Genomic DNA, 57,671 nt, shown 5'->3' with positions numbered 1-57,671 from the left:
TCGCCGACGCTGGCGCCGCTGGTGGCGGATCTGGCGCCGACCGGTCTTGCCGGGCAGTACAACTCCGCCTTCGCCCTGGTGAAGCAGCTCGCGCTGGCGATCGGCCCCGCGGTGGGCGGGCCGCTCGGGGCCTCGCTGCACGCGCCGTACATCGTGGCGTTCCTGCTGGTCTCGCTGGGCATCACGGTGCTGGCGGTGCGGCTGGGGCGGCAGCTCACGGACGTACAGAATCAGCCGTCGCTCGGCAGGAGCCGGGTGGTCACGCAGGGCGGGGCGCCGGTCGAGGCGGTGGCTGCCGCGGAGGCGTGAGGCGGGCCGACGGGCCGACGGGCCGGGGTGGACGCGGCGGGTCGCCGCCGGCCGCCCCGGCTCACGGTTTCTGCAGGACGAACTCGCACCAGACCGCCTTGCCGCCGCCGGGTGTGCGCCGGGACCCCCAGTTGGAGGCGATCGTGGCGACGATGGCGATGCCCCGGCCGGACTCGTCCCCCGGTTCCGCGCGGCGGCGCCTGGGCAGGTGGTCGTCCCCGTCGGTCACCTCGATGATCAGGCGGCGGTCGGTGCGGCGCAGGCGCAGCCGCATGGGGGGTGTGCCGTGCTGCAGGGAGTTGGCGACCAGTTCGCTGGTGGCCATGACGCCCAGGTCGTGCAGGTCGGTGGGGAAGCGCCAGCTCGTGAGGACGCCGGAGGCGAAGGCACGCGCGCGTGGGGCCGCTTCGACGCCGCCGAGCAGTTCCAGGGCGGCGTTGCGGAACAGCTCGGCCTCGGCGCCCTTGCGGGCGGGGTGCTGGAGGACCAGGACGGCGACGTCGTCGTCGTGGTCCGGGGTGACGCCCGCCGAGCGGACCAGGCGGTCGCAGACCACCTGCGGGGTGCCGGTCGCGCCGGACAGGGCGCGCTCGAGGCCGGCGATGCCCTCGTCGAGGTCCTCGTTGCGGCGTTCCACCAGGCCGTCGGTGTAGAGGACGGCCGTGGAGCCGGGGGGCAGGGCGATCGAGCCGGACGTGTGGATCCAGCCGCCGGTGCCGAGCGGTGGGCCGGTGGGTTCGTCGGCGCGCTGCACGGTGCCGTTCTCGTCGCGGACCAGGATGGGCAGGTGTCCGGCGGACGCGTAGACCAGTCGGCCCTCGTTCGGGTCGTGGATGGCGTAGACGCAGGTGGCGATCTGGTTGGCGTCGATCTCGGTGGCGAGGCCGTCGAGGAGCTGGAGCACCTCGTGCGGGGGCAGGTCGAGGCGGGCGTAGGCCCTGACCGCCGTACGGAGCTGGCCCATGACGGCGGCCGCACGGACGCCTCTGCCCATGACGTCGCCGATGACGAGGGCGGTGCGGCCGCCGCCGAGGGTGATCACGTCGTACCAGTCGCCGCCGACCGCGGCCTCGGTGCCGCCGGGGTGGTAGGTGGCGGCTACGCGCAGGTCGTCGGGCTCCTCCAGTTCCTGCGGGAGGAGGGAGCGCTGGAGGGTGACGGCGGTCTCGCGCTGGCTGCGTTCGCTGGCGCGGAGGCGGCCCGCGGCCTCGGCGTGGTCGGTGACGTCGGTCGCGAACACGAGGACGCCTCGACGGCCGCGGCCGCCACCGCCGCCTTCGTTCCCGCTGTCGGTGTCGGTGTCGGTGACCGGGGTGCAGGTGAAGGTGTAGGAGCGGCCGTCGGGGGCCTTGCGGGACTTGAGGGTGCGGGGCCTGCCGCTGCGCTGGACCTGGTCCAGGAGCGGGAAGAGGCCCGGCGCGTCCAGTTCGGGCAGTGCCTCACGGGCCCGTTCGCCCAGGTCGCGGGTGCCGAAGGCGGCGACGTAGGCGTCGTTGACGTAGGCGAGGCGGTGCTCGGGGCCGTGGACGAGGGCGACGAGGGCCGGGACGCGGTCGAGGACGTCGCGCACGGGCAGTTCGTCAACGCGGGGGACGGCGGGGACGGCAGGGACGGGCGGGGCCTCGTCGGTCAGCCGTTCGGCGCGGGCGGCGGGTACGGAGCCGTCTCCCCGCCGGTCGGCGGAGACCGTCGTGTCGGTCCGCGCCGCGGCGCGGCGCTGCGTTCCGGGGAGTCGGGCGCTCCAGCGCGTGAAGTTCACGAATCCTTGCCTCGTGTAGTGGTCGGCGGCCGGAGACCCGGTGCGGGCCGGGACCGGCCGGGGCCCCGGGGGCCGTGCCGGGGCGAGCGGCGGCGCACCCGCGGTGGTGGACCAGTCTGGCAGGGTGCCGGCCGGGTCGGCATCCGTCAGACGCCTCAGTCAGACGCCTCAGTGGCCGCGGGAGTTCCGGAGTCCGGTCAGGACGACCCCTTCGGGTTGTGCGGTGGCTCCTGAGAAGGCTTTCCACCGGCCGCGAGTTCGAACTCCGCCCGTGGATGTTCGAGTGAACCCAGGGAGACGATCTCCCGTTTGAAGAGTCCGGCGATGACCCATTCGGCCAGCACGCGCGCCTTGCGGTTGACGGTGGGGACCCGGCTCAGGTGGTAGGCGCGGTGCATGAACCACGCGGGGTAGCCCTTCAGCTTGCGCCCGTAGACGTGGGCGACGCCCTTGTGGAAGCCGAGAGAGGCGACGGAGCCGGCGTATTTGTGCGCGTAGGTGTCGAGGGGTTCGCCGCGCAGGGCGTGGGTGACGTTGTCGCCGAGGACCCTGGCCTGACGGACGGCGTGCTGGGCGTTGGGGGCGCATTCCCGGCCGGATTCGGGCGCGGTGACGTCGGGGACGGCGGCGGCGTCTCCGGCCGCCCACGCGTGTGGGGCGCCGTCGACCGACAGGTGGGCGGTGCAGGTCAGCCGGCCGCGGTCGTTCAGGGGGAGGTCGGTGGCGGCGAGGACCGGGTGGGGTTTGACGCCGGCCGTCCAGACGACCGTACGGGTGGGGAAGCGGGAGCCGTCGCTGAGGACGGCGACGCGGTCGGCGCAGGACTCGAGGCGGGTGTCCAGGCGTACGTCGATGTTGCGGCGGCGCAGTTCGGTGACCGTGTAGCGGCCCAGTTCCTCGCCGACCTCGGGCAGGATGCGGCCCGAGGCCTCGACGAGGATCCACTTCATGTCCTCGGACGTCACGTTGTGGTAGTACCGCGCGGCGTAGCGGGCCATGTCCTCCAGCTCGCCGAGGGCCTCCACGCCCGCGTAGCCGCCGCCGACGAAGACGAAGGTGAGGGCGGCGTCGCGGATGGCGGGGTCGCGGGTGGAGGAGGCGATGTCCATCTGTTCGAGGACGTGGTTGCGCAGGCCGATGGCCTCCTCGACGGTCTTGAAGCCGACGCCGTGGTCGGCGAGCCCGGGGACGGGCAGGGTGCGGGAGACGGAGCCGGGCGCCAGGACGAGTTCGTCGTACGTCAGCCGGCGGGCGCCCGTCTTCTCCTCGTCGGTGGCGAGGGTGCTGATGGTGGCGGTGCGCGTCGTGTGGTCGATGGACTGTGCCTCGCCGATGACGACGTCGCACTGGCCCAGGACGCGGCGCAGGGGCACGACGACGTGCCGCGGGGAGATGGATCCGGCCGCCGCCTCGGGGAGGAACGGTTGGTACGTCATGTAGGGGGCGGGGGTGACGACGGTGATCTCGGCCTCGCCCCGCCGGAGTTCGCCCTTGAGGTTCCGTTGCAGCCGCAGGGCCGTGTACATCCCGACGTAGCCACCACCGACAACGAGAATGCGCGCACGTTCCTTCACCATCCCATGACGCACCCGGCGCCTGCGTTTGTCCACAGGCTCGTCGATTTGTGTGACCGGAGATCGTCGCGGGGCGGAGCCGGGCGAATCGTCGCGTTACGGGGCTGTCGCGCAGGTCAGTGGGGGTGAGTGCGGGGGTGGAGGGCGGCACATTCGGGGCGTATGTGTTCCGTGCTCCGATCGGGGGGCGCTCCGTGCGGAACGTGCCCCTTCTGAATTGACCCCCGCTCAACTATGTTCTTTCCGACGGGGTGTAGGGGGATGTGCTCATGGGGTCCGCGACGGGCGGGCCGCTGAACCGGGCCCGTTCCGCGCACTCCGGCTTTCGATGGCGGGGAGTCTCCGGGGGGAGACGTCATTACCGGGGGATTGTCTATGCATGTTCAGGACTCTCATTGGTCGTCCGCGTCGGCTGTCGCGCCCGGTGGTGCGATGACTGCGGCGTCCGGAGGCACACGCGGCGACGCGGAGCGGAGCGCGCCCTTGCGCGTGGACGCCCAGCGCAATCTGGAGCACGTGCTGCGCGCGGCGCGCGAGGTGTTCGGCGAGCTGGGGTACGGCGCGCCGATGGAGGACGTGGCGCGGCGCGCGCGGGTCGGTGTCGGCACGGTGTACCGGCGTTTTCCGAGCAAGGACGTCCTGGTGCGGCGGATAGCCGAGGAGGAGACGGCGCGGCTGACCGACCAGGCCCGTACGGCGCTCGGGCAGGAGGACGAGCCGTGGTCGGCGCTGTCCCGGTTCCTGCGGACGTCGGTGGCCTCGGGCGCCGGCCGGCTGCTGCCGCCGCAGGTGCTGCGGGTCGGCGTGTCGGACGACGGTGACGGCGGGGTGGCGGCGGCCGGTGATCCGCGGGTGCCGCAGCAGCGGATACAGCCGGGCACCGGCGAGCTGCGGCTGGTGCCCGAGGAGAGCGCGACGGCGGGTGCGTCGGCCGGTGCGACCGCAGGTATGTCGGCAGCCGGTGCGTCGGCCGACGGGCCTGTTTCCCTGGCGGGCGACGACGGAGCGGCGGCGCTGCTGGAGGTCGTGGGGCGGCTCGTGGAGCGGGCGCGTACGGCGGGTGAGCTGCGGCCGGACGTGTCGGTGTCGGACGTGCTGCTGGTGATAGCCACGGCGGCGCCTTCGCTTCCGGACCCGGCACAGCAGGCGGCGGCCTCGGCACGGCTGCTGGACATCCTGCTGGAGGGGCTGCGGTCGCGGCCGGTGTGACGCCCGTCGGGGCGGGGACCTTCTCCTTCCCCGAACGGCTGAGCGTTATTACCGCGGCACGGCAAGTCCCCACGGACGAGTGATGGTCGACCCAGGGGGGTCCTGAACAAAAGCCAATATGGCACGCTGACCCGGTGTTCGGACTGGCTGGGCAGGCGGCGGGGGCTTTCCGCGATGAGCGTTGACGGGCGGGACGGGTCACTCGGTGACGGGGAGATCGGGCCCGGTGACGTCGGGAACGGCGACACCCGGGCCGGTGACTCCCAGGCCGACGAGACCCGGTCGGGTGACTCGCCGCAGGTGCCGGGCCAGGGCGGCCCGGCCCGGGTCCGGCGGGACGGCGTACCCGCGAGGGGCGACCGGCCGACCGAGGGGGGCGGCCCCGGGGATCCCGCCGACGACGGCGGTCACGGTGGTCCCGCCCAGGGCGACGGGCGTGGTGGTGCCGCCGAAGGTGACGGGCGTGGCGGTCCCACCCAAGGCGACGGGCGCGGCAGTCCCACCCAACGCGACGGGCGTGGCGAACGGGCCGAAGACGACCGGCGCGGCGCTCACACCGAAGACGACGGGCGTGGCACCCCCGCCCAACGCGACGGCCGGGGCGAACTGGCCGAAGACGACGGCCGGGATGGTGCCGCCCAAGGCGACGGGCGCGGCGGACGGGCCGAGGACGGCCAGCGCGGCGGCCCCACCCAAGGTGACGGGCATGGCGGCCCCGCCCAAGGCGACAGGCGCGGCGGACGGGCCGAAGACGACCGACGTGTCGGTCCCACCCAAGGAGACGAGCGGGGCACTCCCACCCAACGCGACGGCCGGGGCGGACGGGCCGAAGACGACGGCCGGGGTGATCCCGCCCAAGACGACGGGCGTGGCACTCCCACCCAACGCGACGGGCGCGGCGGACGGGCCGAGGACGGCCGGGATGGTGGTGCCGTCCAAGGTGACGGGTGGGTGGGGCGGGGCGGGATCGACGGGCTCGTGGGGCGGGGCGGAGGTGACGGGCGGGCGGGGGCCGGTGTTCCGGCTCAGCGCGAGTTGCACGAGGACAGCGTCCTGCCGCCGCCGCGTGCCCTGTACGACTACGACGACGGCATCCTGCCGCCGCCGCGCGAGCTGCCGTCGTCCGACGCGGAGCTGATCGGGCGGATGCGCTCGGGCGACGACACGGCCTACGAGGAGCTGTACCGGCGCCACGCGGACGCGGTGCGCCGGTACGCGCGCACCTGCTGCCGCGACGCCCACACCGCGGACGACCTCACCGCCGAGGTGTTCGCCCGCATGCTCCAGGCGGTGCGCGGCGGTTCGGGGCCCGAGCACGCCGTACGCGCCTACCTGCTCACCGCGGTCCGGCGGGTCGCCGCCGGCTGGACGCGGTCGGCCGGGCGGGAGCAACTGGTCGAGGACTTCGCGGTGTTCGCCGCGCAGGCCGCGCACACCGCCAAGGTGCCGGACGACGACACCCTGGAGCTGGGCGCCGACGTCCGCGCCATGCACGACGCCGAGCAGTCGATGGCCATGCGGGCCTTCCGGTCGCTGCCGGAGCGGTGGCAGGCCGTGCTGTGGCACACCGAGGTCGAGGACGAGTCGCCCAGCGAGGTGGCCATGCTCTTCGGACTCGACGCCAACGGCACCCGCGTCCTCGCCAGCCGCGCCCGCGAGGGTCTGAAGCAGGCCTACCTCCAGGCCCACGTCAGCGACGCCCTGGTCGCCGACGAGGAGTGCGCCCATTACGCCGACCAGCTCGGCACGTACGCGCGCGGCAGGCTGCGCATCCGGGCCGAACGCGGGCTGCGCAAGCACCTGGAGGAGTGCGCCAGGTGCCGGCTGGCCGCCACCCAGATCCAGGAGGTCGCGAGCGGCATTCCCGCCGTGGTGCCGGTCGCGGTCATCGGCTGGTTCGGTGTCGCCGGGTACGCCAAGGCGGCGGGACTCATCGCCGGGGGCGCGGGCGCCGGAGCCGCCGGCGCGGCGGCCGCGGCGAGCGGCGGTACGTCCGGCGGAGCGGGCGCCGGGGGCGGTGCGGCGGCCTCCGAGGGGCTGGGCGCGCCGGTGAAGGCGGGCATCGCCGCCGGCGTGGTGGCGGCGGCCGCCGCCGCGGCGCTGGTCTTCGCGCTGGCCGGCAACGACGCCCCGGACAAGGAGCCGCCGAAGGCCGCCCCGCCCGCCTCCTCGCCGGTGGCGCAGCCCGCCCCGGACACCCCCACGCCCTCGACGCGGCCACCCCGCCCGCACGTACCCGCGGCAGCGCCAGAGCCGACCCCGACGCCCACCCCCACTCCGAAGCCGACGCCGACCCCGACGCCCACGCCCACCCCGAAGCCGACACCGACCCCGACACCGCCCCCGAAGCCCACGCCGACCCCCACCCCGACGCCTCCTCCTCCGCCGCCGCCCGCCCCGACCGTCTACCAGTGGAGCGAGCTGGCATACGACGTGACCGGCGACGGCACCGGCCCCGAGATGCGGCTGGCCGGGAGCAGTTGGGTGTGGCAGCGCTCCGCCCTGTCGATCGACGACGTGCGGTACGCGCACGGCGTCACCGTCAACGGGCGCTCCTCGGCCACCATCGACCTCAACCGTGACTGCTCGTCCTACGACGCGCTGGCCGGTGTCGACGACCTGACGATGAAGCTCGGCAAGGTCCACTTCTCGGTGTACGCGGACGGCGTGCGGGTGTGGAGCTCGGGGATGGTCAAGGGCGGGGACCCGGCAGTGCCCGTCCATGTGGACATCGCGGGGCGCGAGACCCTGCGGCTGGTGACCGAGCCGCACGGCCCCTTCGACTCGGTGGCGCTCGCGGACTGGGCGCAGTCGCGTTTCACCTGCGCGTAGGTGCCTGTGGGACCGGCTGCCGCGGGCGGTCGGCCCGCACCGCCTCGTCCAGCTCGCCCACCACGTCCCACGTCGTGAGATCGGCTCCCCGGGCCAGTTCGACGGCGTACCGCTCGGCGCCGAGGGCGGCGCGGGCGGCGGAGTCGGCCCGCTCGGCGTGCACGCGGTCCGGCATGGGGCGCGGCCGGTCGCCACGCCAGTGTCCGGCCGCGCCGAGCAGCCGCACCGCGCGGGCGTGGTCGCCCAGCTCGCACAGCAGCCCCGCCGCGCTGTCCGCGAGGGTCGCCGTGACCAGTTCGGCGCACCCCTCCTCGACTGCCCTGCGGACGGTGTCCGCCAGCAGCGGCAAGGCCGGCCGCGGGCCCGACTCGCCCGCCGTCACGAGCGCGTCCACCAGCCCCAGCATCGCCAGGAACTGGGGCGGGGGCGTGCCGCGCTCACACTGCTCGCAGGCCGCCTCCCACAGGACGCGCGCCCGCGCGAACTCCTTGTCTTCCACGGCGAGTCCGGCCCGCAGCATCAGAACGTAGGCCTTGGAGTCCACCACGCCGTACCGGTCGGCGGCGGCGCCGGCCTCGTCGAGTACGGCGAGTGCCGTGCCGCGGTCGCCCTCGCGGTAGGAGATCTCCGCGAGCCGGGCGACGAGGAACGGCGACTCCGCGAACGCGCCCACCTCCTCGGCGAGTCGCAGCGCCTCCTCGTACTCGGCCCTGGCCTCCTTGTAGCGGCCGCGCACCATGGCGGCCTCGCCGAAGGCGCTGCACACCTGGGCCTCCACCAGGCGGTCGCCGACCCGGCGGCTGAGCAGGCGCAGTTCCGCCAGGTCGTCGTCGACGCCGGTGAGGTCGCCCGAGGTGTCGACCACCGCGTGCGCACGGAACATGAGGCAGGCGGCGATCTCCCACTCGCCTCCGTAGGTACGGCAGTTGGCGACGGCGGCGGCCATGGAGTGCCGGACGTCGCCCGATTCGCTGACGAAGAACTCGGTCAGTGGCCAGATGAGGCCGGGCATCCGGGCCGCTTCCGGCCCGCCCGCCGCGAAGTGGTCCCGCACCCGCTGGACGTAGCGCCGCATGCGCACGTCCAGGAGGCTGTCCCCCGGCCCGGCCTCGAAGGTGAGGAGGATGTGCATCATCCGCACCCGCATGCGCTGCGAGTGCAGCGGGTGCCGCCGGTCGTCTTCCGGGACGGCGAGGAGAGCCTCGACGGGGTCGGCGGCGGCCGTACGACGGGCGAGGACGTCCTTCGACGGCACCTGGGCGCCGCCCGCGTCCAGGGCGACCCCCAGGCGCAGGGCCCGGTCCAGCCATGTGACGCCTTCATGGCGGTAGTTGCGCAGCCACCAGAACCAGCCCATGGCGAGGACGAGGGCCGCGGCCTCTTCCTCGTCGCCCGCGGTGAGGGAGCGGTCGAGGGCGGCGCGGATGTTGTCGTGCTCGGTCTCCAGGCGGGATATGTACGGCAGTTGCGCGGCCGACCGTAGCTGCGGGTCGGCCTCCTCGGCCAGGGCGCGCGCCCACGCGCGGTGGGCTCGTTCGGCGGCGGCGCGCAGGCCGGGCACCTCGGCGGCGCGTTCGTCGGCGTACTCGTGGATGGTCTCCAGCAGGCGATAGCGCATGCCGGTGCCTTGGGTGCCGGGATCGGCGATGACCAGGGACTTGTCGACGAGGGCGCCGACGAGGTCTGCCGCGGGCCCGGTGCCGACGGCCTCCGCGGCTTCGAGGTCCCAGCCGCCGGCGAAGACGGACAGCTCGCGCAGCATCGTGCGTTCCGCCTCGTCGAGGAGGTCCCAGGACCAGTCGACGACCGCGCGGAGCGTCTGCTGGCGGGGCAGGACGGTGCGGCTGCCGGAGGTGAGCAGGCGGAAGCGGTCGTCGAGGCGGTCGGCGATCTCGCGTGGGGTGAGCAGCCGCAGCCGGGCGGCCGCCAGCTCGATGGCGAGGGGCAGCCCGTCGAGGCGGCGGCAGATCTCGGCGACCGCCTCCTCGTCCCGCAGTACGGCGTCCGCGTCGGGACGTACGGCGGTCGCGCGGGCGGTGAAGAGGCGGTGCGCCTGGTCGGGGGTGAGCGGCTCGACCGGGCGCACCGACTCGCCGGGGACGCCCAGGGGTTCTCGGCTGGTGGCGAGGACGGTGAGGCCCGGGCAGCGGGTCAGCAGGGTCTCGGCGAGCCGGGCCGCCGCGCCGATGACGTGTTCGCAGTTGTCAAGGACCAGGAGTTGGCTGCGCGAGGCGCAGTACTCGACGAGCAGGGCGACGGGGTCGTCCTGCACGGTCGGCCGGTCGCCGGTCACCAGCACGGTCTCGCGCAGCCCGAGGGCGTTGACGACCGCGCCGGGCACCGCCTCCGGGCGGTCGAGCGGGGCCAGCTCGACCAGCCAGGCCTGGGGGAGCCGGGCGGCGGCCTCCTCGGCGAGGCGGGTCTTTCCGGAGCCGCCGGGTCCGGTGAGGGTGACGAGTCGGGCCGTGTGCAATTCGGAACGGATGGCGTCGAGTTCGAGTTCCCGCCCCACGAAGGAGTTCAACCGGGGGCGGATGTTGCCCCTTCGCCCGGGTGCCGGGGTCCGCCCGGGTGCCGGGGTCCGCCCGGGTGCCGGGGTCCGCTCGCGTGCCGGAGTTCGTTCCGGTGGCGGAGTCCGCTCGGGTGCCGGAGTCCGCTCAGGTGCGGGAGTCCGCTCGGGTGCGGAAGTCCGCTCGCGTGCCGGAGCGTGCCCTCCCGCGGTCTGCGCGCCGAGCAGTTCGGCGTGCAGGGCGCGCAGGCGGGGGCCGGGTTCGGTGCCGAGGCCTTCGGCGAGGGCGCGGCGGGCGCTCTCGTAGGCGGCGAGGGCGTCGGCGTCGCGGCCGGTGGCGCGCAGGGCGCGGACGAGGAGGGCGTGCAGCGGTTCGTCGTAGGGGTGCGCTGTGGTCAGTTCGCGCAGCCGCGGTACGGCGTCGTGGGCGTCGCCCAGGCGCAGTCCGGCCTCGATGCGGGTGCGGGTCGCCTCCAGGTGCAGGGCCTCGGGCCGGGCGGTGTGCCCGGAGAGGTCGGCGAGGGCGGGGCCGCGCCAGAGGCCGAGTGCCTCGTCCAGGTGCCGGGCGGTGCTCGCGGCGTCGCCGCGTTCGAGGGCGGCGGTGCCTTCCCGTACGAGGCGCTCGAAGACGAACAGGTCCACGTCGTCGCGGGTCGCCGCGAGCCGGTAGCCGCCGGGGGCGGAGACGACGGCGTCCCTGCCGACGGTACGGCGGAGCCTGCCGACCAGGGCCTGGAGGGCGGCGGGGGCGTCCTGTGGCGGCTCGTCCGTCCAGACCTCGTCGATCAGGGTGGCGGGCGTGACGACGTGGCCGGGACGCAGGGCGAGGGCGGCGAGCAGCGCGCGAAGGCGGGGCCCGCCGGGGGTGACGACGGTGCCGTGGTCCTCCGTCTGGGCCACGCCCAGGATTCTGTACCGCACGGGGTCATTGTCCCCGCACCGGCGGCTTCCGGGCACCCGGCGTGGGTGCGGGTGTGGTTCGGCGTCCTACTGACGCCCGGCGTGGGTGCGGGCCGGGGGTGGGTGACGCGGCCCGGCGCCGGCCGGGTGCCGCTCTCTTTGGGACGGCGCCGCCCCAGCGGCACGACTGCCCGCAACTGCGGGGGGAGGAGGGCGACTGCCCGCGGCTACGGCGGAGCGCCACGTACGGCGGACGGGCTCAGGCGGAGAGCGAGCAGGTGGAGAGCGAGCGGGTGGAGAGCGAGCGGGTGGAGAGACGCGTACGGCGGGAAGGGGGCGTGTCGGGGGTGTCCGCCCGCAGCGGTTGGCGCGTCAACGCGTCCCGCTTCTGTGGCCGACCGATTCCGCGCCGTTCCGAGGACGGGCACCCCCCGGCGCGGCCCCGACCCACCACCGAACCGAACGCGCTACGCGCCCCCCACCGACCCCGCACAGGCCGCCGCAGGCACCCGCGTCAGCCCCGGCGTGCGACCGTTCCCGCGCCGCCCAGTGCGCCCCGTTGCGGGGCGATGCCCGCGGGTACCGCGCGTTGGCGGGCCGGGGTGCCGGTCCAGCAGGTGCCGCGGCGGGCGAGGAGGCGGCGGAGCCAGAGCTCGAGGGAGACGAGGTCGGCCAGGCCGTCCAGCGGCAGCGGCTCGCCCGCGGCGGCCGCGCGCACCGCTTTGCGCACGACCCGCGCCTCCACGAGCCCCGCCTCCGCGAGCAGCGGCGTGTCGAACAGCACGAGCAGGGAGTCCGCGGAGGCCCGCAGCCCCGTTCGCGCGGCGGAGGCCGCCACCGCCTGGGTGGGCGCTCCCCAGCCGCTCGGCAGTTCGCTCACCCCCGCCCCCTCCAGCACCGTCCGCAGGATCGCCGCCCGCGCCCCCGGCCGCACCCGCAGCGCCTCCGGCAGCGCGCGGCAGGCGCGGACGACCTGGTTGTCGAGGAACGGCGTGTGCAGCCGCTGGAAGCGGATCTCGGCGGCCTGCTCCAGCACCCGCACGTCCGCGGCCTGCCGCGCCAGCGCCGCCCGGGCCCGGAAGTCACCGGGGCGCTGCCCGGGACCGACCCCGGACCGCTGCGAGGACGTCTGGAGGCGAACCGATACTTCAGCCAGTGCCTCGCCGGTCAGCCACCGCGCCGCCGGACCGGCTCCGGCCCAGGTCAGCGCGGCCAGCGACGCGTCCATCGCGCCGTCGCCGAGCGCGTCGAAGCGTCTGCGCAGCAACCGCTCGGAGAGCACCTCGAGCCCGCTCCGGTACGGCGTGCGCGCCAGCCGCCGGGCCGCCGCGTACACGCGCGCGGGGACCAGTACCGACCCGTCGGCCTTGGCCAGCGCGGCGACCGGCCGTACGAGATGGCGCCGTTTGCGGTCCATGAGCAGGTCGGCCAGCCGCGCCGGATGGGCGTCCAGGACCTGCCGCGCCCCGTACCCGGTGAAGTGGTCCGCGCTGCCCGCCGCCAGCCGCGCCCGGTGGCGTGCGGCGGCGACCAGGGACGAGCCCGGTTCGTCGGTCAGCGGCCCGTCCAGCGCGGCGTACGGCAGCATGTCCTCGCCGCCGGTGACCACCACGTGGTGCAGCCGCGGGTTGGCGGCCAGTGCGCCCGCCCGCGCCAGCTCGGACTCCTGCCCGTCGACGGCCAGGTCGTTGAAGGTGACGGCCAGCAGCCGCTCCCCGGCCCCGGTGCCGTGCCCGAGCACGGTCCCCGGCATCCCCGGCAGCCCGGCGGCCAGCAGTGCCAGCGTGCCCGAGGCCGGGCCGCCGGACAGGTCGGCCCCGATGCCCGGCACCGGCATGCCGCGCGCCGCACGGCGTTCCGCGGGCCCCATGCCCGGGACCGGCCCGGGGTCGATGCCGTCCCCGGGGACGTGCCGCGGCGCGGCGAGGCGGGTGCGCACCGCCTCCACCAGGGCGTCCCGCACGCCGTCCACCGCGCGGTCGGGGTCGGCCGAGGGCGCCGCGACGGCGAGCGAGGCCACCGGCTCGTACCCGGCGATCTCGCGCGCCCCGGCGCGCAGGATCAGCGCATGCCCCGGCGGAACGCGCTTCACGCCGTCGTACGGGGTGGAGTCGTCCAGCGCGGCCGGCACGTCGGGCGTGGCGAGCAGCGCGGCGAGGTGGCCGAAGTCGAGGTTGGCCTCGACGAGGTCGGCCAGCGGCAGCGCGGCGGTCGCGTAGGCGGTGCCGCCCGCCCAGGGGGTGTGGAACACCGGCCGCGCGCCCGCGAGATCGCCGCAGACGGTGATCCGCCGTCCCACCTGGACGACGGCCGTGTAGCTGCCGGGCCACGCCGTCAGATGCCGCAGGGCGCCGCCGCGCGCGGCGAACAGCGCGACCCGCAGTTGCTCGTCGCTCGCGCCGCAGATGCCGAGGACGGCGATCCGGGTCTGCGGGTCGGCCGTGACGACGCGCACCTCGTCGGGACGCCAGTCGCCGACCGCCCACAGGGGATCGGGGTCGCCCCACAACGGCTGGGCGCCGACGGGCTGCACGGTCTCGCCGTCGTAGCCGGTGGCACCCGCGGAGCCGGGCACAGAGCCGTGCACAGAGCCGGGCACAGAGCCGTGCACGGAGCCGGTGGCGCCCGCGGAGCCGGCCGCCATGCCGTCCGTTCCGGCGATCCCGGCTGCTCCCACGGCGGCGCTGCTCCACCCCACCAACCACCGCATCGACGCCTCCACAGGCTGGGGACAACCAGTGCACCGTACGAACTGGTTCCCCATGCTGCCATGAAGGGCGCGCCACAGAGCGTCGGCGGAGCCGCATGAGCTCCCACGAGTGCGCCCGCGCGGAAACTCACGCGAGGGCGTCGACTCCCTCTCCGCTCCCTCTCCGCCGCGCTTCGGCGGCTCTCCGAGGGAGTGAAGACGACGCGAATGCGCCCCCGTAACGCGCCCTTTGGCTACCCAACGCGCCCTCACCTTCCATGGTGAGGGCGGTAGTACCCCGGATTCACCGGGGACTATTTTCAGCCAAATCGGCGTCACGCAGACACGTTCGAATACGTTCCGAATACGCTCCGTACAGATTTCGCGCACCGTCCGACAGCCTGCGGGCGGTGCGCGGTCCGGGGGACGGAACCCGCCCCCCGGACCGGTCCGCCGCCCGCGGGGATGTAGGCGGCGGCGTCCCCCAGCCCACTGGATCCAGTACAGCGGGCCGACCCACGCAACGCCCATGGAACCGCTCCCCCCATGGCCGGAGAAGAGCGCACGGGCGGGCGCACGGCCACACACCGGGAGCACGTGACAACAGACCGTGCAGGCACCGCACTTCAGTGCGGACCACAATCCCGCCATCCGGAACAATGCCTCTTAACGCCTGGGATGCGGCGAACTACGCTGGGTTTACGAATGCCGCGTGGTTATGCCAGCGCGGCAGCCGTCTGTGTCGAGGGGTGGCGCATGTCCAGGGAGCAACGCGGGCCGAACGAAAAGCTCGGCGCCGTTCTCGCCCTCGCGGGAATCAGCAACGCAGGGCTCGCCCGGCGCGTCAACGACCTTGGCGCCCAACGCGGGTTGACACTTCGCTACGACAAGACGTCGGTGGCGCGCTGGGTGTCGAAGGGGATGGTGCCGCAGGGTGCGGCGCCGCACCTCATCGCCGCCGCCATCGGCCAGAAGCTCGGCCGCCCGGTGCCGCTCCACGAGATCGGCCTGGCGGACGCGGATCCCGCCCCCGAAGTGGGCCTCGCCTTCCCCCGGGACGTCGGCCAGGCGGTCAGGTCCGCCACCGAGCTGTACCGTCTCGACCTCGCCGGCCGCCGGACCGGCGGCGGCATCTGGCAGTCGCTCGCCGGTTCGTTCGCGGTGAGCGCATATGCGACACCCGCCTCACGATGGCTGATAACCCCGGCCGACAGCTCGGTGGCGCGCGACGTGAGCCCGGCCGAGGGCTCCGGCGCACCGCTCAAAGTCGGCCACAGTGATGTGCTGAAGCTGCGCGAGGCCGCCGAGGACGCCAGGCGCTGGGACTCCAAGTACGGGGGCGGCGACTGGCGTTCGTCGATGGTCCCCGAGTGCTTACGCGTCGAGGCGGCGCCCCTGCTCCTCGGCTCCTACTCCGACGAGGTCGGCCGCGCCCTGTTCGGCGCCTCGGCCGAACTGACCCGGCTGGCCGGGTGGATGGCCTTCGACACCGGCCAGCAGGAGGCGGCCCAGCGGTACTACATCCAGGCCCTGCGCCTGGCCCGCGCCGCGGCGGACGTACCCCTGGGCGGTTACGTCCTCGCGTCGATGTCCCTCCAGGCCACCTACCGCGGTTTCGGCGACGAGGGCGTCGACCTGGCCCAGGCCGCCCTTGAGCGCAACCGCGGGCTGGCCACGGCCCGCACCATGAGCTTCTTCCGCCTGGTCGAGGCCCGCGCCCACGCGCGGGCGAACGACGCGGTGGCGGCCGGCGCCGCCCTGAAGTCCGCCGAGAGCTGGCTGGAGCGCGCCCGCTCCGGCGACAGCGATCCGACGTGGCTGGGTTTCTACTCCTACGACCGGTTCGCCGCCGACGCGGCCGAGTGCTACCGCGACCTGAAGGCACCACGCCAGGTGCGCCGTTTCACCGAGCAGGCCCTGTCGAAACCGACGGAGGAGTTCGTACGCTCGCACGGCCTCAGACTGGTCGTCTCGGCGGTGGCGGAGCTGGAGTCCGGCAATCTGGACGCGGCCTGTGAGCAGGGTGTGCGGGCGGTCGAGGTGGCCGGCCGCATCTCCTCGGCCCGCACCACGGAGTACGTCAAGGACCTCCTGCACCGCCTGGAGCCGTACGGCGACGAGCCGCGCGTCGTGGAGCTGCGCGAGCGCGCCAGGCCGCTGCTGGTGACCCCGGCGTGACCCCGCGCGTGACTCCGGCCTGATCCACCGCCCCCTTCCGGGTTTGAGGGCATTGTCAGTGGCGCAGTGCACTATCGAAGCCGGGAGGTGGGCCGGGGATGGAACGAGCGCGGACCGGGATCGCGCGGAGCATCGGCGCGTTGCGAGGCTACGACTGCGACGTGCTGGTGATCGGCGGCGGAATCATCGGCCTGTCGACGGCGTACGCGATCACGCGCGCCGCGCCGGGCACCCGTGTCACGGTCCTGGAGAAGGAGCCGGGTCCGGCCCGGCACCAGACGGGCCGCAACAGCGGCGTCATCCACAGCGGCGTCTACTACCGCCCGGACTCGCTGAAGGCCCGCTACGCGGTCCGGGGCGCCGCCGAGATGGTCAAGTTCTGCGCCGAGTACGGCATCGCCCACGCCGTCACCGGCAAGCTGATCGTCGCCACCGACCGCGCCGAGCTGCCCCGCCTGCACGCCCTCGTGCAGCGCGGCCGGGAGAACGGCATACCGGTGCGCGAGCTGAGCGGCGCCCGGATCCAGGAGTACGAGCCCGAGGTGCGCGGCCTCGCCGCCATACACGTCGGCACCACCGGCGTCTGCGACTACGCAGGCGTGGCCCGGCAGCTCGCCCGTGCGTCCGGCGCGGAGATCCGCTACGGCGCCGAGGTGCGCCGCATCGACCGGCGCCCCGGTCTCGGGGTCGCCGTGCGCACGGGCGCCGGGGAGGTGCTCCGGGCCCGGGTCCTGGTCAACTGCGGCGGGCTGCACTGCGACGAGATCGCCCGGCTCACCGGGGACGACCCCGGCATGCGGATCGTCCCCTTCCGGGGCGAGTACTACGAGCTGGCGCGGCCCGAGCTGGTGCGGGGCCTGGTGTATCCGGTGCCGGATCCGGCGTTCCCGTTCCTCGGGGTGCATCTGACCCGCGGGATCGACGGGGGCGTGCACCTCGGGCCGAACGCGGTTCCGGCGCTGGCCCGCGAGGGCTACGACTGGGGCGTGGTGCGCCCCCGCGAGCTGGGCGCGGCCCTGGCCTGGCCGGGTTCGTGGCGGATAGCCCGGAGGCACTGGAGATACGGGGCGGGCGAGCTGCGACGGTCGCTGTCCAAGAGCGCGTTCACCGCGGCCGTACGCAGGCTGCTGCCGGCGGTGACGGAAGGCGACCTGGTCGCCGCGCCGGCCGGCGTACGGGCACAGGCGGTGCTCGCGGACGGGACGCTGGTGGACGACTTCCTGATCAAGGAGGGCGCCCACGCGGTGCACGTCCTGAACGCGCCGTCGCCCGCGGCGACCGCGTCCCTGCCCGTCGGCCGGGAGGTGGCCCGCAGGGCGCTGGCGATGCTGGGGACGGACTAGGACTGGACTAGGACCTGTCCTGGTCGGAGGTGCCCGGCTCCTCCCCCCGCCCGGGCGCGCTGCTGCCGTCGTAGGAGCCGAGTCCCTCGATCAGGGCGACGAGGCCCGGGTCCCCCGCGAAGCGCTCGGCGTGGATCTGCCGGATGAGGTCGCCCGTGGCCGGGTCCTCGTCGTCGGTCAGGTCGTGGGAGACCATGTGCTGCACCAGCGGCAGCCCGATCTCGTCGACCTGCCGGTGCAGCGGAGCGTGCATGTACGCGCGGTAGGCCTCGATGTCCTTCATCGCGAACATCGCTCCGTAGTCGAAGTCTCCGCCCACGTCGCGCCCGACCGTCCAGTACTCGACGGCGTCGATCTCGCGCCCCATCCTGCGGAGCGTGTCGATCGCCTCCTCGACCTTGTCCTGCGGTGCGTCAGGGCGCATGGCGAGGCGGATCTGGTGATGAATCACGGCGGTTCTCCTCTGTGTCAGGAGGGACGGGTGCGTCAGTTGGTGCGTCAGTCGTCAGTACCTGACGCTCGAACGCTTCAACCTCTCGGTTCAGTTATAGACTATAACTAGACCGATAGGCCATTGCAACCGTGGTCAGCCCGGGCTGGAGTGGCCGTGCCGCCAGTACCCGAAGAACGCGATGTCGGACTTCGGCACGCCGCGGTCGTTCACCAGGTGGCGGCGCAGGCCGGTGGCCAGCCCCGACTCCCCGGCGACCCACGTGTAGGACCGGCCCGGACGCAGGGGCGGCTCCTTGACCGTTCCGACCGTTCCGACCGTTCCGACCGCTCTGACCGCTCTGACCGCTTCGAGTGCGGCTCTGCCGGGCCGGTTCTCGCCGTCCCTGGCGAGCCAGTGCACGCGGACGCCCTCGGGAGCGGTGATGTCCGCACGGAAGTCCGCGGTGCCCGGCACCTCCAGGAAGACCTCCGCGACCAGCGACGCGGGAGCGTCCTCGAGGATGGCCAGAATCGCCGGTACGGCACTCTCGTCGCCGACGAGCAACTGCCACTCGGCGTCGGCCGGCGGAAGGTAGGTCATTCCCAGGTCGTAGATGCCGGCCGGGTCACCCGGCCGGGCGCGCAGGGCCCAGTCGGCGGCCGGGGTGTCGCCGTGCAGGGCGAACTCGATGTCCACCTCGTCCGATTCCGGCCGGGCGCGCCGGACGGTGAAGTTGCGTACCCACGGCCGACGCGACTTCGGCAGCAGGAGCAGCTCCGCCATCCACGTCCCGTTGGAACGGCTCGGCATCCTCAGCTCCCGCTGTCCCTCGCGGGGGAAGAACAGCCGCACGCCCTGGTCGAAGCCCATGGGGGTCAGGTGCTTGAGTTCGGGTCCGGCGAGCGTGACGTTCGTGAAAGTCGGAGTGAGCCGCTCCGTTCTACGGACCTCCAGCGTGATCATGCGTCGCGATTCGGGCGTGCGTACCTTGGGAAGCAGCATGTGCGGTATCGGCCTTCCGTCCTTCTGTTTCCTTCTACGTCCTTCTGTTCAGAGGTCCACCACGAGGCGTGGGGTGCGGGCGCGGGACACGCAGGCGTACATGCGCCCCGCGGGAGCTCCGATGTCGTCCCGGTGCTCGGGTTCGCCGTCGACGACGGCGACCTCGCAACTGCCGCAGACCCCTTCGCGGCAGCCGGCCGCCACGGGAAGTCCGGCGTGGTTCAGCGCGTCCAGCAGCGATTCGTCGGCCGGTACCTGAACCGTGCGCCCCGAACGGGCGCACACCGCCTCGAACGGCGTGTTGGGGGCGAAGGACCTGGCCGTGGGGCGGAACCGCTCCGCGTGGAGCCGTCCGGCGGGGAAGGCGGCCTGTGCCGCCGCGAGCATGGACGCGGGGCCGCAGCAGTAGACGAGGGCGCCTGGATCCAGCGCCGACGCGAGAGCGGTGAGGTCCGGCCTGCCCTGCTCCCGCGTGGCGACGATCCGGACCCGGACGCCGTCGAGGGCGCGCAGTTCGTCGAGAAAGGGCATGGTCTCGGCCGACTGCCCCGCGTACACGAGTGACGCCGGGACGCCCTCCCCGGCCGCGGCCCGCAGCATCGGCAGGAGGGGGGTGATGCCGATGCCGCCGGCGAGGAAGAGGTACTCGGTCGCGGGCAGGAGCGGGAAGTGGTTCCGCGGCGGCGACACGTCGAGTGGGCGGCCCCGGCGCAGGAAGCGGTGGACGTACTCCGAACCGCCGCGGCTGAGCGGGGCGTGCCGGACGGCGACGCGGTAGGTCTCGCGGTCCGCCGGGTCCCCGCACAGCGAGTACTGCCGGGTCAGCCAGTTCGGCAGGGCCAGGTCCACGTGGGCGCCCGGCTCCCAGGGTTCCAGTGGGCCGTCGGCTCCGCGCAGGACGAGGGAGACGACGTCTTCGGCGACCCGGTCGATGTGGTCGACGACGGTCTGTTGCTGCATCAGTGCTTCACCTGTCACGTTTCGCCCGGTCACCTGTCTCGCCCGGTCAGTAGAGCTTGCGGTAGCTGTCCTCGAGGCCGCGGTCGAGCACCTGCGGGTCGATGTCGAGGCCGAGCTGGGCGGTGAACATCTCCCCCGCGGTGGGCATCTCGTCGGCCAGGGCACAACTGGCGGGGTCCCACAGCCGGGAGCGGATGAGTGCGCGGCCGCAGTGGCCGTAGGCCTCCGCCACCTCCACGACGAGCGCCAGCTCGGGCGCCCTGGCCTCGGTCTGCATCCGGGCGAGTACGTCGGGCTCGTCGGTGACGTAGGCACGGCCGTTGACGCGCAGCGTCTCCCGCACTCCGGGGATGAGGAAGAACAGGCCGATCCCGTCGTTCTCGGCGAGATTGCGGAACGAGTCGGCGATCTTGTTGCCGGGTCGGTCGGGGATCGCGAGGGTGTGTTCGTCGAGGACCTTCACGAAGCCGGGGTAGTCGCCCCGGGGTGAGCAGTCGGCGTGGCCCGAGGCGTCCGCCGTGGCCATCGCCACGAAGGGCGAATGAGCGATGAAGCGATGGAAGTGCTCGTCGATGCGGTCGAGAATCTTGGCCTTGGCCATGAGGTCGGGCGCCCCGAGCCGGGCGAGGACCTCCTCCGGCGCCAACCGCCGCGGACGTGTGCTGGTCTGCGTCACGACAACTCCTTCCGAAGTTCGCAGGTCATGGCACTATTGTGAGCAATTATTCAGTTCGTTGGCTACTCGCTTTCGAGAGCCTGTCCAGGAGGCGCCATGACATCGGACCGACGCGGACTCCAGCCACGTAAACAGCCCCGTCAGGTCCGGGCGGAACTCACCCGGCAGCGCATCCTGGCCGCCGCTGCTCACGTTTTCGCCGAGTACGGCTATGCCGCGGGGACCACCAACCGGATCGCCGAGAGGGCTCGCGTCTCGATCGGTTCGCTGTACCAGTACTATCCGAACAAAGATGCGATTCTCGTCGAGCTGCTGACCCGGCACCTCGATACGGGGATCACCGCCGTCCGGCGCCGCCGGTCCGAAGGTCTGCCGGACTCGCTCGAAGGCATCCTCCGTGCCCATGTGCGGACGGCGATCGACAATCACCGCCACGACCCGAACCTGCTGCGCGTCATGTTCGAGCAGGCGCCCCGGTCCCCCGAACTGATCGAGAGGATCTCCCGGCAGCAGCGGGAACTGGTCGACTACGTACACAAACTGTTCGACGAGCATCCGGAGGTCCGCGTCGCGGACACCCACGTCGCAGCCCGGCTCGCCGTGTCCACGGTCGAACTCGTCGTCCACCAGCTCATCGCCGAGCCCGACCCCATCGACATCCCCCGGTTCGAGAACGAACTCGTGGCCATGCTCGTCCGCTATCTCAGGGGGGCACCGTCACCGGAACCGGCAGCGGCAGCGGCAGCGGGCGAGAGGGCCGACGGCTCGGCGCCGATCGCGGTCGACCACCCGTAAAATCGAGTCATTGTGTCTGACTCCCACCACACCCCCGAAGCTCCCCCGGCTCGCCCCGCTCCCCCGCCCCCGGTCGGGACCTCCCTGCGGCACGTCCGTGCCAAGGGTGAGCCCCGTTTTCCCGACGGCCCGAAGGCCGATCCCGCCGGGTCGCACTTCGAGCGGCGGATCCGGAGTTTCCAGCCCCGGCGGAGCCGGGTGACCGCCGGGCAGGCGGACGCGCTGCAGCGGCTGTGGCCCCTGTGGGGCCTGGACATCGACGGGCAGCGGGTCATCGACCTCGCCGAGCTGTTCGGCAACGGCCGCCCCGTCGTCCTGGAGGTCGGCTTCGGCATGGGCGAGGCCACCGCCCGGATGGCCGCCGCCGACCCGGACACCAACATCCTCGCCGTGGACGTCCACACCCCCGGCCAGGGCAACCTGCTGGGTCTCGCGGAGCGGAACGGTCTGTCCAACGTCCGGGTGGGCAACGGCGACGCGATCATCCTCATGCGCGAGATGCTCGACCCCGGCTCGCTCGCCGGTCTGCGCGTCTACTTCCCGGACCCCTGGCCCAAGAAGCGCCACCACAAGCGCCGGCTGATCCAGCCGGAGTTCCTGAACCTGGCCGCGACCCGGCTCGCGCCGGGGGCCGTCGTGCACTGCGCCACCGACTGGGAGCCGTACGCCGAGCAGATGCTGGACGTGCTCACCGCGCACCCCGACTTCGAGAACACCGTGGCCGGGGACGGTTTCGCGCCGCGCCCCGAGCACCGGCCGCGGACCCGTTTCGAGGGGCAGGGACTGGAGAAGGGACATGTGGTGAACGACTTGCTCTTCCGCCGCGTACCCCACGGCGATCAGTACCGCGATCAGCACAAGGAGCAGCCCCCCACCGGTTAGGGTCCATGCCGTGGCCACCTGTCCCCCGTATCCGACGCGTACGCACTGGTGGCAGCGCACCTGGGTGCGTTACGGCGCACCGATCACCCTGCTCGCGCTCTCCGGCCTGGTGATCCTGGCCCTGGTCCGCGAACAGACCGGCACCCGGGGCTTCCTGGTGGGACTCGGCCTCGCGGTGCTGCCCGTGCCGCTGCTCGTGGCCGCGTTCCGCTGGCTGGACCGGGTCGATCCCGGCCCCTGGCGCAACCTGCTGTTCTGCTTCGCCTGGGGCGCCTGCGCGGCGGCGCTGATAGCGATCGTCGCCAACAGCTTCGCGACGCGCTGGATAGCGACCGCGACGGCAGACCCGGCCGGCGCGGACACGCTGGGCGCCACGGTCATAGCCCCGGTCGTCGAGGAGTCCGCCAAGGCCGCCGCCGTCCTGCTGGTGTTCCTCTTCCGCAGACGGGACTTCACCGGCATCGTCGACGGCGTGGTCGTCGCCGGGGTCACCGCCACCGGCTTCGCCTTCACCGAGAACATCCTCTACCTGGGCACCGCGTTCGGCACCGACCAACTGACCGGCGACAGCGGCATGGCCTCCGTCACCGCGGCGACCTTCTTCGTCCGCATCGTGATGGCGCCGTTCGCGCATCCGCTGTTCACCGTGCTCACCGGCATCGGCTTCGGCATCGCCGCGCTCTCGCCGGGCGGGCGCCGCCTGCGCCGTGTCCTGCTCCCGCCGGCCGGGCTGCTGCTCGCGATGGGCATGCACGCGCTGTGGAACGGCTCGGCCGCGTTCGGCGAGTACGGCTTCTTCGCCGTGTACGCGGCGTTCATGGTGCCGTCCTTCGGCCTGCTGACCTGGCTGGTGATCTGGACCCGGCAGCGCGAGCTGGGCACCGTACGGACCGAGTTGCCGGCGTACGTCGTGGCCGGGTGGCTCACGCCCGCGGAGCCGTACGCGCTCGGCTCGATGCGGGCCCGGCGCATCGCCCGGCAGCACGCGCGCCGGCACATCGGGAAGGAGGGGGCGCGGGCGGTGGCGCGGTACGAGGCCTACGCGACCTCACTGGCGTTCCTGCGCGGGCGCGGGCGCCGGGGCAGGGCAGGCGCCGACTTCACGGCACGGGAGCGGGAACTGCTGGACGCCCTGTGGCACCTGCGGAGCGTCGCGCGCCCGGCGCTGGACTACGCGGCCCGCGCCACGGCCCCGCCCGCGCCGCAGCCGGTACCGCCGTGGGCGTACCCGTCCCCGTACGCGTACGTGCCGTACCCGCCCCGCGCCGCGTACGCCCCCTACACCCCGTACGCCCCGTACACCTCATCCACCCCGTCCGGGCCGCACTCCGCGCCCGCTCACGCGAACCGGCAGCCCTGACGTCGGGGGGTCGTCGTCAGGACCGCCGGGGACCAGCGGGGGTGGAAACGGTGTGGATCAGTGGACGCGAGTCAGGGAGTGCAGGTCAGGGGGTGAGGCCCTTGCCCTGCAGCCAGGTCATCGGGTCGATGCCGGTGCCGCCGTCGGTGTGGACCTCGAGGTGGAGGTGGGCGCCCGTGACGTTGCCGGTGGCGCCGACGCGGCCGATGACGTCACCGGTGGCGACCTTCTGGCCGACGCTGACGTTGATGGAGGACTGGTGCGCGTACCAGAGTTCGGTGCCGTCATCGAGGGTGAGCACCGTCTTGTAGCCGTACGAACCGTCCCAGCCGGCCGACGTGATCGTGCCGCTGTGCACCGCCTTGAGCAGGGTGCCCGTGGGGGCGGCGAAGTCGAGGCCGGTGTGGTGGCCGGAGGCCCAGAGGGAGCCGGCCTGGTTGAAGGTGGAGGAGATCGTGTACGAGGAGGTCGGCAGCGTGTACTGCTTGGCCAGCTTCGCGAGCCGCTCGGCCTCGGCCTTCTTCGCGGCCTCCTCCTCCGCCTTCTTCTTGGCGGCGGCGGCCTTCTCCTCGGCCTCCTTCTCCGCCTTGGCGGCGGCTTCCGCGGCCTTCTTCTCGGCCGCGGCGGCGGCTTCGGCGGCGGCCTTGGTCTCGACCTGGGCCTGCTGCTGCTCGGCCTGCGCCATGATGCGGGCCCGCAGCGACTCACCGGCGTCGGAGGTGCTCTTCTCCTGCCCGGTGTCGGCGGATGCCGCGGCGATGCCGCTGAGCGGGGTGGCGGAACCCTCGGGCTCCGACTCCTCGCCGCCGTCGGAGATGAGGGAGCCGACGTTCGGCAGGTCCGGCATGGAGATCGACACCGGCGGCTTGCCGGTCTGCGCGCTGGCCATGCCGCCCGCGCCGACGGCGGCTATGACACCGACGCCGAGGACGGTGGAGCTGCGGGCGAGCCCGCCGCGCTGCTTGGCGACGCGGTGCCGGCCGCGTACGGGACGGAGGGAATCCGCGGTGGGATTCCACTCCTCCCAGGGGCCCTCTTCGGTGCGGTGGCCCTCGGGGCCGTCATAGCCGAAGGTGTCGGTGTCGTGCCGGGGCGGCACGAACGGGGCCTCGGGGGCAGGCCGGTTTGACGCCACGTGGGCGTACTCCTTTCCTTCCTTTCGCCTACCGGGTTAGCTGACGGGTTCGGAGCAGGAAGGTCTCCTACGCGCGTGTGCCGACCGTGTCTCCACGGCGTCAAACGCCCGATTCACCCCAATGTGGTGGTTCCCCGGTTCCCTTGCGGGATTCGGCGCGTGCGCACGGAGCCGACTTCTGTGACGGCTGGGACGACCGCGCTGCGTTATCGAACGTTAATAGACGCGGGGCTCGGATTCCAAGCTGTTCCTCTTGATCATTAACGAATACGGCCGGGACGTACGCCTCATGACTGGTGAAAAGCGGGCGACTTGACCCGCCCTCGATATTCCTCTTCACGCGTCCTTCTTCTGACGGTGTATCAGTTGTTATGCGGAGGGAGGTCGTTCCGTCACGGCTCGTGACAATGATCATGATCGCCGCGTCGGGGGCGTCGTACGGCGAGCAGCGCCATGTCGTCCGCCATGCCGCCCCCGGAGTGGTGGCGCACGTCCTCGGCGAGGGTGTCCAGGAGCTTCGCCGGATGCCGGAAGACGCGGCCGGCCAGCCGCGTCTGCGGATCGTAGAACTCGCCCTTGGCGTCCCGGGCTTCGGACAGCCCGTCGGTGTAGAGCAGGAGTGTGGCCCCACCGGGGAAGGCGGCCTCCTCCGCCCGGTCGGGCCACACACCCAGGTCGCCCATGCCGAGCGGCAGCGCCGACTCGCGGGCGGGCAGCGGGCCGAGGGTGCCGTCGGCGTAGAGGAGCAGGGGCGGCGGATGGCCGCGGTTGACGATGCGCACGATGCCGTCGCCGTGCGGGAGTTCGGCGAGGACGGCGGTGGTGAAGCCCTCGAAGGCGTCCAGCCCGTCCCGCCGGGTGCCCTCGCGCGCCAGCGCCCGCTCCAGCCGCTGCGCCACCGCCTCCAGCGTCGCCTCCTGCTCGGCCGCCTCCCGGAAGGCGCCGATCACGACGGCTACGGCGGCCACCGCGCCCATTCCCTTGCCGCGCACGTCCCCGACGATGACCCGGACACCGCGGGCGCTGTCCTGCACCGCGTACAGGTCGCCGCCGATGAACGCGTCGGCCTGCGCGGCCTCGTAGCAGACGGCGATCTCGAAGCCGGCGATCCGCTCGGCGGGTTCGGGCAGTACGGCGCGCTGGGCGGCCTCGGCGATCTCGCGGACGGAGACGAGGCGCTCGTCGGTGCGGCGGACGAGGCCGTTCACGAGGACGGCGAGGACGGCGACCGTCGCGATGGTGATCAGCTCGGTGAGGGAGTCCACGTAGTGGATGACGTCCTTGCCGATCTGCAGCCCGATGACCGCGGCGACCACCGCGACGCCGGTGAGCGCCGTGCCGCGCCGTGAGTAGATCGGGGCGGCGACCAGGGGCGCGGCCGTGTAGAGGGGCCCGGCGGTGAAGTACCTCGGGGTGAAGATGTCGTACAGGATGGCGACGACGACCAGCAGCACGGGGAGCAGGCGTACGAGGGCCCGCGTGTACGTGGTCCGCCTGCGCGGCGGTGGCCCGGCGGGCGGCAGTGCGCCCGACACCACGGATCGCGCCTCGTCACCGGGGCCCAGGCCGGGGTCGGGCACGGGATCGCCGGGGAGTCGGCCGCCGGCTCTGGCGTACGCTCCCTCGTCGTCCACGTTACCTGGCCGCACCACTCGTCTCCCGCCACCCCGCACGTCCGCGCCGCTGGCTCTGCCGTCCCGTACTCCAGGTTTCCCGGAGCGGGGGCGGGGGGCGAGCTGTGAGGGGCCGACCGAATGACGACGCGTACGAGGTGATGGTGCGATGGGGTGCGACGGGGTGCGACGGAGAGGCCAAACGCACCGAGGGCCGGAACCCTTTTCGGATTCCGGCCCTCGGCCTTTAGTAGCGGGGACAGGATTTGAACCTGCGACCTCTGGGTTATGAGCCCAGCGAGCTACCGAGCTGCTCCACCCCGCGCCGTTGTGTTCACTACTGTACGTCATCCGGGGGGCGGAATGCACATCGGTATCTCCCTACCCCTCCAGGTGACGGTTCGGCGCCTTCGCCCGCCCCTCGTATTCGGGCAGTACGACGACGACGGCACCCCCGACGGCGAGCATCCCGCTCCCGTCCGCCCCGGGCACGAAGGTGTCCGGCTCGCGCCAGGCGGTGACCACGCGGCGCACCCCGGCGTCGAGGATCAGCCGGGCGCAGGGCGCGGGCCGGGAGGCGCGGCGGGCGCAGGGCTCCAGGCTGCTGTAGACGGTGGCGGCCGCGAGCCGCGGGTCGGCGGAGTCGACCTTGGCCAGCGCGGCCTCCTCGGCGTGCACGACGGGGTCGTCGCCCTCCCGCGAATACCCGCGCGCCAGCTCCGTCCCGTCGGCGGCGACCACGACGGCCCCCACGCTGAACGCCGACTCGGACGGCGGACACAGCTCGGCCAGCTCGCACGCGAGCGCCAGCCAGTGCCGGTCGGCGGCAGCCGTGCGATCGCCGGTGCCTGGCGCGGTGGGCAGGTACCGGTTCAGCACCACGTCCTCGATCCGCCGCGACTCCACCAGCCGCAGCCGCCCGCCCTGATAGGCACCGGGCCCGAACAGCCGGGGCGCGGCCGGGTCTCCGACGAGGAGCGGCGCGAGGACGAGGTGCAGCTCGTCGGCCAGCTCCTGCTGGAGCAACTGGGTGTGGACGGTCCCGCCCCCCTCGACCATGAGCCGCCGCACCCCGCGCCGGTCGTACAGGTACTCCAGCGCCGCCCGCCAGTCGAGGACCGGCCCGAGGGCCACGACGTCGGCGCCGATCCCCGGCGCGCGGGCCCGCCGGGCACCGTCGTCCGTGGTCAGCAGCACCTTGTCCCCACCGGTGTGCCAGAACCGCGCCGCCGGGTCCAGCTCGCCACTGCCACTGACGGCGACCTTGAGCGGGTACTCCGCCTTCCCGTCCGCGACCCGCGCCGCCCGCCGCTCGGCCGAGTTCACCAGCAGCCGCGGGTTGTCGGCCCGGATCGTGCCGGCGCCGACCAGGATCGCGTCCACGGAGGCCCGCACCTCGTCGACCCGGTCGAAGTCGGCGGGGCTGGACAGCAGGAGCCGGTCGGGTCCGGTGTCGTCCAGGCAGCCGTCGAGGGAGACGGCGGCGGAGAGGAGGACGTAGGGGAGGGGCATGGGTGGCACTCCGGTGGGCGAGCGGACGGGCTGGGGCGTGGAGTGCCGCCATTGTCGGTCATGGTCGGGGTCGGCCCTTTTCCGGCATCACGATTGGACAGTCTGTCCCGGGAATGGAGCCGCCGACACGGCGTTTCGCCGGGACAAACTGTCCAATCACCGGCTGACATCGTCCACTGCCGGGGCCCGGCCGTCGTCCGCCCCGGGCAGGCGCCGCCCTCGCGACTCCGCGACCCGAAGTACGTCCGCCAGGCACTCGGTCAGGCGGATCGCGGTGTAGCGGACTTCGGCGTTCGGGGACACGGCGTCGTCCAGGACCCTGCGCGCCGAGCGGAGGATGTCCAGGCCCTCGGCGAGCTGCCGGGCCTCCGTCTCGTCGGCGAGCCGGGACACGAACCCGGTGCCGTCGCCGGGGGCGAGGAAGCAGGGCTTGCCCTCCGCCGACAGCCAGGGCAGCAGCCGTAGCGCGGTGGACGCCTCCATCACGCGGCCGCCTTCCGCGCGCCGACGATGTGCTGATCCAGGTCGATGCCGAAGTCGGCGGCGAGCACGAGGGCGAGGCGGCGGTGCCGCTGTCGGTCCAGCTCCTGTTCGTGGGCGGCGAGGTACGGGCGTACGAGACGGGAAGCGGCGCCGTCGAGGGGCTGGTGGACGCAGTACGGGGAGCGCGGGAGGGGGATGCCTGCGGGGCGGGGCGCACGAGGGTCGGGACGGTGGGGTCGGCGGGCGCCTGCTCGATGAATTCCGGTGCCGGGACCGAGGAGAAGGGCCACCCATTGGGCGATGCGGTGGATAAGGTCGTACATGTTGACGCTCCTACTCAGCGTTGACCACGCCCCGGGGCCCTGCCAGGCCGCCGGGGTCTTTGCGTTGCTATCAAAGGAGCGTGCACTAGGTTGCTCCTAGAAGCAATGGGTAGCAGACGGGTGCACCCGTACGTGGCAGCATGTTTGCCACCGCTTTAGCGTTCAGGTATGGCTGATGAGCGTCAGTGGCGGCCCGACCCAACGAGTCACGTGTACGTGTACCTACAGGTCGTGCACCGCATCACCGAGCAGATTCGGGCGGGACGGCTTCCCGTCGGCGCACGCCTCCCCGGCGAGCGCGACCTCGCGGAGGAGTACGGCGTTGCCGTCAACACCATCCGCCGTGCTATCCGAGAACTGCGCGATCAGGGATTGCTCATCACCGTCCCGGTAAAGGGGACCTTTGTGTGCGCGCAGGAACCCTCCTCAAATGGCCCCGCGCACGAGGACAAACCCTCCGGCTGACAACTCGGGGCGCCCTTCACGTACGGGCGGTCGGCGGCATCGACCCAGGCCAACCCGCGTCGGCACACTGGCGGTGGCCGCCCCCGGCCTGGCTCGGCGACCGAGCCGCGTAGGAACCGCGAAGCGGCTCGCCCCGTTTGCTTGCACCTCGCGGTGACGGCCTACGAGAATTCGCCTGTGCCAGAACCCATCACAGCAGCGGCCTACGCCGACATATTCGGTGCCGACGACGATTTCCTCGAGTCGCACTGCTTCACGTACGTGCGAGCGATCGGCCCGGAGGATCTGCTGCGCGAGCTACGCGCTCCGCGGCCGACGGCCGGGACGGCGGCAACCGGGGTGAACGCGCTGCGCGAGCTGACGACCGAGTCGAACAACCTGGGCTTCACGTCGGAGAGGGCCCAGTTGGTGGGAGTGACCCCGGTCGGTGACTGGACGCTCATGGTCGAGTACAACGGCCTCGCCGGTGTCGAACCGGAGGTCATGCTGCCGGCGACCCGGGGTCGGACGGCGGTCTCCCACATGGCCAACGTCGCCCCCGGAGAGCCCTTCTACTGGTACGAGAACGGGTCCGTCCGGCTGTCCTACTACGAGGATGCCTACCTCCGCGAAGGCGACTGTCCGGACGAACTGCTCGGCGTCATGCGAGAGGTGGGCTTCGGGCCGTTGGAGGACCCGGACGAGGACGAGGTGCCTGCCAGCAACGCCCTGGCCAACTTCGCCCTGGCGCACCATGTCACCGGGGTCCGGCTGACCCGGCGTCTTCTTCAGACGGCGGAGTTCACCTGCGGCGTCGTGACCCTGCCCGACCCTCCGCACCTGCGGGCGTGAGGCGTCGCTGTAGATCACGGCGGCGGAGCCGGGGCGGCGGGACTGCCTGGGGCTGACCCCACCCTCCCCGGTGGCATCGCGGGAACCACTGATCGGGGTGCCAACCGGATGCCGTCGGGCCTCCTGCGGACGAAGAATTCCGTGTGTCCGAACACGACCGCAGCACCAGCTCCCGGGGATCACTCATGGCACGTCTCCACAGCCGTCGTATGCACCGCGCGATGTCCGGCATCGCGCTACTGGCGGTCACCACGGGTCTCGTCACGGCCTGCAGCGACGAGGAATCCACTCCGTCCACCTCGACGTCATCGGCATCGGCATCGGCATCGGCATCCGCTTCCGCTTCCGCGGTCCCCGGGGCGCGCGGTGCGGCGAAGACGAAGCTGCACATGATCGAGAACGAGGGTCACCGTCTCGCTTTCCACGTCACCGACGGGAGCGGCGCCGTCATCGTCCTGGACGCCGGCGGGGGCGAGGACTCCTCCTACTGGAAGGACATCGTCCCCGAGCTCCACACGGCCACCGGCGCCACGATCATCACCTACGACCGGGCCGGCCTGGGCCGGAGCGAGGCGGTCGCCGGGCCGTGGCAGGTGCAGAGCGCCGTCAGCGACCTCAGGACGGGACTGCGGAAGCTCGGGGTGACCAAGGACGTAATCCTGGTGTCCCACTCGCAGGCCGGTGGGATCGCCACGTACCTCACTCAGCAGAACCCCGGGCTGGTGTCCGGCTCCGTGCTGGTCGACGCGAGCCTGCCCCCGCTGTACACGGACGAGGAGATCGCCCGCATCGTCGCCGCCAACCAGCCCGCGGTCGACGCCGCGAAGAAGGATCCGTCCAAGCCACAGAACCGGCAACTGATCGCGACGGCGGAGAGCTACGCCCCGATGCACAAGGCGTACCACCGGGCCTCCTGGCCCGACGCCGTTCCCGCGACCGTCATCGTGTCGGAGAAGACCCCGTTCGAGGGATCACCCCAGGACGCACAGCGCTGGCGGGATGCCGCTGCGTCGTTCGTGCGGCAGGGGCCGGACCGGACCCTGGTCACCGCGAAGGGAAGTTCGCACGACGTTCTGAAGGACCGGCCCGCCCTCGTGCTGAAGGAGATCGAGAAGCTCGAGAACGAAGTGGCGCCACGCTGACCGATGCCGGCCGGGCCGCGCAGGAGACCACGAGACTCTCGTACGGCTTGACTCTCCAGTGGCTGGAGACCGCAGGGTGGGCGTCATGAACGGCGCGACGCCCCCGCACTCGATCGGTGAACTGTCGGCCCGTACCGGCGTGCCCGTACGGACGATCCGGTTCTACTCGGACACCGGACTGCTGCCGCCCACGGCCCGCACCCCGGCCGGCTACCGCCGTTACAGCGACGCGGCTCTCGGCCGGCTCCACCTCATCTCCGTCCTGCGGGAGCTGGACGTCGGCCTCACCACGGTCCGCCGCGTCCTGGACGGCGACCTCTCCGTCGCCGAGGTCGCCGCCGCGCACGCCGACGCCACCGCCCTCCAGCTCCGCGCGCTGCGACTGCGGCACAGCATGCTGCGGCTCGTTGCCCGGCGCGGATCAAGTCCCGAGGAGACAGTTCTCATGCACCGGCTCACCCGCCTCACCTCCGACGAACGACGGCGCATGGTGGCCGACTTCGTCGCCGGCCTCAGCGCCGACACGCCTCGGGCCCGCAGTGCCGCCGCCGCTCTGCGCACCGCCCTGCCCGAACTTCCCGACGAACCGTCCGACGCCCAGCTCGCCGCATGGGTGGAGCTGGCCGAGCTGATCGCCGACGACGACTTCCGCGCGCGCATGGCGCAGGCCGCGCTCCCGCCCGCCGACGCGGCGGCCCTGCCGGGCGCGGCCTGCGAGAAGGCGGCCGAGCTCGTCCCGTTCGTCCGGCAGACCGTCGCCGACGCGAGGGCGGCGGGCATCGCCCCGGGCGGCGCCGAAGCCGTCCCGGTGGTCGACGCCGTCGTGGAGCGCTTCGCGGCCGTGCTCGGCCGCCCCGACGGCACGGAGCTGCGGGAGTGGATGGCGCGGCAGTTCGAAGCAGGGCACGACCCGCTCGTCGAGCGGTACTGGCGCCTGGTCTGGGCCGTCAACGACTGGCAGGTCGTCCCCGGTCATCTGCCCTTCCAGCCCTGGATGGTCCAGGCCCTTCGACGGTCCGGCCGGGTCAGCCCCAGTCGCCGTTGACCCACGCGAGCAGGCGGGCGCGCTTCGTGTAGTAACAGAAGGTGTGGTCCGCGCCGGACGTGACGTACGTTCCGGACCCGTGCCGCAGCTCGTACCCGTAGTCGCCGGGACCGTACTCGCCGTCGCGGCGGCCGTCCATGTCGTCCGCCCAGTCGAGGAGACCGAGGTCGAGGCCGAGGCCGAGGTTCTCGAAGTAACGGCCGGGGTCGGCCGGTTCCATCGGTACGGGGCGGTCGTCGGCCCCGGCTGCGTGCCGGTCCTCCTGGCAGCCGTCGGACCGCACGGGCTGGCCCAGCCACCACCCGGCCAGGAACACGGCGTACAGAGTGGTGACGACACCGAGGCGGCGGAGCGTTATCCAGGCGGGCATCCTGCTCTACCTCCAGTCGCCCTCGAACCACGCCCGGAGGCGCGGGCGTTCGCTCGTGTCGTTCGTGCAGGTGACGGCGTAGGAGGTGATCGTCAGGGTCTCGACATGCGGGGACGGCACGGTGTGGGCGTCTTCGAGAAAGCTGCGGTCCGGAAACGCCGACGGTGCCGGGATGGGGCTGTACGCAGGTGCGGGCGTGGCGGACGGCTCGGTTCCGTACCGCTTCTCGGCCCGGTCGACTGCGGCCCGATCGACGTGGCAGTCGGGGGTCACGGGCTGGCCCAGGTACCAGCCCGCGACGAACACGCCGTACACCACGGCGGCGGCGCCGAGACGGCGCGGCGTGACCCGGCGGGGTCGGAGGTCAACCCGGCCTGCGCCGGGGGGTGTTGTGATCACGTCGAAGGACCCTACCCGCCAGGTGTGTCACAGCGGGAACCCGAGCACGTGGGTGCGGCAGGAGAGGAGGAGGCGGTCGCCGCCGACGCGCAGGGAGGTCCGGGACCAGGACGGCAACCGCCCGTCGTCCGCCAGGCCACTGCGGTAGGTCCAGGGCGGGCGGCGGGCGGCCAGGTCCACGGCGAGGAGGGGCTGGGGGATCAGACCCGTGTCGAGGTACAGCGTCTCGCCGTGGAACCGGGGCGGAACGTCCTGCCTGACCTCTCCCGAGACCCGGTACGACCACCGGAGCCGCCCGTCACCGGCCCGCAGCGCCAGCAACTCGTAGGGGTCGCGCGGCCGGTCCGGGGACTCGGTTCCCCGGGTGACGACGTAGACCGTGTCGCCGTGGACGACGGGAACGCCGTACCGGGGCCGCTCCTTGGTGTTCGAGCGCTCCGCGCCGAAGCGCCAGCGGACCTTCCCTGCCGAGACGTCCACCGCGCGGACCTCGCTGCCGCCGACGAGAAGGACACCGTCCCGGATCGCCTCGGGGCGCGCGGCGCCGATGTCGCCGACGCGCCCGGAGTCGGCGCCGACCCTCCAGCGTTCCCACCCGTCCGCCCGGTCCCGCGCCACGACATGCCGGTCCGTCGTGACCAGCAGCAGATCACCGGCCACCGCTCCGGCCGGCCCCTCGGCTGTCCCCTCGGCATCCTTCAGGATCCACCGCAGCTCGCCGCTGTCCGTCGCGTGCGCGGTGATCGCGGGTGGGCCGTACAGGTCGCCGGACAGCTCGCACCACAGGTAGAGGGTGTCCTCGGTGGCGGCCAGCACACGGCGCTCTCCGAGGCCCGGTCCGTTGATCTCTCCCGGCAGCCGGGTGACTTCCCCGGTGGCGGGATCGAGGGCGCAGATCGGCGGCTCCAGGTCGGCGTAGCTGGTCAGGTCGCGGACGAAGCGGCCCTCCCCGGCGTCCTCGAAGGTAACCCAGCGCCGCTGCCGGAGCTTCCAGACCACCTTCCCGGTCCGGGTGTCGAGGCCGAGAGCCGTCCTGCGGGTCTTGTCGCCGTCACCGACGAGGACCACGGCGACCCCGTCCCTGACGCCTTCGAGGGTCGCGTCCGCCCCGGCGTCGTAGGTCCACAGCGGCTCGGGCGCCAGTCCGGGCGGACCGGACGACGCCGCCGTACGCGGTGTGCCCGAAGCTTCCCGGTCGCCGGACCCGAAGACCGCCCACGCCGCCCCCGCCCCGCCGAGCGCGAGCGCCGTGCCGGCACCGGCGAGCAGCAGCAGCCGACGCGACGGTCCCCGGGACTGCGACCGCGGTGCCTCGGGCGGCGCGGGGCGCGGCAGCCGGGCCGGTCGCAGGTCCCACACCCCCGCCGCACGCCGGCCGAGGTCGGCGCGGAGGGGGCCGGGCAGCAGGGCGGCGAACACGTCGTCGCCGCGCCTGCCTCTGGTTCCGTCTCCGTCTCCGTGTCCGTATCTGTTTCCGTCGTTCAGGGCGTCCGCGAGTTCCGCGGCCCCGGGCCGTTCCCTCGGGTCCTTGGCCAGGCAGCGGGCGATCACCGGGGTCAGCGCCTGCGGTACGCCCGTCAGGTCCGGTTCCCCGTACCGGACCCGGTACAGGACGTCGGCGTTGTCGGCACCGGAGAACGGCCCGTGTCCGGTGACCGCGAACACCAGCACCGCGCCCAGGGCGAAGAGATCGCCCGGCGGCTCGTGGTCGCGCCCCGTGGCCTGCTCGGGCGACATGTAGGCGGGCGTACCCACGACCTGACCGGTACGGGTCATGCGCGCCGCGCCGAGGGCGCGGGCGATGCCGAAGTCGATGATCTTCGGGCCCGCGGCGGTGACCACGACGTTGGACGGCTTGAGGTCGCGGTGGACGACTCCGGAGCCGTGGATGCCGGCGAGGGCACGAGCGAGCCGGGCGCCCAGGGCCCGGACTGCGGGCTCGGGCAACGGACCGTGGTGTTCGACCGCCTCCGCGAGCGACGGACCGAGCAGGTACTCCGTGGCGAGCCACGGCAACGCCCCCTGGGTGTCGGCGGCCACGACCGTCGCCCCGTGCTCGGCGCCGGTCGTCCGCGCGGCCTCCGCCTCGACCCGGAACCTCATCCGGAACTCCGGTTCGCGGGCGAGGCTCTCGTGCACCGTCTTCAGGGCGACCACCCGTCCGCCCGCCGACCGGGCCAGGAACACCGTGCCCATACCGCCCCCGCCGAGGCGGCCCAGGAGCGTGAAGCCGCCGATCCGTTCGGGATCGTCGAAGTCCAGCGGCCGGAGCGGTGAACCGCCGCCGGGGCTGTCGGGGCTGCCGGGCACGTCAGTCACGAGGGGCGTCCACGGGCAGCGCGAAGTAGTGGTGGCCCAGCTCGTGCGAGAACACGACGGTCTTCGAACCGCTGACGGCCCGCCAGCCTCCCGAATCGTCGCCGCTCACCCCGCTGAACTCCCACAGGGGCGCACCGTCCACCGGGTCGAGGGCCCGGACCGAGGCGACGGCCATCTGGTACAGCGGCCTCCCCGACGGACCTGCGGCCAGCGCGGCGAACGTGCTGCTCAGGGCGATGTCCCCTCTCCAACGCGCCTTGCCGTCGCGGGGATCGAGGCAGTAGACGGACCCGCTCTCCTCGACCACGTACAGTGCCTCGCCGCGCAGCAGAAGGGCCCGCGCGCCCAGATGCCGGATACCGTCGGGTCCCTCGTACGTCCACAACTTGCGCATGGTCTTCAGGTCGTACGCCCCGAAGTCCCACCGACCGCCGGCGTACAGCACGCCCTCCGGCGTGACCCAGCAGTGGTTCTCCACGGTCTTCTTGCCGAACGTCTGCTCCCAGCTCGCCTCTCCGGACGCGAGGTCGACGGCCAGGAAGTGGATCTGGCCCTGCTCCTCCGCTCCGTCCAGTTCGTGAAGCACGCGACGGTGAAGGTAGAGGTGGTTCCGTCCGAGGGTCGCCGTCACCTGGTCCGACACATACGTGAAGCTCTTCGGCAGCTCGACGCGCCACACCACCTCGCGCTCCATGGCGTCGTAGCAGACGATTTGGTCGTACACCCCGTCCTGGTTGGAGTTCGCGAACCACACGCGCCCGCCGTCCTCGGCGAGGAGATCCGTGGCGGGAAACGTCATGTCCCGGTCCCGTACGGTGCCCGTCCGGGCCGAGAAGCGCGCCAGACCGACCGTGTCGCTGGTGAGCAGCAGATCGTCGTGAACGACGACCGGGCCCCAGCCGCAGTTGAGCGGCTTGGACCACAGCACCTTCCCGGAGCTCAGCTCGATGCTGTCGGTGCTGCCGACGGCAGGCACGATCAGCGCCTTGTCGTTCCACACGAGGGGGCTTCCGGTGTAGGCCGGTGCCTCGTAGTGCCAGAGCGCGGTGGGAGGTGTTCCGGTCACCCTCCGTGCCGGTCGGTCCGACCGGGTGGCGGACCCCGACGGTCCGGTGGGTCCGGTGCGTCCGGACGGCTTCCCGGCCGCCGCGAGCGCCCAGCCACCGCCGCCGATGCCCGCCCCCGCGACCAGACCGGCCGCGGCGGCGAGCAGGGTCCGGCGGTTCGGATTCCTTACGGAGGTGGCGGCGCCCGGGGTGGGCGCGGCCGGGGTGGGCGCGGCCGGGGTGGGGGCGGCCGGCGCGTCCGGTACGGCCGGGGCCGGTGCGACGAGGGTGTCGGCCGCGGGGCCGGATTCCTGCGGGGCCTCCAGCGTCAGGACATCCGCCGCCTGCCGGGTCAGCTCCGCGACGAGGGACCCGGGCAGCCAGTCCGCACGCAGCAACTCGGCGGCACCCCCGGGCGCGAGTCCGGCGGCGACGGCGTGCGGGGCGGGGCGGCGGGCGGGGTCCTTGTCGAGGCAGCGCGTGACCAGGGGCCGCAGTCCTTCGGGCACCCCGCTCAGATCGGGCTCGGCGGTGGCGAGCGCGTCCGGCGTGACCGGGACGAAGGGCGCGCTTCCCGTGGCCGCGTACACGAGCAGCAGCCCCAGCACGAACACGTCGGAGGCGGGTCCGGGCGCCTCGTCGGCGACCTGCTCGGGGGTCAGAAAGCCGAGCGTGAGCCGCGGCCCGCTGCCGCCCCGGTCCCCCTTGCCGATGCCGGTCGCGGCCGCCAGGGGGCCGAACCCGGCGAGCAACGGCCCGTCGGCGGCGAGGAGCACCGTATGGGGTGCGAGCCCCTGATGCGCGGGCACCAGGGCGTGCAGCCGCGCGAGCACCTCGGCCAGCGCGGCGCCGAGGACGCGCACGGCGTGCTCCGGCAGCGGGCCGTGCCGTTCGACGGCGGACCCGAGGGTCACGGCCGGGCGGAACGCCAGGGCCAGATGCCGCTCGGCCGCCTCCCGCACCGGAGCGGTCCAAGCGCCGCCGGCCCGCGCGGCGAGGTCGCTCTCCGCGCGGAACCTCCGGAGCAGCGCCGCGGACTCGGCCACGTCGGGGTGCGGTACCAGCAGGGCGACGGTGTCACCGTCCCGGTGCCGGGCGATGTATTCCAGGGCGGAGACGCCCACCCGGCGTCGCGCGAGGGGGCGGTACTCCCCGATCCGGGTGGGATCCGTGTCACGCAGCTCCACCGGACCACAGTCGTACGTGGACATCGTGCCCCCATTCCGCTCGCGTGCGCCCAGTACGTGACGCGGTGACAGTTTCGCCTCTCCAATTCGCCTCTCCAACCGGCACTTGGGCAAGGACGTGGGGTCCGCGGGCGCGGTTCCCGACGCGTTCCGGTCGGCCGGTGCCCCCGGGATCAGAACCGGGGCAGCGCGTGGAGACGGTCACCGTTCTGCACGGCGACCACGTGGCCGACGGCAGCCACCGCCCAGGCCCCGTCCCCGTCGGACCGGGGCGCGAAGCGGTACCGCTCTGCCCCGCCGGTCTGCGGGAGGGCTGCGACCCCGTCCGACCCGGCTGCCATCGGCACGTACAGACCGTCGGCCGCCACGACGGGCGGCGCCGACGCGAAGGTGCCGCCGGCGCCGGTGATCTCCCGTACGCCGGAGCCGTCCGCCAAGCGCAGGCAGCGGATCAGGTCCCGCTCGGCCACGTAGACCAGTCCGCCGTGCACGGTCGGCGCTCCGAACCGGTTCTGCTCCCAGGTGGTGGGGGTCTTCCACCGCTGTGTCCCGGAGTCGAGGTCGAGGGCGCGCAGTTCCGTCTCGCCGAACACGGCGCATCCGCCACCCAGGGCGGTCCGCTGCCCGTGCACGGCACCCCGCGCCGTCCAGCTCACGTTCCCCGAGGCGGAGTCGAGCGCGGTGACGGCTCCCGCCCTGCCGGTGATCACGAGTCGTCCGTCCGCCGCCGCGGCGACGGCACCCTCGGGGGTGAGCCCCTTCCCGGACCGCCACCGCGCCTCGTCCGATCCCCGCGGGACCGCGACGACACGCCCGTCCGGGTCCGCCGCGTACGCCGTGTCGGCCTCGACGGCGAGCAGCCGCGCCAGGCCGCCCGGCCCGCGCCGCGTCACCTCACCCGTGGCGGGGTCCAGGTCGCACAGCACGCCCTCGCTCCCGATCAGCACCGGCCGGGGAGCGCGGGGCACCGGCGCGCCCGCCGCCGGGAACGACCACAGCCGGTCCCCCGTGTCCGGCTCCAGCGCGGTCACCCGGCCGGATTCCCCGACCAGCAGCACGTCACCGGCGGGTGCCGGTCCGAACGGCATGTCGGGGTCGAGCCCGGACATGCTCCACAACGGCTCGGGGCGCTCACCGGGCGCACCGTCCCACAGCGGTACGCCAGATCCGGAACCGTCGGATCCGGAACCGTCAGTTTCGTCCCGGCCTGTCCACCAGGCCGTTCCCCCGAGCCCGGTGAGCAGCACGACGCCGCCCGCCAGGCCGCCGAGCAGCCGCCGACGCCCGGGTCCGGTGCCTGGACCGGGGCCGGGGCCGCCGCGTCCGCCCCGCCCGAGGCGTACTCCGGTCAGCCGCCGTATGCGCCGGCAGACTTCGTCGATGTCCCGCTCGACGTGCCCGGGCAGCCACGCGGAGGTGGGCGGCCCCCACCTCTCGGCCAGTTCCCCGGCCTCGGGACGCCCCGCCGGATCCTTGTCCAGGCAGCTCCGCAGCACATCGGCCAACGGCGCCGGTACCCGCGTCAGATCCGGTTCCCCATGCGCGACCTGGTAGTCGACGAGCGCGTGGCCGCCGTCACCGAAGGCGTGGTGCCCGGTACTCGCGTACACCAGCACCGAGCCCAACGTGAACACGTCGCTGTGCGTGCCGACTTCGAGCCCACGCACCTGCTCGGGCGACATGTAGCCGGCGGATCCCGGTCGTTGTCCGGTCACGGTCACCGCGGTCGCGGCGGGCAGCCGGGCGATGCCGAAGTCGACGATGCGGGGCCCGTCCGCGGCGAGCAGGATGTTCGACGGCTTGAGGTCCCGGTGGACCACCCCGGCCCGGTGCAGCGCGGCGAGCGCCGCAGCCAGCATCGCGCCCAGGGCCCGCACGGTCCCGGCCGGCAGGGGGCCACGCTCCTCGACGCACCGCTCCAGGGTCGGGCCCGCGACGAACTCCGTGGCGATCCAGGGCTGCCGACCCGACAGGTCGGCACCGAGCAGACGCGGGACGTACGTACTGCGGACCGCCTGAACTGCCTGGTACTCGCGCCGGAACCGGACCGCGAAGCGGGGGTCGTCGAGGAACTCCCCGCGCATCGTCTTGACGGCGCCGACCCGCCGGTCGCTCCTCCCCAGGTAGACGGTCCCCATCCCGCCCTCACCGAGCACACCCAGGAGGCTCCAGGGGCCCAGAGCAGACGGATCGCCCGCCCGAAGCTCCTTCAGCACGTCCGTCACGGACGCGATAGTAACGCCGCCCGCGCCGCATGACCCCCAGGAACCACGGACGGTGCGGGGTTCGTGTGACCGCGGCGAGAAGAAGGTGTGCGGCCATGGGCTTGCGCTGGTCGAACATGTCCGCCAGAGGGACAAGAAGGGTCAAGCTGATCGGTAGCCGAGTTGTCCGGCGATGACGATCCATCCCAGCTCAGCTTCCTGCAGGCTCAGGCCGCCGCCGATCTGGTCTGGTACGGGCTGCGCCACATAGATCGTCGCGAGCTCGACCGCACAGATCCCGATGTCGAATCGGGAAATGCCGAACTTCAGTGGGAAACAGCGAGCGTCAATTCGCGGACACCAGACGTACGAGGATGCCGAGAGCTCAAGTCAGAAACGATCACCCTGATCGCGGGACGGTCGCGGACCTCTCCAGGGCTGACTCGTAGTGCTGCCAGCAGTTCATGGGCGGTCTGTTCGGGCTTGCCCCACTGCCACCACGCACGAGCCAGGTCGGTGTGCAAACCCTGGCGTGGACCTGGCCCCGTCGCGGATCGTCGACGAAGGCTGGCACGCCCTGCTCCTGCACACCGTCACGTACGCCGAGCTGTGCGAGCGACTCGGAGGCAAGGGCGCGTTCGTGCACCACTCCCCGGGCTACGACCCCACCAGCTACGACCCGCCGATCCTGGTCCGGACCCGCCAGACGATCGCGGCGCTCGGCTGGGACGCGGACCCGGAGCTGTGGGGGCCGCCGTCCGACGAAACCCTCGTATCGGTGGCGGCGAAGTGCCGGCACGCCCCGGAGTGCACCATCATCATCACGGCCCAGCCGAAGCCCCGTGGCATGGCCTGCCCGTGAAGGGAGGCACCGTGTCCGAATGGATCGACCCGCGCTACGCGGAGCTGGTGGCGGCGTGGAAGCGCTCGCAGCAGCCCACACCGCGTGACCCGCAGGGACCACGACCGGTGCGGGGGTTCGTCACCCCGCCCAAGCCGTGAGCGTCTAGCATCGCGGCCCGCCTCCGTACCTGGTCGGAGGCGGGCCGGCAACGGGCCAGGCAACGATCATGACGGGTGAGCAGAACGGACAGGCCCCCAGCTCAGTCCTGCTGTGAGCTGGGGGCCGACGGGTAGGCCCTGTGGGACTCGAACCCACAACCAATGGATTAAAAGTCCTGGCCGAGATATAGGGGCGAGTCCGAGAGCCGCTTCGGAGTCCAGAACCATCAAGGCCGGAGCACACTCACGTGATACTCGGGTTCGCGCCGAATCAGCCCGTGCCACTCCATCCGCTCACGCATCGCTCACGCACGAAGTTTCGTAGGCAAGGCGTGCATATCCCCGTGGGAGTCTGTCAGGTATATCCAGTCATTGGTACAGGCTGGGGCCCCTTGGCGGTCAGCGCTCAGAAGCACGTCGTAAGAGCGGAGCTTTCGGCCGACGGGGAGTCTCCAAGCTGTCAACGTCGCCGCACGGTCAGCAGTGAAGAGCGTGTCGCCTACCGCAAACGGCCGGGTGAGAACACGCCCTTTGGTCTTCCGTTCCCATAGCCGGGCACCGCTCTTTGCATCGAGGGCGACAAGCCGGTTGTCCACATCACCGAACACCACCAATCCCCTCACCGCAGCCGGAGCGACAGCGAGGTTGGCGGCTGCATCGAACCGCCACAGCGGTTCACCGTTCGTCGGGTCGACGGCGACAATCCTCTGGCGAGAGAGATCGACCTCTTGGACCAAGTAGATGCCGGAGTCGGTGACAGCCCATTCTCCGGAAAGCGGCCTTTCGGGCCGGTAAGACCAGTTTGGTTGGCCTGTGGCTTCCAGGACCGCCTGGACGCCCTTCTCCACGGAGTCCGTAGTGTCACCCAGAGGCCGGGGCTCCTCAGTCATGACGATCACACTGCCTGCGGCCACTTCAGGAGGGCAGCAGACAGCTGGTTGCCCCAACCCTTGTGACCAGCGAACGCCATCGGACCGGACATCGATCGAGTACAGGGAGCCGTCCGGGCTCGGTGCGTACAGAGTATCTGCGGAGATGCTTAGAAGACCGTCACAGACTTGCAGCCGGGCAGACCGACGGGGTTTCCCCGTTCGCAGATCGACGCTTCGCAGCAAGCTACCCGGGCCTGGGAAGTAGGCAGTGCCACTGTGGAAGACAGCGCTGCCAGGATAGTTCGTCTGAATCAGCGGGTACCGGCGGCGGGACTCGGCGTCGAACACGTGCAGGCTGTACTTTTCGTGCACTACCAAGGTGTCGTCGGACAGGACGGGCTGACGAGCGGAGCCGGAAGCGGCCGAAACCCGCCAGGGCACTACAACTCGACGGGTGAGGGACGGGCCGGCAGTCCGACGGCTCGGCGTCTTCTTGTTGGTACGCGAAGACCGCTGCCGACGCTTTTTCTTCACCCTGGCCAGCGGTATGTCGTACTGCATCTCGCCACCCATCCGCGGCGTCTGTTTGACCCCCTCCAGGTGGAGCCGCTCAGAGGTGTACTTGAACAACTCCTGAAGGGTGACAAGACCATCGTCATTGAGGTCGGCGTCACCACTGCGCAAGCCTTCGACGATCGCTGAGGTGAAGCGCGAGAGTGCAGGCGTCTCCGCGGCGGAGTGATCCCCTTCCCAGGCTCGCTGCATCCGGGTGCCAGCAGTGACGATGACACGGCCATGGCCAGCCAGTACCTCTTCGAAGCCTGCCGATTCACTCCCCTTGGCGCCAGGAATGAACAATCCGCTGTAGCAGCAGTCCACCACCACGACAACGCTGCGGGCACGGCACTCATCCATCATGTCGTGGACGAAGCTCGCGGAGATCGCCGAGTGCGCGGGGCGCTCCGGATCGGTGTTCCGAACGGCAAAGTAGAGCTTGTCGCTGCGGTTTCTGACCCCGTGGCACGAGAAGTACAGCAGACAGACGTCATCCCGTCGCGCGGTGAGGAAGAACTCCTCGATCGCTCGCTCCAGCATGGACCGATCGGCGTCGACCAGTTGTTGGACCTCGAACTGGCCAATCTCTGGATCACGCAGAACCTCGGTCAATCCAGCGCAGTCCGCCTCCGGAGACAGCAGCTTGGGAAGTTCCGGGTGGTCGTATGTTCCCGTGCCGATGAGCAGAGCCCTACGGTGGCCATCGCCCAATGCCTGGGCGGTCATGAGGCCGAGGGCTGCGGCTGCACAGTGCCAGTTTCATCTTCGTCGGGTGCCCCGCCATGGGCCAGGAAGGCGTCGATCAGCCGTTCCCGCTCAACATCCGAAGAGTCACTCAACTCGATCGTGCGGCCGTCCAGTTCCACCTTGATGCCGCGAACTGGACGGTTCTGCAACCAAATCTCGGCAAACTTGAGCACCTGCCGCAGGACCAAAGGGGCGGCGGTGACAGCAACCGCTCCGGCAGCGATCACTTCACCACTCTTCGCCCCTGCCGGGACATCACTGCGGGAACGCGCCAACTGTACGTCTGTCACATCGAGTTCGAGGAGAGAGCGGCGCAGTTGGCTGCCCAAGCTGAGGAGTTCGTCGTCATCGGTGTCTGAAAGCCCCATCAACTCCAGCCGTACGGTCTTACTCATTCCCCACGTCCCGCGATCTCTGCCTTGTGTCCAGAGCACCTTACTGGCAGTGACCGTGCAGCGGTGGGTTCTCCAGAGAACCGCCCCTCTACGCGTGGCTTCGCGCTGGCCGCCTACCGTCTTGGCCGTTGTTGAGCTGAGGACCTCGACGGCACGGACTGGTGCCGTCACGCTCCGCACCGCCACGGACAGCATCACCAACGGGATCACCATCCGCGTCACCGCAACCTGGATCAACGAGAACAGGAGCACTGGCATGCCTTTCGGCACCCCGCAGGGCCCGGCACAGAGTCAGGGGAAGGTCACCGCGAACAGTACGGCCCGGTCAGCGACGACACGGTCACCTTCGATGTGGCGGTGTCCACCGACACCCCCGGGCACGGACGACATGGCCGGCATCGTCCAGAAGTCCCTCGGCCTCCTCGATGTCTCCCCGGACTTCCAGGTGACCATCGCGACCCGCACCTACTCCCACGTGGAACGGATCAGGCTCACCGCGTAGCTGCTGCCCGCCTCTCCGCCCCCGCCGCACGGCTGGGGCCTTTCTCATGCGCGGAGGCCGCATGGCCTGGTGTCTCGGCGCCACCCGGATGGCGCGGCGGCCAGAGTGGGACGCGCAGGCGGCCATCCGGACGACGCAGCCCATCGTGCACTCGCTGGCCGCGCCCTGGGCGACAGAAGCGCACCTGCGAGCACTCACGCGACCCCACCAACCTGCAGTCGCACTTCGGGCTCGACCACGAGAGCGGCCTCGCCCAGTTCAGCGGCCCGAGGCCCGCACCGACGCGAGGTGGTCCGCCGACGGGACGAGCGCCGTGTCTATCGAGACCAACACGCAGGTCGAGCAGGCGCTTCGCTGTCCACCTATCATTCGAAAGTAGAGAAGAATAGGAGTACCTTCCGGTACTATAGAGAGCGTGAGCATGAGGATCACAGAGGAAGCCCGTAGCCGGACAAACCGGACGACAGCACCGTTGAAAGTCGATGCAGCCATAGACGAGCTGATCGCGGACGGCGCCCATTTTCTGGGGATGACGAAGAAGGACCTGGTCGCCGAGGCCGTCCGAACCTACTTGGAGATCCGCCGTGAGGAGGTTCGGGCCAGCATGTTGGAGAAGATGCGCAAGCTGGACGGATCTGTGGAATCGAGCGTCTCACTGCTCACCGGACTGTCACCGGAGCGGATCAAGGAACTCGGCGGAGTAGGCGAGGACGACTGATCCGTGCGGCCCGCTCGACCTACCCTCCGCGCGCTCCGCGAGGACTTGAAGCTACCACTGCCGTCAGCCCGGGAACCGCTCGACGAACTGGATCATCCGATCTTGGCCAAGGCCCGGGAACACTTCGCCGACGACGGGGCCGGGCATGAGCGCATCCGATCGATCGATGATGAGGTGCTCTTCAAGGTCAAGGTCCAACGCTGGCGCGGAGCAGTCTGGACCGACGAGGATCTGCCCTGGCTGATCGCTGCTGGGCAGCGCGAGGATGGTTCACCAGACGACTTCTACTCAGCCCTGGAGACGACCGCGAGGGCCGCACGAGCCCACTACAACGCCAACAACCGCCAGCCCCTGAGCACCGCGACGTACGTCGGGCATCTCGTCCCCGACCAGAACGACCGTGATCGCTACCAACTCGAGGCCGGTGCCCGGCTCGTCCGCGATCTCGCTGCGGCTGTCCGGGAGCTGGCTCGTGGATCACTGCACGACGGCCATGAGCACGCCACCGACTTTCCCGCTTTCCGCCTCGGCATCCTCGTACGCGCCGACGACGGCCATGAGACCTATGCTGCGGTGCGCATCACCGGCTCCGTACCCGACGACCTCATCGCGGTCATACTGCGCCATGTCCCCGGCTGCGACCCTACCGCCTGGTACCCCGAGTACGCCCTCCCCAGCCGCTCTCTTCTTCCCGCCGAGCAAGCCTGGTCGACCCTCATGGATCCGAAGGCCGCGGCTGAACTCCTGAACGAAGACTGAGCCGGAGTCCTCACCCAAATGCCGGCCTGGGCCGATGACCACGGAACCAAGGAATGCGCTCATGCCGGATCATGACAACTCGTCCAGGACAGTAACTGTCCCCACGTGCGACCACGGGCCCGTCACCGTCTGGGAGCCCGACTGGTGTACCGGAAGCGAGAGAGAGCATCAGCCCGGCGGCTACCGCGTCGACATCACGCACGCGAGCCCTGACCACGAATTCACAGTATCAACGAGCCGTGGCACGCCTGTGGTTCTGCGTGCATGCTTCGAACAGCGACCCTTCACCGAGTGCCCACCCGGTCACGTCCCCTTCATGAACGTCGAGATGGATGGCGACTGGCATCCGCACAGTTCCAACGATTTGCGCCGCCTCTCCGACTCCCTCATGGCACACGCGGATCGACTCCGGGAACTTGCCGACCGCCTCGACGGTCTCACCAACGCCTTCGATACCACAAAGGGGACCACGCCTGGGGCGGCGAACCCTAAGAAAGGACGCGGCAGCTGAACAAGCCACGCTGCCTGTTGGCACACCCGCTCACGCAGACGGACTCCACACGTGGCGTGGCCCCGGCCAGGAGGACTGGTCGGGGCCACGAAACCGCTGGTCAGAGCCACAAAACGGCCCTGACCTCGGTAGGCCCTGTGGGACTCGAACCCACAACCAATGGATTAAAAGTCCACTGCTCTGCCAATTGAGCTAAGGGCCCAGGCGTTGTGTCGCGCGGTGCTGCGTGATGTTGCCACACCGAGCATAGCCCGACGCGGCCGGGACGCCGATCGGGTATCCGGGTGGCGGCCGCGTCGGAGGGTGGTGGAGGGCCGGGGCTACGGGTCCACCGGCTCGGGGACGTTCGCGCGGGCGGCCGCGCGGGCTCGGGTGCGTTCGTGGTCGGGGTTGAGGAACCAGTGACGGGCCGAGGCCAGCCACCAGGTGGCGGCGAAGCCGAGGACGGCCAGGACGGCGATCGGGGCGTAGTTGAAGGTCTCCCAGGTGACCGGGGAGACCTGGGGCAGCATGAACAGGACCGTGATGACGCCGACCCACGTCACCGCCACCACGCCCACCACCTGGGACCAGCGGCCCAGATGCCACGGGCCGCGTTCGAAGGCGTCGCCCTTGCGCAGGCGCAGCAGGGTCGGGATGACGTAGGCGATGTAGAGGCCGATGACCGCGATGGACGTCACCGCGGCGTATGCAGTGACGTTGATCAGGTACGGCAGGCCCAGGACCAGCGCGGCCAGTGCCGCCAGCCAGACCGCCGCGACCGGCGTGCGGGTGCGCGGGTTCACGGAGTGCCAGATGTGGGAGTAGGGCAGCGCGCCGTCGCGGGAGAAGGCGTAGATCATGCGGCTGTTGGCCGTCACCGACGCCATTCCGCAGAAGAGCTGAGCCCCGATGACGACGAGGAGCAGGAGTTTGCCCGCCGTCGCGCCGAGGGCGTCGAGGAGGATCTGGGCGGGTGGTGCGCCGGTCGGGGACGTCAGGGCGCCCTCGTAGGACTGGATGGCGAAGGTGAAGCCGAGGAGAAGGACGAAGCCCGCGATCCAGGAGGTCCAGATGGAGCGGACGATGCCCTTCGGGCCGGCCGTGGACGCGTCGTGCGTCTCCTCGGTCATGTGGGCGGAGGCGTCGTAGCCGGTGAAGGTGTACTGGGCCATCAGGAGACCGATGAGGACCACGTAGACGCCGCTGCCCCAGCCGGTGTTGTTGACGAACTCGCCGAACACGAAGGACGCCGACTGGTGGTGGTCGGGGGCGAAGGTCAGCGCGCCGACGATGACCGCGACGCCGAGGACGTGCCACCAGACGCTGACGCTGTTCAGCAGGCCGACGATGCGGACGCCGAAGGTGTTCAGCACACCGTGGAGGATCAGGATCCCGGCGAAGAGGAGGATCGTGCGGCCCGGGGTCACCTCGAAGTCGAACTGCAGGTTCAGGTAGGCGCCCAGGAAGGACGCGGCGCCGAAGTCGATGCCGGCGGTGACCGCGACCTGGCCCAGTACGTTGAACCAGCCCGTGAACCAGGCCCAGGCCGCCGCCGTACGGGGCGGGGCCAGGCGGTGTGCCCAGAAGTACAGGCCCGCCGAGGTCGGGTACGCCGAGCAGATCTCGGCCATCGCCAGGCCGACGAAGAGGGTCATCAGGCCGACGGCGACCCAGCCCCACGTGATGACGGCGGGGCCGCCCGTGTTCATGCCGAACAGGTAGAGGGTCAGGCAGCCCGAGAGGACCGAGATGATCGTGAAGGAGACCGCGTAGTTGGAGAACGCCGACATGCGGCGGGCCAGAACCTGGGTGTAGCCGAGCTGGGCCAGCCGTTCCTCGTCCGAGAGCCCACTCGCCTTGGCGTCATCTGTCATGCCCCCAGCAATTCCCCTACCGCAGGCGTGACATGCGTCACTTCGTGGCCGAAAACCGGTCCGGAGGGCGTGAGCAGCAGAGCGCCGTGGCCTCCACCCCTGAGGGCGGAGGCCACGGCGCTCGTCAGATGTTCAGGCGTCAGCCGTTGCGCTTCCAGCGCGGCTTGTCGTCGCGTCGGCCGAAGGACGACGACGAACCACGGTGGTCGTCGCGGCGGCCGTACGGGCGGTCGTGGCCGCCGGAGCGGAAGCCGGGACGGTCGCCGCCCTGGCGGTCGCGGTTGAACGGACGGTCGCTGCCCCGGTGCCCGCCGCGGTCGTCGCGACGGTCGTCACGGCGCTCGAAGGAACGGCCACCTCGGTCGTCGCGACGGTCGTTCCGGTCGTCACGGCGGAAGCCGCCGCGGTCGTCACGGCGCTCGAAGGAACGCCCGCCACGGTCACCACGGTCGTCGCGACGCTCGAACGAACGCCCACCACGGTCGTCGCGACGGTCGAACGAACGGCCGCCACGGTCGTCGCGACGGTCGTTCCGGTCGTCACGGCGGAAGCCGCCGCGGTCGTCACGACGCTCGAAGGAACGGCCGCCACGGTCACCACGGTCGTCACGACGCTCGAAGGAACGGCCGCCACGGTCACCACGGTCGTCACGGCGGTCGAACGAACGCCCGCCACGGTCACCACGGTCGTCACGACGCTCGAAGGAACGCCCGCCACGGTCACCACGGTCGTCACGACGCTCGAAGGAGCGGTCGCGGCCGTTGCCGCCGGTGCGCTCCGTCTTCTCCACGTCCCGCGCGCCCGGCTGCTCGGGCAGCGAGACCTCGGCCTCGGACGCGGCGGCGGCCACCTCGGCCAGCGCCGTCTCCGGGTCCTCGCCCCGCTCCCGCGCGGACCTGGCGACCAGCCGGTCCGCCTCCTCGCGCAGCTCGGTGGCACGACGCTGGGCCCGCTCCAGCTCCTTGGTGAGCTGGGTGACCTCACGCTCGGCCTGCTGAGCCGCGTTGCCCGCGGACTCGGCCTGGACCTCGGTCATCGACCGGGCGCCGGTGATCTCGGCGACCTCCGGCTCGAAGGCCGCGCCGCCCTGGATGATGTGGCGCGTGGCGTCGACGCCCGCGTCCTCCATCAGCCGGAAGATCTGGCGGCGCTGGTGCGGAAGGGAGAGCGAGACGACCGTGCCGGTGCGGCCGGCGCGGGCGGTGCGGCCGGCGCGGTGCAGGTAGTCCTTGTGGTCGCCGGCCGGGTCCACGTTCAGGACCAGGTCGATGCCGTCGACGTGGATGCCGCGCGCGGCGACGTCGGTGGCGACCAGGACGTTGACGTAGCCGTCCTTGAAGTCGGCCAGCGTGCGGGTACGCGCGCCCTGGGTCATGCCGCCGTGCAGCGCGTCCGCCTTGGCACCGGCGTCGCGCAACTGCTCGGCGACACGGTCGGCGCCGAGCTGGGTGCGGACGAAGATGATGGTGCGGCCCTTTCGGGAGGCGATGGCCGCGGTGACCGGCGCCTTGTCCTTGGGCTTCACGACCAGGATGTGGTGCGACATGGTCGTCACGGCGCCCTGGGCGGCGTCGACCTCGTGGAGGGCCGGGTCCTTCAGGTACCGGTGGACCAGGGTCTTGATCTCGTTCTCCATGGTGGCGGAGAAGAGCATGCGCTGACCGCCCGCGGGGATCTGGTCGAGCAGCTCGGTGACCTCGGGCAGGAAGCCCAGGTCGGACATCTGGTCGGCCTCGTCGAGGACCGCGATCTGCACGTTCTCCAGGGAGCAGGCGCCGCGGTTGATGATGTCGCGCAGCCGGCCCGGGGTGGCGACCAGGATGTCGACGCCGCGCTCGAGGGCGTAGATCTGGTTGCCCATCGAGGTGCCGCCGCAGACGACCTTCATCTTCAGGCCCATGACGTCGCCGTACGGCTGGAGCGCGTCGGCGACCTGCATGGCCAGCTCGCGGGTCGGGGTGAGGATGACGGCGCGCGGCTTGTGCTTCTCGGTGCGGCCGCCGGCCAGCGTGGCCAGGGTCGGCAGACCGAAGGAGAGGGTCTTGCCGGAGCCGGTGCGTCCCCGGCCGAGGATGTCCTTGCCCGCCAGCGCGTCCGGGATGGTCGCGGTCTGGATCGGGAAGGGGGTGGTCACGCCGTTCTGCGCGAGCTTGCGCACGACGCCCTCGGGCAGACCGAGGTCGGCGAACGTCGGCTCGGCGGCCTTGGCGACCTCGGGGGTCTCAGGCGTCTCGGGGGACGCGGAGGCCTCGACGGCCTCCGGCGCGCCCTCGGCACCCTCGACGCCATCGGCGTTCTCGGGCACGACGACGTGATCAGTACTGGTCATGGACATGCGAATGCGAAACCTTCCGGAGTCTCTCGTCGGCACGCGCCCGTCAACTCCGTGAATCGCAATTCGCAATACGACCGCCTCAATGCGGTCCACCACGGCAGGGGGAGAGAACGCGCCACACGGCGCGCTCTGCGGTGGCGCCGGGCAAATGGGATCAAACGATCTACCACCATACGCACCCTCCACCCTCGAAGGCAAACCGGCTAGCACACGCCCAGCTCAGCGAGGCCGCCACCCCTGTTTGGCCACCCTTGTTCGGCCACCCTGTCCGGCCACCATGTTTCGCCAGGCCGTCCGCACTACGCCGGAGCCCCGGCCGCCGGAGCCGGCTCCCGCTGCTCGAGCTGGGTCCCCGGTGGTTCGTGCGCCGACGAGGACGGCTCGGCCACCGTCGGGTCCGGCGTCGGGGAGGCGGGCGGCTCCTGGGTCGGCGTGGGGTCCGGCTCGACCGTCCGGGTGGGCTCGGCCGGCGGCGTCCTGGTGGGCCCGGGCTCGTGGTTCCCGCCCTTCGGCGGCGGGGCGCCGGTCGGGTGCGCGGGCGGGGCGGCCGACGCGGACGCGTCCTTCCCCTTCCCGTCCCCGCCCTTCCCCTTGCCGTCGCCCTTGCCCTTGCCCTTGCCCTTGCCCTTGGCCTTCTTCCCCTTGCCGTGTCCCTCGCCGGCCGCCGCCCCGTACCCGGCGTTCCCGCCGGACACCGCGGGACCGCCCTCGGGCACCTCGCCGCCCCGCTCCCCGGCGGAGTGCGACGGCCTGCCGCCCCCGCCGGACTCGTCGTCGCCGACGCTCATGCAGCCGGCGGCGGCGACGACGGCCATGGCCGTGGCGGCCAGACGGACGGGTACGTACAAGGGGCGCACGGGCGGCCACCTCCGGGGTTCAGGGAGTCGCGGTGCCCAACTCCCGTCACCCACATGAGGACACGCGCCCGGCGAGGCGGACTTGACCCGGGCGCGTCACCCGTACCCGAGGGCGTGCAGCCGCGCGTCGTCGATGCCGAAGTGGTGGGCGATCTCATGGACCACCGTCACCTCGGACTCGGCCACGACGTCCTCGCGTGTCGCGCAGAACCGCAGCGTCGGTCCCCGGTAGATGGTGATCCGGTCCGGCAGTACGCCCGCGTACCACTCCCCGCGTTCCGTCAGCGGCGTCCCCTCGTACAGACCGAGCAGCTCGGGATCGTCCGCCGGCGGTTCGTCCTCGACGAACACCGCGACGTTGTCCATCAGCCGCGTCAGCTCCGGCGGGATCCGGTCCAGGGCCTCGGCGACCAGTTCCTCGAACTCCTCGCGCGTCATCTCCAGCACAGGCCCATTGTCGGGTACGACCGTGGAATACGACCCGCATATCCGCCCCGGGCCTTGGGCATACGGGACCAATGGCCCGCGTCCCTGCCGCAGCCCTGCACGCCCTGGCCGAGGTGATGAACCCCATCCGCAACGCCCCGCGCGCCCTCAACCTCCTCCGCCACGCCCGCCGTACGCCCACGACACCCGAGCTGGCCGCCCGCTCGCGCCCCTGGACCCGCGCCGTCGGCCTCGTCGCCGTCGTCCTGCTCGGCGCCTGGCTGGGCCTGCTGGTCGTCGGTGACGTCCGGGTGCCGGTCGGCCCCATGAACACGACGATGACCCTGCGCCCGTCGCTCACCGGCGGTACGAAGATCAACGTCTCGCCGCTGGGCGCCCTCCAGCTCGACAGCCACGTCGCCCCGGTCCGCCTCGACGTCAACGTCGACCAGCTCGACCCCGACCGCGCCCAGGCCCTCGTCGACCACCCCGAACGGCTCTCCGGACTCCAGGACGAGGTCGCGCGGGACGTCGAGCACGGCACCCTCGACCTCGCCGTCCGCTCCTGCGTCGCCGTCGTCACCGGCGCCACCGCCCTCGGCCTCGCCGTCTACCGCCGCCCCCGGCGCGCCCTCGCGGCCGGCGGACTCGCCCTCACCCTCCTGGTCGCCTCGGGCGGCACCGCCTACGCGACCTGGAACCCCGACTCCGTCCTGGAACCGAGGTTCTCGGGCCTGCTCTCCTCCGCGCCCTCCCTCGTCGGCAACGCGCGCAGCATCGTGACCGAGTTCGACGTCTACCAGAAGGAACTGGCACGGCTGGTCACCAACGTGACCAAGCTGTACGACGTCACCTCCACGCTCCCCGTCTACCAGCCCGACCCGACCACGATCCGCGTCCTGCACGTGTCGGACATCCACCTGAACCCGGCGAGCTGGAAGATCATCGCCTCGCTGGTGGAGCAGTACAAGGTGAACGTGATCGTCGACTCCGGCGACACGATGGACCACGGCACGGCCGCGGAGAACGGCTTCCTGGACCCGATCGAGGACCTCGGCGCCCCCTACGTCTGGGTCCGCGGCAACCACGACTCCCGCGGCACCCAGGAGTACCTGAAGCACCTGAAGAACGCGCACGTCCTGGACGACGGCCGGGCCAGGACCGTCGCCGGCCTGCGCTTCGCCGGCATGGGCGACCCGCAGTACACCCCCGACCGCTCCAAGCCGGACGGTGCCGAGGCCTCCCAGGAGCTGGCCGGCGCCCGGCTCGCCTCCGCCCTGCGCGACCAGCGCGCGGCAGGCACCCCCGTGGACGTCGCCGTCGTCCACGAGCCGTCGGCCGCCCGCGAGGTCGACGGCGACGTGCCGCTGGTGCTCTCCGGGCACCTCCACCACGAGGACATGGAGGTCATGGAGTACGGCACCCGGCTGCGCGTCGAGGGCTCCACCGGCGGCAGCGGCCTGCGCGCGGTCGAGGGCAAGTACCCCGACCCGATCCAGGCGTCGATCCTCTACTTCGACCGGGACACCCGGCACCTCCAGGCCTGGGACGAGATCGAGCTCGGCGGTCTTGGCCTGACGACGGCCGAGGTCAGCCGCCATCTGCCGGAGGAGAACCTGCCGGGCGCGACCCCGTCGCCCTCCGTCACCAGCACCGCTCCCTCCGGCACCGGCGCCTCCCCCACCGCCCCGGACAGCCCCGCCCCCAGCACTCCGTAAACCGTTTTGGCGATACCTCCCGCCATCCCATATGCTGCTCACGTCCCCGACGCGCTGCGAAGCGCCCAGGCGGGCCGATAGCCCTCATCGTCTAGCGGCCTAGGACGCCGCCCTTTCAAGGCGGTAGCACGGGTTCGAATCCCGTTGGGGGCACGTAGTACATGTGCGACACTGTCGTACGAAGCTTGGTCCTGTGGAGCAGCTTGGAGTGCTCGCCACCCTGTCAAGGTGGAGGCCGCGGGTTCAAATCCCGTCAGGACCGCTGAGGTTTCACGTGAAACCTCGTGGCTGGGTAGCTCAGTTGGTACGAGCGATCGCCTGAAAAGCGATAGGTCGCCGGTTCGATCCCGGCCCCAGCCACAACCACAGCAAAGGCCCCGATCCTCGGACCGGGGCCTTGTTGCATGCGCGGACTGGGCAGCATGCAACGGACTGCGCAGACTGTGCGGGCTGTGCGGACGCGGCGGCAAAAGCGTTCGCCAGGATTTTCCCGAGGATGAGATCCTGGAACCCGTATGTCTACGCACCCCGCTCCCGCCCTCGGCACCCTCGCCCCCCGGCTGACCGAGCTGTCCCTGCGCGACGCGCACCGGCTCGGTCGCAGGCTCGAGGGTGCGCGGAAGATCCGTAAGCCGGAGGCCCGCGCCGCCGTTCTCGCCGAGATCGAGACGGAGGTGGCCAAGGCCGAGCAGCGCATCGGTGAACGCCGGGCGCGTGTGCCCACGGTCAGCTACCCCGAGCAGCTCCCGGTCAGCCAGAAGAAGGACGTGATCGCGGAGGCCATCCGTGATCACCAGGTCGTCATCGTCGCCGGCGAGACGGGATCCGGTAAGACCACTCAGATCCCGAAGATCTGTGTCGAACTGGGCCGCGGCCTCCGCGGCATGATCGGGCACACCCAGCCCCGCCGGATCGCCGCGCGCACCGTCGCCGAGCGGGTGGCGGACGAGCTGGACACCCCGCTCGGGGAGACCGTCGGCTGGAAGGTCCGCTTCACCGACCAGGTGAACCCGGAGTCCACCTTCATCAAGCTGATGACGGACGGCATCCTGCTCGCCGAGATCCAGACCGACCGCGAGCTGCGCGCCTACGACACGATCATCATCGACGAGGCCCACGAGCGGTCCCTCAACATCGACTTCCTGCTGGGCTACCTCGCCCAGTTGCTGCCGAAGCGTCCCGACCTCAAAGTCGTCATCACCTCGGCGACCATCGACCCCGAGCGCTTCTCGCGGCACTTCGGCGACGCGCCGATCGTCGAGGTGAGCGGGCGGACGTATCCGGTGGAGGTGCGGTACCGGCCGCTCCTCGAAGAGGACGGCGACGACGCCGACCGGGACCAGATCACCGCGATCACCGACGCCGTCGAGGAGCTGACGGGGGAGGGCAAGGGCGACATCCTCGTCTTCCTCTCCGGTGAGCGGGAGATCCGGGACACGGCCGATGCCCTGGAGAAGAAGAAGTACAGATTCACCGAGGTGCTGCCGCTGTACGCGCGGCTCTCGCACGCCGAGCAGCACCGTGTCTTCCAGCAGCACACCGGGCGCCGGATCGTCCTCGCGACCAACGTCGCCGAGACCTCCCTGACCGTCCCGGGCATCAAGTACGTCATCGACCCCGGCTTCGCGCGCATCTCCCGCTACAGCCACCGCACCAAGGTCCAGCGGCTGCCGATCGAGCCGGTCTCGCAGGCCAGCGCCAACCAGCGCAAGGGCCGCTGCGGCCGTACGTCCGACGGCGTCTGCATCCGGCTGTACTCGGAGGACGACTTCACCGCGCGGCCGGAGTTCACCGACGCGGAGGTCCTCCGTACGAACCTTGCCTCCGTCATCCTGCAGATGACCGCGGCCGGCCTCGGCGACATCGAGAAGTTCCCCTTCATCGACCCCCCGGACCACCGCAACATCCGCGACGGTGTGCAGCTCCTCCAGGAACTCGGCGCGCTCGACCCGGCGCAGAAGGACGTACGCAAGCGGCTGACCGACACCGGCCGCAAGCTCGCCCAGCTCCCCGTCGACCCGCGGCTGGCCCGGATGGTGCTGGAGGCCGACAAGAACGGCTGTGTCCGCGAGGTCATGGTCATAGCGGCGGCGCTGTCCATCCAGGACCCGCGGGAACGCCCGGCGGAGAAGCAGGCGCAGGCCGACCAGCAGCACGCCCGTTTCAAGGACGAGACCAGCGACTTCCTCGCCTTCCTCAACCTCTGGCGGTACCTGCGCGAGCAGCAGAAGGAACGCGGCTCGTCGTCCTTCCGCCGGATGTGCAAGCAGGAGTACCTCAACTTCCTGCGCATCCGCGAGTGGCAGGACATCTACACGCAGTTGCGCACGGTCGCCAGGCAGATGGGCATCCACCTCAACGACGCCGACGACACCGCCCCCGACGACCGCGTGCACGTCTCCCTGCTGGCCGGGCTGCTCTCCCACGTCGGCATGAAGGACGTGAAGGAGGGTTCGAAGAACGAGTACCTGGGCGCGCGCAGCGCCAAGTTCGCGATCTTCCCCGGCTCGGCACTCTTCAAGAAGCCCCCGCGCTTCGTGATGTCGGCGGAGCTGGTGGAGACCTCCCGTCTCTGGGCCCGCGTCAACGCGAAGATCGAGCCCGAGTGGGTGGAACCGCTCGCCGAACACCTCCTCAAGCGCACCTACAGCGAACCGCACTGGGAGAAGGACCAGGCGGCCGTGATGGCGTACGAGAAGGTCACGCTGTACGGCTTGCCGATCGTGGCCCAGCGCAAGGTGAACTACGGGCGGATCGACCCGGAGGCCAGCCGCGAGCTGTTCATCCGCAACGCCCTGGTCGAGGGCGACTGGCGTACGCACCACAAGTTCTTCGCGGACAACCGCCGGCTGCTGACCGAGGTCGAGGAGCTGGAGCACCGGGCCCGTCGCCGGGACATCCTGGTCGACGACGAGACCCTGTTCGACTTCTACGACCAGCGGGTGCCCGAACACGTCGTCTCCGGGGCACACTTCGACTCGTGGTGGAAGCACAAGCGGCACGAGCAGCCCGACTTCCTCGACTTCGAGCGCGAGATGCTCATCAACGAGAAGGCGGGGGCGGTCACCAAGGACGACTATCCGGACTCGTGGCGGCAGGGGCCGCTGAAGTTCCGGGTGACGTACCAGTTCGAGCCGGGCGCGGACGCCGACGGCGTGACCGTGCACGTGCCGCTCCAGGTGCTCAACCAGATCACGGACGAGGGCTTCGACTGGCAGATCCCGGGGCTGCGCGAGCAGGTCGTCACGGAGCTGATCCGCTCCCTGCCCAAGCCGGTCCGCCGCAACTACGTGCCCGCGCCGAACTACGCGCAGGCGTTCCTGGACCGTGCCGTGCCGTTGCAGGAGCCGCTGCCGGTGACCATAGCGCGGGAGCTGAAGCGCATGGTGGGGGTGCCGTTCGACGCCGAGGACTTCGACTGGTCGAGGGTTCCCGACCATCTGAGGATCACGTTCCGGATCGTCGACGAGCGGCGCCGCAAGCTGGCCGAGGACAAGGACCTCGAAGCGCTGAAGCTGCGGCTGCGCCCGAAGGCGCGCCAGGCACTCTCCCAGGCCGCGGCCGCCACCGCCGAGCGCAGTGGCGGCGAGTCCCTGGAGCGTTCGGGCCTGACGGACTGGACGATCGGCACGCTGACCCGGGTCTTCGAGACGCGCCGGGCCGGTCAGCCGGTGAAGGCGTATCCGGCGCTGGTCGACGACGGGGCGGCGGCGAACACCGTCTCCGTACGGCTCTTCGACACCCAGGCCGAGCAGGCGCAGGCGATGTGGAAGGGCACGCGGCGGCTGATCCTGCGCAACATCCCGGTCAACCCGGCGAAGTTCGCGTCCGAGAAGCTGACCAACCAGCAGAAGCTGGGTCTGTCCGCGAATCCGCACGGTTCGATCCAGGCGCTGTTCGAAGACTGCGCGACGGCGGCGGCGGACAGGCTGATCGCGGACTTCGGCGGCCCCGCGTGGGACGAGGAGTCGTACCGGAAGCTCTACGACAAGGTGCGCGCGGAGATCGTCGACACGACCGTCCGCACGGTGGGCCAGGTGCAGCAGGTACTGGCGGCCTGGCAGGCCTGCGAGCGACGCCTGAAGGCCGCGCGGAGCCCCGCGCTGCTGGCGAACCTCCAGGACGTGCGGGGACAACTGGACGCGCTGGTCAAGCCTGGCTTCGTCACGGCGGCGGGCATCGGACGGCTGCCGGACCTGATGCGCTATCTGGTCGCCGCCGACCGGCGTCTGCAGCAGATGCCGACCGGTGTGCAGCGGGACACGTCCCGTATGGAGAAGGTCCACGAGATGCGCGACGAGTACGCGTGGCTGCTGGAACAGTTGCCGCAGGGCAGGCCGGTGCCGCGGCAGGTCCTGGACGTCCGCTGGATGATCGAGGAGCTGCGGGTCAGCTATTTCGCGCACGCGCTGGGCACGGCGTACCCCGTCTCCGACAAGCGGATCATGAAGGCGATCGACGCGCTCGCGCCGTGACGGAGCCGGAACGGAGGGTGAGTTCGACCGTCGGCTCACCCTCCTGTACAGTCTCTTCTCGCAGCGCAACGCACAAGAAGCGCCGCGAAACCTGGTCCTGTGGAGCAGCTTGGAGTGCTCGCCACCCTGTCAAGGTGGAGGCCGCGGGTTCAAATCCCGTCAGGACCGCACAGCGAGGCCCCGCACCAGTTCACCGGTGCGGGGCTCTTTCGTACACCCCCCGGCACCCCCCGCGAAAGGCCCGCCACCCTGTCAAGGTGGAGGCCGCGCCCGCGGCGCAGCCGCAGTCGGGTACAGCAAATCCCGTCAGGACCGCACAGTGAGGCCCCGCACCAGTTCACCGGTGCGGGGCTCTTTCGTACGTGTCGGGGGCGTCTGAACGCGGACCCACTTTGGCCGATTGAATCGTGACCCATGTGGTCTGTGGTTGTGGTGGTTCAGTCGGTTTCTGTGGCGGCG

The 57,671-nt window shown here is 71.7% G+C and carries 44 protein-coding genes, 6 tRNA genes, 1 pseudogene and 1 riboswitch (1 of these 52 running past the window's edge); of the genes and pseudogenes, 23 read left to right on the top strand and 28 right to left on the bottom strand.

Annotated features, from left to right (window positions below):
* On the top strand, window positions 1–309 hold the final stretch of the coding sequence (locus KUM40_RS08025) for an MFS transporter (protein ID WP_217164383.1). 972 nt of this gene lie to the left of the window's left edge; only the last 309 of its 1,281 coding nucleotides appear in the window; its start codon lies beyond the left edge, outside the window; it ends in the stop codon at window positions 307–309.
* 61 nt (window positions 310–370) lie between these two features.
* On the opposite strand, the gene KUM40_RS08020 is transcribed toward KUM40_RS08025, so the two are convergent.
* Window positions 371–2,068, bottom strand: a complete 1,698-nt coding sequence (locus KUM40_RS08020; protein WP_217164363.1) for a SpoIIE family protein phosphatase — start codon at window positions 2,066–2,068, stop codon at window positions 371–373.
* 197 nt (window positions 2,069–2,265) lie between these two features.
* Entirely contained in the window at window positions 2,266–3,645 is a 1,380-nt protein-coding gene (locus KUM40_RS08015; protein ID WP_217164361.1) for an NAD(P)/FAD-dependent oxidoreductase, read from the bottom strand.
* A 372-nt stretch (window positions 3,646–4,017) separates the two neighbouring features.
* On the opposite strand from KUM40_RS08015, the gene KUM40_RS08010 reads away from it, so the two are divergent.
* Complete coding sequence (locus KUM40_RS08010; RefSeq protein WP_217164358.1) at window positions 4,018–4,851, top strand: TetR/AcrR family transcriptional regulator; 834 nt, start codon at window positions 4,018–4,020, stop codon at window positions 4,849–4,851.
* 198 nt (window positions 4,852–5,049) lie between these two features.
* On the opposite strand, the gene KUM40_RS08005 is transcribed toward KUM40_RS08010, so the two are convergent.
* On the bottom strand, window positions 5,050–5,790 hold the full coding sequence (locus tag KUM40_RS08005) for a hypothetical protein (protein ID WP_217164355.1): 741 nt from the start codon (window positions 5,788–5,790) through the stop codon (window positions 5,050–5,052).
* Window positions 5,791–5,802: 12 nt separating this feature from the next.
* Here KUM40_RS08005 and KUM40_RS08000 point away from each other — a divergent pair, with 12 nt between their 5' ends.
* A complete protein-coding gene (locus KUM40_RS08000; RefSeq protein ID WP_308401084.1) occupies window positions 5,803–7,683 on the top strand; it encodes a sigma-70 family RNA polymerase sigma factor in 1,881 nt (626 codons plus the stop codon).
* Here KUM40_RS08000 and KUM40_RS07995 read toward each other — a convergent pair.
* Window positions 7,670–11,113: a BTAD domain-containing putative transcriptional regulator gene (locus KUM40_RS07995; protein WP_217164354.1), complete on the bottom strand. Its 3,444-nt coding sequence runs from the start codon at window positions 11,111–11,113 to the stop codon at window positions 7,670–7,672. The genes KUM40_RS08000 and KUM40_RS07995 overlap by 14 nt on opposite strands.
* A 493-nt stretch (window positions 11,114–11,606) precedes the next feature.
* Window positions 11,607–13,802 (bottom strand): asparagine synthase-related protein, encoded by a 2,196-nt coding sequence (locus KUM40_RS07990; RefSeq protein ID WP_217164351.1) that lies wholly within the window; start codon window positions 13,800–13,802, stop codon window positions 11,607–11,609.
* A 735-nt stretch (window positions 13,803–14,537) separates the two neighbouring features.
* Here KUM40_RS07990 and KUM40_RS07985 point away from each other — a divergent pair.
* Together KUM40_RS07985 and lhgO are read left to right on the top strand one after the other, a co-directional pair.
* Window positions 14,538–15,959 (top strand): MFS transporter, encoded by a 1,422-nt coding sequence (locus tag KUM40_RS07985; protein ID WP_217164348.1) that lies wholly within the window; start codon window positions 14,538–14,540, stop codon window positions 15,957–15,959.
* A gap of 98 nt (window positions 15,960–16,057) precedes the next feature.
* Entirely contained in the window at window positions 16,058–17,302 is a 1,245-nt protein-coding gene (gene lhgO / locus KUM40_RS07980; protein ID WP_217164345.1) for an L-2-hydroxyglutarate oxidase, read from the top strand.
* Window positions 17,303–17,309: 7 nt separating this feature from the next.
* Here lhgO and KUM40_RS07975 read toward each other — a convergent pair whose 3' ends face one another.
* From KUM40_RS07975 to KUM40_RS07960, 4 genes are all read right to left on the bottom strand, one after another.
* Window positions 17,310–17,753: a Dabb family protein gene (locus KUM40_RS07975; RefSeq protein WP_217164343.1), complete on the bottom strand. Its 444-nt coding sequence runs from the start codon at window positions 17,751–17,753 to the stop codon at window positions 17,310–17,312.
* A gap of 135 nt (window positions 17,754–17,888) precedes the next feature.
* On the bottom strand, window positions 17,889–18,737 hold the full coding sequence (locus tag KUM40_RS07970; RefSeq protein WP_254394754.1) for a siderophore-interacting protein: 849 nt from the start codon (window positions 18,735–18,737) through the stop codon (window positions 17,889–17,891).
* A gap of 48 nt (window positions 18,738–18,785) precedes the next feature.
* Window positions 18,786–19,697, bottom strand: a complete 912-nt coding sequence (locus KUM40_RS07965) for a PDR/VanB family oxidoreductase (RefSeq protein ID WP_217164340.1) — start codon at window positions 19,695–19,697, stop codon at window positions 18,786–18,788.
* A gap of 46 nt (window positions 19,698–19,743) precedes the next feature.
* Window positions 19,744–20,373 (bottom strand): MSMEG_1061 family FMN-dependent PPOX-type flavoprotein, encoded by a 630-nt coding sequence (locus tag KUM40_RS07960; protein WP_217164338.1) that lies wholly within the window; start codon window positions 20,371–20,373, stop codon window positions 19,744–19,746.
* Window positions 20,374–20,469: 96 nt separating this feature from the next.
* On the opposite strand from KUM40_RS07960, the gene KUM40_RS07955 reads away from it, so the two are divergent.
* The 3 genes from KUM40_RS07955 to KUM40_RS07945 are packed head-to-tail and all read left to right on the top strand — an operon-like array spanning window position 20,470 to window position 23,410.
* Complete coding sequence (locus KUM40_RS07955; protein WP_217164336.1) at window positions 20,470–21,168, top strand: TetR/AcrR family transcriptional regulator; 699 nt, start codon at window positions 20,470–20,472, stop codon at window positions 21,166–21,168.
* Between the two features lie 12 nt (window positions 21,169–21,180).
* Window positions 21,181–22,050: a tRNA (guanosine(46)-N7)-methyltransferase TrmB gene (gene trmB, locus KUM40_RS07950; RefSeq protein WP_374227356.1), complete on the top strand. Its 870-nt coding sequence runs from the start codon at window positions 21,181–21,183 to the stop codon at window positions 22,048–22,050.
* Window positions 22,051–22,060: 10 nt separating this feature from the next.
* Complete coding sequence (locus tag KUM40_RS07945; protein WP_217164334.1) at window positions 22,061–23,410, top strand: PrsW family intramembrane metalloprotease; 1,350 nt, start codon at window positions 22,061–22,063, stop codon at window positions 23,408–23,410.
* Between the two features lie 85 nt (window positions 23,411–23,495).
* Here the strand turns inward: KUM40_RS07945 and KUM40_RS07940 are convergent, their stop codons facing one another.
* The 6 genes from KUM40_RS07940 to KUM40_RS07915 form a co-directional block, all read right to left on the bottom strand.
* On the bottom strand, window positions 23,496–24,545 hold the full coding sequence (locus KUM40_RS07940) for a M23 family metallopeptidase (RefSeq protein WP_217164332.1): 1,050 nt from the start codon (window positions 24,543–24,545) through the stop codon (window positions 23,496–23,498).
* A gap of 11 nt (window positions 24,546–24,556) precedes the next feature.
* Window positions 24,557–24,713: riboswitch (cyclic di-AMP (ydaO/yuaA leader) on the bottom strand.
* Window positions 24,714–24,937: 224 nt separating this feature from the next.
* Window positions 24,938–26,179 carry a PP2C family protein-serine/threonine phosphatase gene (locus KUM40_RS42360; protein ID WP_217164330.1) on the bottom strand — a complete coding sequence of 414 codons (1,242 nt, stop codon included), beginning with the start codon at window positions 26,177–26,179 and terminating at the stop codon, window positions 24,938–24,940.
* Between the two features lie 230 nt (window positions 26,180–26,409).
* Window positions 26,410–26,483: transfer RNA gene (locus tag KUM40_RS07930), tRNA-Met, on the bottom strand.
* A 56-nt stretch (window positions 26,484–26,539) separates the two neighbouring features.
* The gene (locus KUM40_RS07925) at window positions 26,540–27,670 is read right to left on the bottom strand and encodes a dihydrofolate reductase family protein (RefSeq protein ID WP_217164328.1); all 1,131 of its coding nucleotides are present in this window, start codon (window positions 27,668–27,670) and stop codon (window positions 26,540–26,542) included.
* Window positions 27,671–27,826: 156 nt separating this feature from the next.
* Window positions 27,827–28,153: a hypothetical protein gene (locus KUM40_RS07920; RefSeq protein WP_217164326.1), complete on the bottom strand. Its 327-nt coding sequence runs from the start codon at window positions 28,151–28,153 to the stop codon at window positions 27,827–27,829.
* On the bottom strand, window positions 28,153–28,476 hold the full coding sequence (locus KUM40_RS07915; protein WP_217164324.1) for a hypothetical protein: 324 nt from the start codon (window positions 28,474–28,476) through the stop codon (window positions 28,153–28,155). The genes KUM40_RS07920 and KUM40_RS07915 overlap by 1 nt, the downstream gene beginning before the upstream one ends.
* Window positions 28,477–28,644: 168 nt before the next feature.
* Between KUM40_RS07915 and KUM40_RS07910 the strand changes: the two genes are divergently transcribed.
* From KUM40_RS07910 to KUM40_RS07895, 4 genes are all read left to right on the top strand, one after another.
* Window positions 28,645–28,941 carry a GntR family transcriptional regulator gene (locus KUM40_RS07910; RefSeq protein WP_217164323.1) on the top strand — a complete coding sequence of 99 codons (297 nt, stop codon included), beginning with the start codon at window positions 28,645–28,647 and terminating at the stop codon, window positions 28,939–28,941.
* Window positions 28,942–29,118: 177 nt separating this feature from the next.
* The gene (locus KUM40_RS41110; protein ID WP_308401082.1) at window positions 29,119–29,772 is read left to right on the top strand and encodes a DUF6461 domain-containing protein; all 654 of its coding nucleotides are present in this window, start codon (window positions 29,119–29,121) and stop codon (window positions 29,770–29,772) included.
* Between the two features lie 185 nt (window positions 29,773–29,957).
* Window positions 29,958–30,914 carry an alpha/beta fold hydrolase gene (locus KUM40_RS07900; protein ID WP_217164321.1) on the top strand — a complete coding sequence of 319 codons (957 nt, stop codon included), beginning with the start codon at window positions 29,958–29,960 and terminating at the stop codon, window positions 30,912–30,914.
* Between the two features lie 85 nt (window positions 30,915–30,999).
* Window positions 31,000–31,959: a MerR family transcriptional regulator gene (locus KUM40_RS07895; protein ID WP_217164319.1), complete on the top strand. Its 960-nt coding sequence runs from the start codon at window positions 31,000–31,002 to the stop codon at window positions 31,957–31,959.
* Here KUM40_RS07895 and KUM40_RS07890 read toward each other — a convergent pair.
* From KUM40_RS07890 to KUM40_RS41105, 6 genes and pseudogenes are all read right to left on the bottom strand, one after another.
* The gene (locus tag KUM40_RS07890; protein ID WP_217164317.1) at window positions 31,940–32,329 is read right to left on the bottom strand and encodes a hypothetical protein; all 390 of its coding nucleotides are present in this window, start codon (window positions 32,327–32,329) and stop codon (window positions 31,940–31,942) included. The two genes, KUM40_RS07895 and KUM40_RS07890, sit on opposite strands and share 20 nt — an antisense overlap.
* Window positions 32,330–32,335: 6 nt before the next feature.
* The gene (locus tag KUM40_RS07885; RefSeq protein ID WP_217164315.1) at window positions 32,336–32,728 is read right to left on the bottom strand and encodes a hypothetical protein; all 393 of its coding nucleotides are present in this window, start codon (window positions 32,726–32,728) and stop codon (window positions 32,336–32,338) included.
* 27 nt (window positions 32,729–32,755) lie between these two features.
* Window positions 32,756–35,047, bottom strand: a complete 2,292-nt coding sequence (locus tag KUM40_RS07880; RefSeq protein WP_217164314.1) for a protein kinase — start codon at window positions 35,045–35,047, stop codon at window positions 32,756–32,758.
* On the bottom strand, window positions 35,040–37,304 hold the full coding sequence (locus KUM40_RS07875; RefSeq protein ID WP_217164312.1) for a PQQ-binding-like beta-propeller repeat protein: 2,265 nt from the start codon (window positions 37,302–37,304) through the stop codon (window positions 35,040–35,042). Before KUM40_RS07875 ends, KUM40_RS07880 begins: the two co-directional genes overlap by 8 nt.
* A gap of 149 nt (window positions 37,305–37,453) precedes the next feature.
* A complete protein-coding gene (locus tag KUM40_RS07870) occupies window positions 37,454–39,505 on the bottom strand; it encodes a protein kinase (RefSeq protein ID WP_217164310.1) in 2,052 nt (683 codons plus the stop codon).
* A gap of 305 nt (window positions 39,506–39,810) precedes the next feature.
* Window positions 39,811–40,011 (bottom strand): annotated as a pseudogene (locus tag KUM40_RS41105) (transcriptional regulator); the annotation flags it as partial.
* Window positions 40,012–40,016: 5 nt separating this feature from the next.
* On the opposite strand from KUM40_RS41105, the gene KUM40_RS07865 reads away from it, so the two are divergent.
* Window positions 40,017–40,346, top strand: coding sequence for a hypothetical protein (locus KUM40_RS07865; RefSeq protein WP_308401081.1), 330 nt, complete (start codon window positions 40,017–40,019; stop codon window positions 40,344–40,346).
* 11 nt (window positions 40,347–40,357) lie between these two features.
* Window positions 40,358–40,486 carry a hypothetical protein gene (locus KUM40_RS42065; protein ID WP_302180820.1) on the top strand — a complete coding sequence of 43 codons (129 nt, stop codon included), beginning with the start codon at window positions 40,358–40,360 and terminating at the stop codon, window positions 40,484–40,486.
* Between the two features lie 305 nt (window positions 40,487–40,791).
* On the opposite strand, the gene KUM40_RS07860 is transcribed toward KUM40_RS42065, so the two are convergent.
* Both KUM40_RS07860 and KUM40_RS41100 read right to left on the bottom strand, forming a co-directional pair.
* Window positions 40,792–42,639 (bottom strand): PQQ-binding-like beta-propeller repeat protein, encoded by a 1,848-nt coding sequence (locus tag KUM40_RS07860; protein WP_217164308.1) that lies wholly within the window; start codon window positions 42,637–42,639, stop codon window positions 40,792–40,794.
* The gene (locus tag KUM40_RS41100) at window positions 42,636–43,313 is read right to left on the bottom strand and encodes a hypothetical protein (RefSeq protein ID WP_254394752.1); all 678 of its coding nucleotides are present in this window, start codon (window positions 43,311–43,313) and stop codon (window positions 42,636–42,638) included. The genes KUM40_RS07860 and KUM40_RS41100 overlap by 4 nt, the downstream gene beginning before the upstream one ends.
* Window positions 43,314–43,978: 665 nt before the next feature.
* Here KUM40_RS41100 and KUM40_RS07850 point away from each other — a divergent pair.
* Genes KUM40_RS07850 through KUM40_RS42620 form a run of 3 tightly spaced genes read left to right on the top strand, consistent with a single transcriptional unit; the run spans window position 43,979 to window position 45,545 of the window.
* The gene (locus KUM40_RS07850) at window positions 43,979–44,275 is read left to right on the top strand and encodes a hypothetical protein (RefSeq protein ID WP_217164369.1); all 297 of its coding nucleotides are present in this window, start codon (window positions 43,979–43,981) and stop codon (window positions 44,273–44,275) included.
* 45 nt (window positions 44,276–44,320) lie between these two features.
* The gene (locus tag KUM40_RS07845) at window positions 44,321–45,034 is read left to right on the top strand and encodes a hypothetical protein (RefSeq protein ID WP_254394751.1); all 714 of its coding nucleotides are present in this window, start codon (window positions 44,321–44,323) and stop codon (window positions 45,032–45,034) included.
* 34 nt (window positions 45,035–45,068) lie between these two features.
* A complete protein-coding gene (locus tag KUM40_RS42620) occupies window positions 45,069–45,545 on the top strand; it encodes a hypothetical protein (protein WP_374227355.1) in 477 nt (158 codons plus the stop codon).
* Between the two features lie 129 nt (window positions 45,546–45,674).
* Here KUM40_RS42620 and KUM40_RS07835 read toward each other — a convergent pair.
* The 5 genes from KUM40_RS07835 to KUM40_RS07815 all read right to left on the bottom strand — a co-directional run bounded on the left by KUM40_RS07835 (window position 45,675) and on the right by KUM40_RS07815 (window position 51,040).
* A tRNA-Lys gene (locus KUM40_RS07835) sits at window positions 45,675–45,747 on the bottom strand.
* A gap of 118 nt (window positions 45,748–45,865) precedes the next feature.
* On the bottom strand, window positions 45,866–47,401 hold the full coding sequence (locus KUM40_RS07830; protein ID WP_217164302.1) for an amino acid permease: 1,536 nt from the start codon (window positions 47,399–47,401) through the stop codon (window positions 45,866–45,868).
* Between the two features lie 139 nt (window positions 47,402–47,540).
* Window positions 47,541–49,736, bottom strand: coding sequence for a DEAD/DEAH box helicase (locus KUM40_RS07825; RefSeq protein WP_217164300.1), 2,196 nt, complete (start codon window positions 49,734–49,736; stop codon window positions 47,541–47,543).
* Window positions 49,737–50,035: 299 nt separating this feature from the next.
* Window positions 50,036–50,593, bottom strand: a complete 558-nt coding sequence (locus KUM40_RS07820; protein WP_217164299.1) for a hypothetical protein — start codon at window positions 50,591–50,593, stop codon at window positions 50,036–50,038.
* Between the two features lie 96 nt (window positions 50,594–50,689).
* Window positions 50,690–51,040, bottom strand: coding sequence for a metallopeptidase family protein (locus KUM40_RS07815; RefSeq protein ID WP_217164297.1), 351 nt, complete (start codon window positions 51,038–51,040; stop codon window positions 50,690–50,692).
* Between the two features lie 71 nt (window positions 51,041–51,111).
* Here KUM40_RS07815 and KUM40_RS07810 point away from each other — a divergent pair, with 71 nt between their 5' ends.
* The 6 genes from KUM40_RS07810 to KUM40_RS07785 all read left to right on the top strand — a co-directional run bounded on the left by KUM40_RS07810 (window position 51,112) and on the right by KUM40_RS07785 (window position 57,380).
* Window positions 51,112–52,737 (top strand): metallophosphoesterase, encoded by a 1,626-nt coding sequence (locus KUM40_RS07810; protein ID WP_217164295.1) that lies wholly within the window; start codon window positions 51,112–51,114, stop codon window positions 52,735–52,737.
* A gap of 80 nt (window positions 52,738–52,817) precedes the next feature.
* A tRNA-Glu gene (locus tag KUM40_RS07805) sits at window positions 52,818–52,890 on the top strand.
* Between the two features lie 34 nt (window positions 52,891–52,924).
* A tRNA-Asp gene (locus KUM40_RS07800) sits at window positions 52,925–52,999 on the top strand.
* Between the two features lie 24 nt (window positions 53,000–53,023).
* Window positions 53,024–53,097, top strand: a tRNA-Phe gene (locus tag KUM40_RS07795).
* Between the two features lie 155 nt (window positions 53,098–53,252).
* A complete protein-coding gene (gene hrpA / locus KUM40_RS07790; RefSeq protein WP_217164293.1) occupies window positions 53,253–57,212 on the top strand; it encodes an ATP-dependent RNA helicase HrpA in 3,960 nt (1,319 codons plus the stop codon).
* Window positions 57,213–57,305: 93 nt separating this feature from the next.
* A tRNA-Asp gene (locus KUM40_RS07785) sits at window positions 57,306–57,380 on the top strand.
* Window positions 57,381–57,671 lie beyond the last annotated feature (291 nt).

Origin of the sequence: Streptomyces sp. AC512_CC834 (assembly GCF_019049325.1) — a bacterium.
GTDB lineage: Bacteria > Actinomycetota > Actinomycetes > Streptomycetales > Streptomycetaceae > Streptomyces.
This window is presented reverse-complemented; position numbering and strand designations above follow the sequence as displayed.

Coding starts and splice junctions, on each gene's coding strand:
- KUM40_RS07985 (WP_217164348.1), top strand. CDS start 14,538: ATGTCCAGGGAGCAACGCGGGCCGAACGAAAAGCTCGGCGCCGTTCTC.
- KUM40_RS07825 (WP_217164300.1), bottom strand. CDS start 49,736: ATGTCCATGACCAGTACTGATCACGTCGTCGTGCCCGAGAACGCCGAT.
- KUM40_RS41100 (WP_254394752.1), bottom strand. CDS start 43,313: ATGCCAGTGCTCCTGTTCTCGTTGATCCAGGTTGCGGTGACGCGGATG.
- lhgO (WP_217164345.1), top strand. CDS start 16,058: ATGGAACGAGCGCGGACCGGGATCGCGCGGAGCATCGGCGCGTTGCGA.
- KUM40_RS07970 (WP_254394754.1), bottom strand. CDS start 18,737: ATGCTGCTTCCCAAGGTACGCACGCCCGAATCGCGACGCATGATCACG.
- KUM40_RS08015 (WP_217164361.1), bottom strand. CDS start 3,645: ATGGTGAAGGAACGTGCGCGCATTCTCGTTGTCGGTGGTGGCTACGTC.
- KUM40_RS07875 (WP_217164312.1), bottom strand. CDS start 37,304: ATGTCCACGTACGACTGTGGTCCGGTGGAGCTGCGTGACACGGATCCC.
- KUM40_RS07860 (WP_217164308.1), bottom strand. CDS start 42,639: ATGACCGCCCAGGCATTGGGCGATGGCCACCGTAGGGCTCTGCTCATC.
- KUM40_RS07850 (WP_217164369.1), top strand. CDS start 43,979: ATGAGGATCACAGAGGAAGCCCGTAGCCGGACAAACCGGACGACAGCA.
- KUM40_RS07925 (WP_217164328.1), bottom strand. CDS start 27,670: ATGCCCCTCCCCTACGTCCTCCTCTCCGCCGCCGTCTCCCTCGACGGC.
- KUM40_RS07990 (WP_217164351.1), bottom strand. CDS start 13,802: ATGCGGTGGTTGGTGGGGTGGAGCAGCGCCGCCGTGGGAGCAGCCGGG.
- KUM40_RS07895 (WP_217164319.1), top strand. CDS start 31,000: ATGAACGGCGCGACGCCCCCGCACTCGATCGGTGAACTGTCGGCCCGT.
- KUM40_RS07900 (WP_217164321.1), top strand. CDS start 29,958: ATGGCACGTCTCCACAGCCGTCGTATGCACCGCGCGATGTCCGGCATC.
- KUM40_RS07965 (WP_217164340.1), bottom strand. CDS start 19,697: ATGCAGCAACAGACCGTCGTCGACCACATCGACCGGGTCGCCGAAGAC.
- KUM40_RS07830 (WP_217164302.1), bottom strand. CDS start 47,401: ATGACAGATGACGCCAAGGCGAGTGGGCTCTCGGACGAGGAACGGCTG.
- KUM40_RS07915 (WP_217164324.1), bottom strand. CDS start 28,476: ATGTACGACCTTATCCACCGCATCGCCCAATGGGTGGCCCTTCTCCTC.
- KUM40_RS07890 (WP_217164317.1), bottom strand. CDS start 32,329: ATGCCCGCCTGGATAACGCTCCGCCGCCTCGGTGTCGTCACCACTCTG.
- KUM40_RS07810 (WP_217164295.1), top strand. CDS start 51,112: ATGGCCCGCGTCCCTGCCGCAGCCCTGCACGCCCTGGCCGAGGTGATG.
- KUM40_RS42620 (WP_374227355.1), top strand. CDS start 45,069: ATGACCACGGAACCAAGGAATGCGCTCATGCCGGATCATGACAACTCG.
- KUM40_RS07910 (WP_217164323.1), top strand. CDS start 28,645: ATGGCTGATGAGCGTCAGTGGCGGCCCGACCCAACGAGTCACGTGTAC.
- KUM40_RS08010 (WP_217164358.1), top strand. CDS start 4,018: ATGCATGTTCAGGACTCTCATTGGTCGTCCGCGTCGGCTGTCGCGCCC.
- KUM40_RS07955 (WP_217164336.1), top strand. CDS start 20,470: ATGACATCGGACCGACGCGGACTCCAGCCACGTAAACAGCCCCGTCAG.
- KUM40_RS07920 (WP_217164326.1), bottom strand. CDS start 28,153: ATGGAGGCGTCCACCGCGCTACGGCTGCTGCCCTGGCTGTCGGCGGAG.
- hrpA (WP_217164293.1), top strand. CDS start 53,253: ATGTCTACGCACCCCGCTCCCGCCCTCGGCACCCTCGCCCCCCGGCTG.